We start from the raw sequence: 55,087 nt of genomic DNA on the forward strand, positions 1-55,087 counted from the left end.
ACCGTATTATCGTTCGAGAGCTTCCTCAACCTCGCCGCCACCCGCCTATGGCTGAAGTCTTTTGTCAACACGGCCTAGAGAGCACAGTCGATAGCCGCTGGAACGGGGTGGATCGATCCATAGTTCCGCATCCGCATCCAGCCAGTCAACGTAATCGAGAAAAGCGTCCACAGTCATACCGCACCCCACTTGGCAATCGATTGCAGAAGGGCGCGCCGTTTAGTGGCCGGGATCAGATTGGCAAGTTCGGCTATCCTACATAACTTAGCCGATTCAAGATTTTGTGGGCATGTTCGCTGGGCAATTTGAGTCTATTGGGAAGAAAATGGATCCAACTGTTTTACATTCCTCGCACAGACTCTTATTCATTCATTGAATGGACGCTACGGAAACATGGGATCAGGCTAACGCCGCTACAGACCGTGCGATCAGCACGTGCCGATGCGCGCGTGTCGGCATTGTCGGAAGTTTTTACAAGTCGCAGTGTTCGTAGCGATGCGTTAACCACTTAGGTGCATGTAAAAGCGCGCTTCCCGCTTTCTGGCATAGCGCGTGCACTGGTACGCGCACAGTCATCTTCACTTCCGGCAGGGTGGTTCGCTTCACAGGTCTCGCGAACCCCCTGCCGTCCCCCTCCCCTTCCATCACGAACCGGCAAGCGACCGCAGCACCTGCATGGTGTGGGCATCGGCGGGGAAGAAGGTCTCGAGCGCGAGTTCGGACAGGGTGATGTCGCGCGGGGTGCCGAAGATGGTCACCGTGCTCATGAACGACAGTCTGCCCGCCACGGTGTCGATGATCATCGGCAGTGCGATCGGCGCGCGCCCGGGCGGGGCGTTGTCATTGGCCGAACCCGGATAGGCGGCCAGCTCGTCGCGCAGCTCGGCCAGCCCCGAATCGGCGGTCAGCTCGATATCGCGATCGAGCCGGTGCAGGATATAGCTGCGCCATTGTTCGTAATTGACGATCTGCGGCGCGAGGCCATCGGGGTGCAGCGCGAGGCGCAGCACGTTGACCGGTGGTTCGAGCAGGTACGGCGCGATCTGTTCGGTCAGCACCGCTAGCGCACCATTGGCCGCGACCATGTTCCAGTGCCGATCGACCGCCAGCGCCGGAAACGGCTCGTGCGCCTTCAGCAGATGCTCGACCGCCGCCAGCGCCTCGGCCATTTCGGGCGCCGTGAGCCCCGTCTCCTCGAATTCGGGCGCCAGGCCCGCCGCAATCAGGATCTGGTTGCGCGCGCGCAGCGGGATGTCAAGATAGTCGGCCAGCCGGATGATCAGGTCGCGGCTCGGCTGCGCGCGCCCGGTTTCGACGAAGCTCAGATGCCGGGTCGACATCTCGACCTCGAGCGCCAGCTGAAGCTGGCTGAGGCGGCGGCGTTCGCGCCACTGGCGCAATTGCGCTCCGGCGGGTTCATGGGTTCGGGTCTCGTTCTTCATGCGGACGAAACTAGCCGAGCGCGAGAACCGCCGCCATTACCTCGAAGGTCATCGGATCACCCCGCCAGCCCGACCACGGCAAAGGCAAGAAAGGCGAGCAGCCCGGCATTGCGGTTGCTGCGGAACTTGGCGAGCGGGTCCTGAGGGTCCGCAGGCTTCAGCGTCAGAATCTGCCAGGCGAGATGCACCGCCACCGGCAGCAAGGCGAGGAGCGCGACCCAATCGGGCCGCACCAGCCAGATCGCGCCGCCCCATCCGGCAATCGCGAGCGCATAGCACAGCGCGACGCCGGGGCGCACCGCGCTGCCCATCGCGCGCGCGCTCGACTTGATGCCGACCAGCGCATCGTCCTCGACATCCTGCAGCGCATAAATGGTGTCATAGCCGATCACCCAGGTGATGCAGCCGCCATAGAGCAAGAGGCCCGCAAGCGAGACCGAACCGGTCACCGCCGCCCAGGCGACCAGCGCGCCCCAGCTGAACACCAGCCCCAGCCAGACCTGCGGCCACCAGGTGATTCGCTTCATGAACGGATAGGCGGCGACCAGCGCGAGCGAGGCAATCGCGATCAGAGCGGCGGTGAGGTTCAATTGCACGAGCACGACCAGCCCGATCAGGCACAGGCCGATCAGCCAGGCCCAGGCGGCCTTCAGGCTCACCGCCCCGCTTGCCAGCGGACGTCCGCGGGTACGGGCGACCCGGGCATCGAGATCGCGGTCGACGATATCATTATAAACGCAGCCCGCGCCGCGCATCGCGATCGCGCCCGCCAGCATCCACAAAAGAAGCGGCCAGTGCGCGCGAAGACCGCCCGCCAATGCAAGCGCATAGGCGCAGGGCCAGTAGAGCAGCCACCAGCCGATCGGTCGATCGAAGCGCGCCAGCAGCGCATAAGGCCGCGCTGCGGCAGGCAGCATGGAGAGCAGGCCGCGGGTTTCGGTATCGGGAAGCGGGGTGGTGGTCATGGTCAAGGCTTAGCGGTGATTTGTTGCGCAAGGAACATGTCCCGGTTCCCCCGTGCCATTTTCATCGTCACCCCGCGTTCGGGGGAATGACGAGGGTGTGCTGTGTGATCACAGCCTCGTCCGCAAAGACCACAATTCAGGGAACGCGCGTTTGGCCAGTGTCGTGTGCAGGTACGCCGCCCCCGCCGTGCCGCCGGTGCCGCGCTTCATGCCGATGATCCGCTCGACCGTCAGCACGTGCTTGTGCCGCCAGGCCGCCATCGCGTCGTCGAGATCGACCAGCTTTTCGGCGAGCTGATAGAGATCCCAATAGCGTGCCGGCTGGCGATACACTTCGAGGAAGGCGTCCTCCACCGCCGGATCGGGTGCGTGCGGCTTTGCAAAATCGCGCTCCAGCAGCGAATCGGGAATGGCAAAGCCGGCGCGGGCCAGCGCGGCGATCGCATTATCCCACAGGCTGGGCGCGGCCAGCGCCTGCTGCATGGCGTCCAGCGCCTCTGGCCGGTCTTGCTGATATCTGAGAAAAGCGCCGTCCTTCAGGCCCAGCAGATATTCGACCGTGCGGAACTGGTCCGACTGAAAGCCCGAACTGGGCCCCAGCACGCCGCGGAAGCGCGAATAGTCGCTCGGCGTCATGGTCGAGAGGATATCCCAGCTCAGCGTCATCACCGCCTGGATGCGGCTTACCCGTGCCAGCCCCTTGTACGCAGGGATCAGCGCGCCGGAGGCGACCTGCGCATTGGCCAGCTGCAGCTCGCGGATGATCTGCTTGAGCCACAATTCCTTGGTCTGGTGGATGATGATGAACAGAATCTCGTCATCTTCCGACGAGATGGGGTGCTGGCAGGCCAGCAGCGAATCGAGCGCGAGATAGCGCGCATAGGTCATGGGGGGATCAAGGGGCGTATCGGTCATGCCCGGGTCATAGCGCCCGGCGGACCAAAGCGGAACCGCTCAGCGGTCGCTCTCGTTCGGCGCAGCGTCGCCCCTCGGCTCGGTCGCCGCATCCGGATTGGCCTGACGCTCGTCGAGCATTTCGGCGGCCTCGTCGAGCGCGCGGGCCTCGCCCACGGTCACGCCACCCGGGCCCGGGTCGTTCTCGGCAGGCCCGCACGAGGCCAGCCCAAACGCCATAATCCCAAACGACAAGGCCGCCGGCGCCAAAGCGCCGACGGCCTGTATCTTATCCAAGCTTCCGAAGAAGCGAGGCATTACTTCTTGGCAGCTTCGCCAGCGGCGGCAGCGGCGTCCTTGGCAGCGTCCTTGGCTTCGCCAGCAGCAGCAGCAGCCTTGTCGGCGCCAGCTTCGGCAGCGTCGACAGCGCCTTCAGCAGCAGCTTCGGTGGCTTCGCCAGCAGCTTCGGTGGCTTCAGCAGCGGCGTCGCCAGCAGCTTCAGCAGCTTCCATGCCAGCGTCGGCAGCTTCTTCAGCGGTCGCTTCGGTGGTGGCAGCTTCTTCGGTCTTTTCTGCGCCGCAAGCAGCCAGAGCCAGCGAGAGTGCGGCAACCGATGCGATCGAAATAATGCTCTTCATCTTGAACTTCCGTCCTTGTCTAAATGGCTGATAACCAGCCCAAAAGGAGTTAAACACGTCACAACCGTGCCGACAAGCTTCAGCCAAGCCCCCACTGTCGGACGCGCGCATCTAGCGCCCAAATTCTGCCTTTGCAATCTTTTTGGTTGGGATAAGCGACAAAGCGAAACACGGCTTTACGCTTGGCCCAGTCTGATGCCCACGCACCGCCGTCTCCCAAGCCCGATTGACCACATATAAAGATTTCTTTATATGACCCCTCATGGACATGGGAACGCTCTTCCGGGCACTGGCCGACGACAGCCGATTGCGCATCATGCTGCTGCTGCAGCTGATGGAGCTTTCGGTTGGCGAGCTCGCGCAGGTGCTCGATCAGAGCCAGCCGCGCGTGTCGCGCCATGTTCGCATCCTGGCAGAGGCGGGGCTGGCCGAGCGGCACAAGGAAGGCAGCTGGGTCTTCCTGCGCCCCGCGCTGCCGCGCCGCGACCACGAGGCCGCCAGGCTGCTCGACGCCTTTCTGCGCCGCGAGGACGCGGTGGGCGAGGCGCTGGCCGCGCAGCATGCCAGCGACCGCCAACAGCTCCAGGCGATTCGCAGCGTCCGCGACGCGCGCGCCGCCGATTTCTTCGCGCAGCATGCCGGCGAATGGGACGCGATCCGATCGCTCCATCTACCCGAGGCCGAGGTTGAGGCCGCGCTCGCCGCGATGATCGGCGAACGCCCGTTGGGCCGTCTGCTCGATATCGGAACAGGCACGGGCCGCATGATCGAGCTTTTCGGCCCGACCGCCGATCACAGCACGGCCATCGACCGCAGCCCGGAAATGCTGCGCCTGGCGCGCGCGAAGCTGCAGCATCTGCAGAGCGGCTCGGTCGATCTGGTCCAGGGCGATTTCTACGCGCTGCCGCTGGCCGATGCGGCAGCAGACACGATCCTGCTGCACCAGGTGCTGCATTACGCACAGAACCCGCAGGCCGTGCTCGATGAGGCCGGACGGGTCGCGGCGCCCGGCGCGCGCATCGCCATTGTCGATTTCGCACCGCATGCGCTCGAGGAATTGCGCGAGCGCGATGCGCACGCGCGCCTGGGCTTTGGCGACGACACCATGACCGCGCTGCTCGGCCATGCCGGCTTCGCGCTGATCGATACGCGCAGTCTCTCTGGCGGCACGCTGACCGTGAAGATCTGGCTCGGCCAGCATCGCGGCGAGCCGGCCCGCATCCAGCCCCATGATCAGACACACGTAACGCCCAGAAAGGCCGCTGCATGACCCTCTCTCTCAAACAACTGGCCGAAGCGCGCGAGGCGCTGGGCGCGCCACTGTTCGCGGGGCTGGCCGGTGATGTCGAAGTGAGCTTCGAGTTCTTTCCGCCCAAGACCGAGAAGATGGAGGCGACCCTGTGGGACACGCTGACCACGCTTGCCCCGCTCGGCCCCAAATTCGTCTCGGTCACTTATGGTGCCGGCGGATCGACGCGCGAACGCACGCACGCCACGGTCGCGCGCATCGCCTCCGAGACCGCGATCCCCGCCGCGGCACACCTCACCTGTGTCGATGCCAGCCGCGACGAGATCGACTCGATCGCGCAGAGCTATTGGGATGCGGGCGTGCGCCACATCGTCGCGCTGCGCGGTGACCCGCCGCGCATGGGCGAGAAGTTTGTCGCGCATCCCCAGGGCTATGCCAATGCGGCGGAACTGGTGAAGGGCCTCAAGCAGGTCGCGCCGTTCGAGATTTCGGTCGCGGCCTATCCCGAAACGCATCCCGATGCCGGTTGCGCCGACAGCGATATCGACAATCTCAAGCGCAAGCTCGATGCCGGGGCGGATCAGGCGATCACCCAGTTCTTCTTCTCGCCAGAAGCCTTCTTCCGCTTCCGCGATGCCTATACCCGCGCGGGCATCACCGCGCCGATCCTGCCGGGCATCCTGCCGGTGAGCAATGTCGCGACCACGCGCAAGATCGCAGGGGCCTGCGGCACCGAAATCCCGCAATGGATGAACGACCTGTTCGAAGGACTCGACGATCACCCGACCACGCGCCAGCTGGTTGCAGCCACCGTCGCTGCCGAAATGTGCCGCCGCCTCTATTCGGGCGGGGTGCGCCACTTCCATTTCTACACCCTCAATCGCGCCGAGCTGAGCTTTGCGATCTGCCATCTGCTGGGCCTGCGCGCGCCCAAGGTCGCCGCCGCTCCGGTGCTTCAGGAGAATGCCGCATGAGCCCCGCAGAAAAGCTCAAGTCGATCGCCGCCACGCGCATCATGATGCTCGACGGCGGCTATGGCACCCAGATCCAGGCGCATCGGCTGGAAGAAGCCGATTTTCGCGGGGGCATGGAATTCACCCATGACCAGAAGGGCAATAACGACATTCTCGCGCTGACCTGCCCGTCGGTCATCGCCGGCATCCACCGCGCCTATCTCGACGCGGGATCGGACATCATCGAGACCAACACCTTCAGCGCCAACCGCATCAGCCAGGCCGATTACGGCGCGGAGCATCTGGTGCGCGAGATCAATATCGAATCCGCCCGCGTCGCGCGCGAGGAAGCCGATGCGGCAGAAGCGCGCGACGGCAAGCCGCGCTTCGTCGCAGGCGCGATCGGCCCGACCAACAAGACGCTTTCGCTCTCGCCCGACGTCAACGATCCGGGCTTTCGCGAGGTCGATTTCGACACGATGCGCGACGTCTACCGCGAACAGTGCGACGCGCTGGTCGAAGGCGGGGTCGATTTCATCCTGATCGAGACGATCTTCGACACATTGAACGCCAAGGCCGCCGCGATGGCTGCGCGCGATGCCGCAGAGGCCGCAGGCCGCGAGGTGCCGATCATGCTCAGCATGACGATCACCGACATGGCCGGACGCAATCTTTCGGGCCATACCGTCGAGGCCTTCTGGCACGCCGTTCGCCACATCAAACCGCTCACCGTCGGGCTCAACTGTTCGTTCGGCGCGGATCTGCTGCGCCCGCATCTCGCCGCGCTGGCACGCCAGGCCGATACGCTGATCATGGCCTATCCCAATGCCGGGCTGCCCAATGACCTCGGCCAGTATGACGAGCTGCCCGAGCATACCGCCAAGCTGATCGGCCAGTGGCTGGAAGACGGCCTGATCAACGTCGTCGGCGGCTGCTGCGGCACAACGCCTGCGCATATCGGCGCGATCGCGCGCGCCGTCGCCAGCGCCCCGCCGCGCGCCATCCCGGCCCTGCCGGTCCAGACGCGCCTTTCCGGCCTGGAGCCTTTCACGATGGCGGCTTGAGTCCGATATGCCCTCTCTCCTTCAGGGGAGAGGGAAGAGCCGCGTAGCGGCGAAGGGAGAGGGGCACATCACAACCCTCTTCCGCATGTTCCCCTCTCCCAACCCTCTCCCCTGAAGGGGAGAGGGCGAAAGTGACAAGATGACCCAGTCTACTGCCCAGTTCGTCAATATCGGCGAGCGCACCAACGTTACCGGATCGGCCAGGTTCAAGAAGCTGATCATGGAAGACCGCTATGAAGAGGCGGTCGAGGTCGCGCGCCAGCAGGTCGAAAGCGGCGCGCAGATCATCGACATCAACATGGACGAAGGCCTGCTCGACGCGCATGCCGCGATGACGCGCTATCTCAAGCTCATTGCCGCCGAGCCCGATATCGCGCGCGTGCCGTTCATGATCGACTCGTCCAAATGGTCGGTGATCGAGGCAGGGCTGAAATGCGTCTCGGGCAAGCCGATCGTCAATTCGATCAGCATGAAGGAAGGCGAGGAAGAGTTCCTCAAGCATGCCCGAATTTGCATGGATTACGGCGCCGCCGTGGTCGTGATGGCGTTCGACGAGGTCGGCCAGGCCGATACCCGGGAACGCAAGGTCGAGATCTGCGAGCGCGCCTACAAGCTCTTGACCGGCATCGGTTTCCCGCCCGAGGACATCATCTTCGACCCCAATATCTTCGCGGTCGCCACCGGCATCGACGAGCATCGCCGCTATGCCATCGACTTTATCGAGGCCTGCCGCGACATCAAGCAGCGCTGCCCGCACGTCCATATCTCGGGCGGTGTATCCAACCTGTCGTTCAGCTTCCGCGGCAACGAACCGGTACGCCGCGCGATGCACAGCGTGTTCCTGTACCACGCGATCAAGGCGGGCATGGACATGGGCATCGTCAATGCGGGGCAGCTCGACATCTATGACGACATCGATCCGGTGCTGCGTGAAGCCTGCGAGGACGTGATCTGGGACCGCAGCGATGACGCGACCGAAAAGCTGATCACGCTCGCCGAGACCTTCCGCGGCAAGGACGAAAAGGCCGAGAAGGAAGCCGCCGAATGGCGCAGCTGGCCGGTGGTCAAGCGGCTGGAGCACGCATTGGTCAAGGGCATCGACGCGCATATCGTCGAGGATACCGAGGAAGCCCGGCTCGCTGCCGCGCGCCCGATCGAGGTGATCGAAGGGCCGCTGATGGACGGCATGAACGTCGTCGGCGACCTGTTCGGCGAGGGCAAGATGTTCCTGCCGCAGGTGGTGAAGTCCGCGCGCGTGATGAAAAAGGCGGTCGCGCACCTCTTCCCCTATATCGAGGCAGAAAAGGACCCGAACGCCAAGGGCAAGGGCCGGATCATCATGGCCACGGTGAAGGGCGACGTGCACGATATCGGCAAGAACATTGTCGGCGTGGTGCTGCAGTGCAACGGCTATGAGGTCGTGGATCTCGGCGTGATGGTGCCCTGGCACGACATCCTCAAGGCCGCGAACGACAACCAGGCCGACATCATCGGCCTCTCGGGCCTGATCACCCCCTCGCTCGACGAGATGGTGACCGTGGCCGAGGAAATGCAGAAGGCCGGGATGCGCATTCCGCTACTGATCGGCGGCGCGACCACCTCCAAGGTGCATACCGCACTGCGCATCGCGCCGGCGTACGAAGGCCCGGTGGTGCATGTGCTCGATGCGAGCCGCGCCGTCGGCGTCGCCTCCAACCTCGTCAGCGGCACGCTCGCCGAACCGTTCATCGCCAAGGTGGCGGAAGAATATGAGGCGGTGCGCCTGGCACGTTCGAACAAGGGGCAGAACGACCTGTCGCCGATCGATGTCGCGCGTGCCAATGCGTTCGTCGCCGATATGAGCCAGAAGCCGCCGGCACCGGCGCAGCCGGGCGTGCACGTCTTTGAGGACTGGGACCTGGCGGACCTGCGCGAATGCATCGACTGGACGCCGTTCTTCCGCGCCTGGGAGCTGGCGGGCAATTTCCCCGCGATCCTGACCGACGAAATTGTCGGCGAAAGCGCAACCTCGCTGTTTGCCGATGCCAATGCGATGCTCGACAAGATCATCGCCGAGAAATGGCTGACCGCCAAGGGCGTCGTCGGCCTGTGGCCGTGCCGGCGCGACGGCGACGACGTGTTCATCCATGCCGATGGCCAGGAAATCCGCATGCCCTTCCTGCGCCAGCAGATCGCCAAGCGCGAGGGCCGTGCGAACATGTGCCTCGCCGATTTCATCGATCCGGCGGGCGACTGGATCGGCGGTTTCGCGGTCACCGCGGGCCATGGCATCGACGAGCATCTGGAACGCTTCAAGGCAGCGCATGACGACTATAACGACATCCTGCTGAAAGCGCTGGCCGACCGTCTGGCCGAAGCCTTTGCCGAGCGGCTGCACCAGCATGTCCGCACCACCCTGTGGGGCTATGCGGCGGGCGAACAGCTGACCAACGAGGCACTGATCAAGGAACAATATCGCGGCATCCGTCCGGCGCCGGGCTATCCCGCCTGCCCCGATCACAGCCAGAAGCCGGTTTTGTTCGATCTGCTGAAAGCGACCGACGCCACCGGCATCACGCTGACCGAAAGCTTCGCGATGCTGCCCACCGCAGCGGTGAGCGGCTTCTATTTCGGCCATCCGGAAAGTGCCTATTTCGGCGTCGCGCGGATCGGCGAGGACCAGCTTGCCGACTATGCGACACGGCGCGGAGTCGATCTCGACACCGCGCGGCGCTGGCTGCGTCCCAATCTGGATTGATCGCAGGCGATTGACTCTGGACCGCTAAACCGCAAACTCCCGCCGCAAGCCCTGCTGCGACGGGTTTGCGGGAGGGGCATCGGCGCGTGACACCGTCTGAACTCAGCGCATATTTCTTCGTGCAGATGGCGCTGATCATCGGCACCTGCCGGCTTGTCGGCTATGCGGTGCGGCGCTGGCTGGGCCAGCCCCAGGTGGTGGGCGAGATGATGGCGGGCGTGCTGCTCGGCCCGTCATTGTTCGGCTTTTTCCTCCCCGACCTGCAGGCCGCGATCTTTCCGCCCGAAACCAAGAACGTGCTGTTCGTCTGCGCGCAGCTGGGCGTCGGGCTGTACATGTTCCTGGTCGGCCTTGGCTTTCGCTCCGACCATTTTCGCGCGCAGATCGGCAGTGCGGCGGCTGTTTCCTTCACCGGCATGGCGGTGCCGTTCATCGTCGCGATGCTGCTTGCACCCCGGCTGCAGAACGTGCCCGGCCTGTTCGCCAGCGACGTCAACCAGTTCCAGGCGACGCTGTTCCTCGGCGCGTGCATCGCGATCACCGCCTTTCCGATGCTCGCGCGGATCATCCACGAGCGCGGACTGACCGACACCAAGCTCGGCAGCCTCACCCTTTCTGCCGGCGCGATCGACGATGCCGCCGCCTGGACGGTGCTCGCGATCGTGCTGGCAAGCTTCGGCGACGGGCCGGGCGTCGCAATCAAGGCAATCGTCGGCGGTGCGAGCTTTGCCGCGTTCATGCTGATTTTCGGGCGCACGCTGCTCGCGCCTTTGGGCCGCATCACCGAACGCAACGGCAAGGTGACGCACTCGATGCTCGCCGCTGTGCTCGTGCTGTTCATGCTCGCCGCCTTTGCCATGGACTATATCGGCATCCACGCGGTGCTGGGCGGGTTCCTGCTCGGCATCTGCATGCCGCGCGGGATGCTGTCGAGCGAATTGCAGCGCCAGCTCGAACCGATCATCATGGTGCTGCTGATCCCGATGTTCTTCGCCTATTCGGGGCTGAACACGCAGCTGACCGTGGTCAACAATGCCGAGCTGCTCGCTATCGCCATGGGCATTCTGGCGGCCTCGATCCTGGCCAAGGGGGTCGCCTGCTACGCCGCAGCGCGCATCACGGGCCAGGACAATGCCACCGCCATGGCGATCGGCGCGCTGATGAACGCGCGCGGGATGATGGAGCTGATCATCATCAATATCGGCCTGCAGCGCGGGATTATCGGCCCGGCGCTGTTCTCGATGCTCGTCATCATGGCAATCGTGACGACGTTCATGGCCTCGCCGCTGTTCGATCTGGTCTATGGGCGCAGGCACAAGATGGAAGGTGAGGCCGAGCCGGTAACCGATGGACCCGCGCCTGTGCCGTGACGGGACGGCGCCCGCGTTAACCCTCTAAAGTCCGGCATTTCCCAGCGAGCATGGTATGACATTGGGCATGACCACGCTTCGCATCATCCTTGTCGCCGCGCTGGCCCTGATCAGTGCCCTTCCCCTGTTCGCGCAGCAGCGTCCCATGCCCTATCGCATCGCCGAGACCGGCAAGACCTATCGCTCGCTTTCCGATGCCGTGAACAAGATCGGCGGCGGCACCGGCACGATCGAGGTCGCGCCCGGCATCTGGCGCGATTGCGCGGTGCAGGAGGCGGGCAACATCACCTATCGCGCCGCCACCCCCGGCACCGCGATCTTCGACGGCGGTGTATGCGAAAGCAAGGCGACGCTGGTGCTGCGCGGCCGCAGCGCGCGGGTCGAGGGGCTGATCTTCCAGAATATCGGCGTGCCCGATGAGAACGGTGCCGGCATCAGGCTGGAATGGGGCGATCTCAGCGTCTTCAACAGCCTGTTCCGCAACAGCCAGCAGGGCATTCTCACGGCCCAGAATCCGGGCGGACGGATCGTCATAGACAAGTCGAGCTTTTCGGGCCTCGGCATCTGCGCCTCGGATTGCGCGCATTCGATCTATATCGGCGATTACGGATCGCTCACCGTCACCCGCTCGCGCTTCGAACGCGGCCAGGGCGGCCATTATGTGAAGAGCCGTGCTGCGCAGGTATCGATTACCGATTCGAGCTTCGACGACAGCCAGGGCAATGGCACCAACTACATGATCGACCTGCCCGGCGGCGCGAGCGGCGAGATCACCCGCAACATCTTCGTCCAGGGTCAGAACAAGGAAAACTGGTCGGCGTTCATCGCTGTCGCGGCCGAAGGTCGCAGCTACAGCTCCGCAGGGCTGCAGATCTACGGCAATGACGCCAGCCTTGCCCCCGGCGTCGATCGCGCCACCTGGTTCGTCGCCAACTGGAGCCGTGACCGCATCCCTCTGGGCGAGAACCGGTTGGGCAAGGGTTTGAGCGCCTACGACCAGCGGTAACCACCGGGTTCCGCAAAGCGAAACGTTCACCGAACGGCCATTGGTTTTGGCCCGCAAACCTTCTACATGGCGGCGATGATGCTGGCTGTTTTCCGGACCCTTTGGGCTATCTTCCTGCTGGCGCTTGCCCTGCCCGCTGCCGCCCAGCCGCTCCAGCGCGGGCCGAACAATATCGCCGCGTCCTTGGTCGCCGAAAGCGCCGATCCTGCGCCCGGCAGCACCGTCGATCTCGCCTTTGCCATGACGCCAAAAAAGGGCTGGCACGGATATTGGGAAAATCCGGGCGATGCCGGGCTCGGCATGACGCTCGAATGGACGCTGCCGAAAGGTGTGACGGTTGGCGAGCTTCGCTATCCCGTGCCGGAGACGCTGATCATCGCCGGGCTGATGAACCATGTCTATGAAGGCCCTTATGCGCCGCTGGTCGCGCTGAAGCTCGATCCCGCGCTCGCCCCCGGCACGGTGCTGCCGATCAGCGTCAAGGCCGACTGGCTGGCGTGCACCGACGAGATCTGCGTGCCCGAAAGCGCGACGCTGACCACTCGGCTGACCGTCGGCAAGGGCGGCATCGACAAGGCTGCGCGGGCCCGCTTCGACGCCTGGCGGCAGCGGCTGCCCGCCCCGCTTGGCTCCGAAGCGACATTTGCCCGCGCCGGCAAGATCCTGCGCATCGCCATCCCCTTCCCCGCCGCCGGTGCGATCGACGCCCCGCATTTCTTCGCGCGCACCGACAAGGCGCTCAGCTATCGCGCACCCCAGGCCTTTTTCCGCGACGGTGACCGGCTGATCGTCGAGACCGAGGTCGCGGGCAGCGATGCTGCTGAAATCGGCGGCGTGCTGCGCATTGGCGAGCATATGGGGCTCGATCTGGTGGCGAAACCGGGGGCCGTCACCCCCGGCGGCACGCGGATCGACAGCGCCGCCGGTACCACAAGAGCCGAGGGCGACATGCTCGTGCTGCTCGCCACCGCACTCGGCGGCGCGCTGCTCGGCGGGCTGCTGCTCAACATCATGCCCTGCGTCTTCCCTATCCTCAGCCTCAAGGCGATCAGCCTGGCCAAGGCGGGCGGCGACGAACGCGCGGCGCGGCGCGATGCGCTCGCCTATACCGGGGGCATCGTGCTGGTGTGCCTCGGGCTGGGTGGACTGCTGCTTGCGCTGCGCGCGGGCGGAGAGCAGATCGGCTGGGCGTTCCAGCTGCAGGACCCGCGCATCATTCTGGCGCTGCTCCTGCTGGTCACCGCCATAGCGTTCAACTTCGCGGGGCTGTTCGAGTTCGCGACCGTCTCGGCGGGGGGCAGCCTGACGCAGAAACAGGGCGCGGCGGGATCGTTCTGGACCGGCGCGCTCGCAGCCTTTGTCGCGACGCCCTGCACCGCGCCGTTCATGGCCGCCGCGATGGGCACCGCGCTGATCCTGCCCGTGCCTGCCGCGCTGCTCGTCTTTGCCGGGCTGGGCCTCGGGCTCGCGCTACCCTTTCTCGCGATCGGCTTCGTGCCCGCGCTGCGCCGGATGATGCCCCGGCCGGGCGCGTGGATGGGGACGTTCCGCCGCATCATGGCGGTCCCGATGTTCCTGACCGCGCTCGCCCTGGTCTGGCTGCTCGGCCAGCAGACGGGCAATACCGGCGTGCTGTTCGGCCTTGCCGCCGCAATGACGTTGGCGCTGCTGCTCTGGTGGCTGGGCGCGCGGCAGGGCGCGGGCAGGAGTGGCTGGATCGCACTTGTCCCGTCGCTGGCGGTTGCCGTCGCTGCCATCGTCGCCTTGCCGACCGAGGCCGCGCCGAACGGATCGGCCCGCGCCGCGAGTGCCACTCTTCCCGCCCAGCCGTTCAGCGAGGCGAAGCTCGCCGAGCTCCGAACCGCCAACAGGCCGGTCTTCGCCTATTTCACTGCCGACTGGTGCATCACCTGCAAGGCGAACGAAGCCGCCGCAATCCAGCGCGAGGCGACCGCAGCGGCGTTCAAAAAGGCGGGCGTGGTGGTGCTCGAAGGCGACTGGACCCGGCGCGATGCCGAGATCAGCCGCTATCTGGAAGCACAGGGCCGCTCGGGCGTGCCGCTCTATGTCTGGTATGCACCGGGCCAGGCGCCGGTGATTCTGCCCCAGGTGCTTACCGTCGATACATTGACCGCATTGGTCGGCTGAGGCTGCACACTACTCGCCGGCGCGTGCGATGACCTCGGGCAGATAGTTCTCGCCCAACGTGCTGCAACCATCCGCCAGCTCGTCGAGATCCTGGGTCATGCCCTTGTCGTCGGCCACCATCGCAACGGCGAAGACCTCGGTCTGCTCCTGCAATTCCTTTTCGGCGCGGTCCTGATTGCCGCCCGGTGCGAGCAGCATCGCGCCGGTCATGAACGCCGTCGCCAGCTCGGTCGCCTCGCCGCTGGTCTTCTTGTCGCCATCGGTGATGGCGGCCGCCGCCGAAAAGAACGCCGCGCAGCTGAGCAGGGCGTTATAGCCTTCCTTGTCCGACAAACTTTGAGCATGCGCGGGCGCAGCGAGCGAAGCCAGCGCGGCTGCGCCGACGGCGAAACGGGAGAAAAATTGCAAGGCCATGCAGGACGTCCGATCAGTCTTGCCCCGCCGGAATGCACGGAGCCACGGTGCGACCCGCTGGATCACGGGGTGCCGCTTTTCGCGGCGGATGGCAAGAGCCTCAGGCGGCGCGCTGCACGATGCGGTCGAGCTCGCTGCCGATCGCCCGCTTGGCTTCCTCGACGTCGAAATCAATCTGAAGCCCGAGGAAAAAGCCCTCGGACATCCCGAAATAGCGCGCCAGCCTCAGATCAATATCCGCATCGATCGGCCGGATTCCCGCAAGCAAGGCGTCTATGGTTTCCAGCGGGATGCCGGCCCCATCGGCCACTTCAACCGCTGGAATTTCGCTTCCGATCAGGAAATCCTCGCGCAGGATCGAGCCGGGATGGATATTATCCAGCCGGTCATCATCCTCAATGATAGTCCTCGATCCGGACATTATGCGCGTCTCCGTCAGACCAGTTGAACGTGATCGGCCACTGGTCGTTGATCCGGAGACGATATCGCAACGGTTGATAACCTTTCAACTGCTCAAACCTGTTGCCATGTGGGACGCGCAATTCCTGAAGCTGCTCGATGGAATCGATCTGCAAAAGCTTGCGCAAGGCAGTTTGCTGAATGTCCGGCGGCAGCTTGCGGCTGGGTGAGCGGAGCCAGACCTTCTCGGTTTCTGGAACGTATCATCCTGGCTTCTCCGTAAAGCCAAGCTTATGCAGTTTTCCAGCACCTGCGGTTACCGCCGTCATGTAGCGCGCAAGCCAAAGCCATGTTTGGATAGGCTGGAGAATTAAAATCCAAGAATCAAGCCGCCCTGACCGCATAAATCGCCGGGCGATAGCGGGGCTCGGGAATGGGGTGCCCCTTTTCGCGAGCGTAATCGAGCCACATCCCGATAGCGACTTCGGCCTCTGAAATCGCTTCGACCGGCGTGTCTCCGTGCGCGGAGCAAGGCTTGAGATCGGGAACGTCGGCGATCCAGCAATTGTCCTCTGACGACCAGAATACGTTGATGTGATAATGGTGCTGCATCATTCATCCATCTCAAGGCCTGCCTGCTCAACCATATCAAGAAACTGGGCGGCTTGATAGGCTTTGGCATCCTTGCCGATCGGCTGGATGATCAGCGGCCGTTCGAACTTTGGATGCCCATAGACATGGTGGCTGCCATCGGTGCGGTGGTGACGAAAGCCGAACGCTTCGAGCAACCGCACGAAATCTCGGAACGAAATAATGCCTGCACGGCCTGCGACGAGTTGCTGATAGAGTTTGCTGGGCTTGACCATCGGTGTTTCTCCGTAAAGCCAAGCTTATGTCATAGTGGATCCGCTTTCGTGGATAACTTATCTCTCAAAACTTCCGTTGCGTTTTCCCGTAGCGCATCTTGCGCGTGCCCGGCTTGCCTTCGGTCGCCCTGCCCTTAGGCGCAGCTACCCTTTGCTCGACCGGAAGGCCCAGTTCCTCCGCCTCCAGCTTGCGGATTTCGTCGCGCAACCTTCCTGCCTCCTCGAATTCCAGATCGGCCGCCGCAGCGCGCATCTTCTTTTCGAGGTCTTCGATATAGGCGCGCAGGTTGTGGCCGACCATGTGCGGGCGGTCGTCGACGCCGGTGTCGACCAGCACGCTGTCCTTGCTCGCGACATGCGCGATGATGTCGCCGATATTGCGCTTGATCGTCGTAGGCGTGATGCCGTGCGCCTCGTTATAGGCGATCTGCTTCTCGCGGCGGCGGTTGGTCTCGTTGAGCGCGCGCTCCATGCTGCCGGTGATGCGGTCGGCATAGAGGATCACGCGTCCTTCCACGTTGCGCGCAGCACGACCGATCGTCTGGATCAGCGAGGTTTCGCTGCGCAAAAAACCTTCCTTGTCGGCATCGAGGATCGCGACCAGCCCGCATTCGGGAATATCGAGTCCCTCGCGCAGCAGGTTGATGCCGATCAGCACGTCATACACGCCCATGCGCAGATCGCGGATCAGCTCGATGCGCTCCAGCGTCTCGACGTCCGAGTGCATGTAGCGGACCTTGATCCCCGCCTCGTGCATATACTCGGTGAGATCCTCGGCCATACGCTTGGTCAGCGTGGTGACGAGCGTGCGATATCCTGCGGCGGCGACCTTCTTGCACTCGGCGATCAGATCGTCGACCTGCTCCTCGACCGGCTTGATCTCGACCGGCGGGTCGATCAGGCCCGTGGGGCGGATGACCTGTTCGGCGAACACGCCGCCGGTCTGTTCCATCTCCCAATTGCCGGGCGTGGCCGAAACGCTGACCGTTTGCGGGCGCATCGCGTCCCATTCGTTGAAGCGCAGCGGGCGGTTGTCGATACAGCTCGGCAGGCGGAAGCCATATTCGGCGAGCGTCAGCTTGCGCCGATGGTCGCCGCGCGCCATCGCGCCGATCTGCGGCACGGTCTGGTGGCTCTCGTCGATGAACAGCAGCGCGTTTTCGGGCAGATATTCAAACAGCGTCGGCGGCGGCTCGCCCGGCAGGCGCCCGGTGAGGAAGCGCGAATAGTTCTCGATGCCTGCGCAGCTTCCGGTCGCGGCGATCATCTCGAGATCGAAATTGGTGCGCTGCTCGAGCCGCTGCGCCTCGAGCAGCCGCCCTTCGGCCTCGAGCTCCTTCAATCGCTCGGTGAGCTCGAAGCGGATCGCGGCTGCGGCCTGCTGCATCGTGGGACCCGGCGTGACATAGTGCGAGTTCGCATAGACGCGCACTTGGGAGAGCTTCGCGCCGGGCTTGCCGGTCAAGGGATCGAACTCGGCGATCGATTCGACCTCGTCGCCGAAGAACGAGATGCGCCAGGCGACATCCTCGTAATGCGACGGGAACAGTTCGAGCGTATCGCCGCGCACGCGGAAATTGCCTCGGGTGAAGCTCGCATCGTTGCGCTTGTATTGCAGCGCGACCAGCTTGCGGATCAGCTCGCGCTGGTCGACGCTTTCGCCCGCCTTGATGTCGAAAATCATCGCCGAATAGGTCTCGACCGAGCCGATGCCGTAGATGCACGACACCGAGGCGACGATGATCACGTCGTCGCGCTCGAGCAGCGATCGCGTCGCCGAGTGGCGCATCCGGTCGATCGCCTCGTTTACGCTCGACTCCTTCTCGATATAGGTGTCGCTGCGCGGCACATAGGCTTCGGGCTGGTAATAATCGTAATAGCTGACGAAATATTCGACCGCGTTTTCGGGGAAGAAGCTCTTGAACTCGCCATAAAGCTGCGCGGCGAGGATCTTGTTCGGCGCAAGGATCAAGGCAGGCCGCTGGGTCTGTTCGATCACCTGCGCCATGGTGAAGGTCTTGCCCGATCCGGTGACGCCGAGCAGCACCTGGTCGCGGTCCTGCGCCTTGATGCCTTCGACCAGTTCCCTGATCGCGGTCGGCTGGTCGCCCGAAGGCGTGTATTCGCTGACCAGCTTGAAGCGCTTCCCGCCCTCGGCCTTTTCGGGCCGCTGCGGCTTGTGCGGCACGAAGGTGCCATCGGTTTGCGGCTCTTCCAGCCCGCGTCGGATTACCAGTTCAGCCATGGCCAAGGATATGCGGAGGCGGGGCCACCGGTGCAAGGGCGGGGATGCGATTGCATTGGCCGGGGTGCATCTTTAGGGTCGCCTGCCAACACGGACATGCGGTCGCGCATCCCCTGATGGCACCTGGCCCCAACGGAGAATTCCCCATGAAGATGCAGACTGTTTCGATCCTGGCCCTGCCGCTGCTGGCGCTGGCCGCGTGCAGCGGCGGCGGCGGCGCAGACAAGGATGGCGACGGCAAGATCAGCAAGGAAGAGGTGGCCAGAGAAGCCGAATCGATCAAGTTCAGCCCCGGCGAGTGGGAGAACAAGGTCGAGATGCTCGACGTTGATTTTGCCAAGAGCAAGATGCCGCCCCAGCTTCAGGACGCCATGAAGCAGCAGGTCGGCAAACCGCAAGCCGTGAAGAACTGCTTGACCAAGGAACAGGCCAGCAAGCCTGGCGCGGACTTCCTCGCCGGAGCCGATAGTGGTGAATGTGCCTACAAGACGCTCGATCTGTCCGACGGCAAGGTCAATGCAGTCATTGCCTGCAAGGGCAAGCAGCCGGGCCAGCAAGGTGACATCAAATTGACCGGAACGTATACCGCGACCAGCTATGACATGCAGATGGATATGGTGATGAGCTCCAAGGAGTTCGGCAGCATGACGATGAAGGCGAAGAACAGCGGCAAGCGCATCGGCGAATGCAAGGCCTGATTGCCGATCCAATGAAGCCTGTCTCGTCACCCCCGCGCAGGCGGGGGTCCCGCTTCTTAGAGCAGCTGTGGCGCAAAAGCGGGATTCCCGCCTTCGCGGGAATGACGATGCTGGCGGTGATGTTGGCAGCGGCGCCCCACACCCCCGCCCACGCCCAGACCGATGACAATGTCCGCATCGAGCTGAAATTCACCGCCGACCGGCTTGATCGCGGCAAGGTCACCGGCCTCGCCCACCGACCGAGCCTGCGCGAGGCGACGCTCGACGATCCGGTGCGCATCGCCTCGATCTCCAAGCTCGCGGTCGGCGTCGCGGTGATGCGGCTGGTCGACAAGCAGGTGCTCGATCTCGACCGCGACGTGTCGCTCTATCTCGGCTGGCGCATCGCCCATCCGCAGTTCCCGGCGCAGAAGATTACGCTCAGGCTGCTGCTGTCGCACCAGTCGGGGCTGAAGGACGATGCGGGCTATTTCATTCCGCTCGATGCCAGCCTTGCCGATCTGCTCGCTAGGCCGGAGGCCTGGGATGCGGACCACGCCCCAGGCGGCTATTTCCGCTATGCCAATGTCAACTTTCCCGTCATCGCGGCGGTGATGGAGGCCGCGAGCGGCAAAAGGTTCGACCGGATCATGGCGGAAGAGCTATTCGATCCGCTTGCCATTCCCGCCTGCTATAACTGGTCGGGCTGCAAGCCGGGCGCGGCGAAGACCGCGATCACGCTCTACAATCCCGATGGTACGATCGCGCGCGACGACTGGATCGGCGCGCCCGATCAGTGCGCCTATGTGCCCGCCAGCGATGGCCGCTGCGATATCGAACTGTACACGCCCGGCAAGAACGGCTCCGCGTTCAGCCCGCAGGGCGGCATGCGCATTTCTGCCGGAGGACTCGCGCGGCTGGGCCAGATGCTGCTGAACGGCGGCGACGGGCTGCTCACCCCCGAGTCCTTCGCCGAGCTCACCCGCGCCCAATGGCGCTTCGACGGCAGCAATGGCGATGACGATCGCGGTTATTTCCAGGCCTTCGGGCTCGGCGTGCAGCGGATCGAGAAACCCGACGGATCGGTGTGGATCGGCCATCCGGGCGAGGCCTATGGGCTGCGCGCAGGTTTGTGGGTCAACCGTGCAAGCGGCGAGGGCGTGGTGCGGATCAGCACCGGAAATGCGGAGGATTACCCGATAGGTCATTGCCTCGACATATGTCCGTGATAAGTTTCGTTCTGCAACTGGCCTGAGTCGGGCCAGACGGACAGGAGAAAAAAATGATCGGATATGTCACCGTCGGATCGAACGACCTCGACAAGGCGCGCGGCTTTTATGCGGGGCTGGTCGGCGCGCTGGGCGGCAGCGAGCTGATGCGGATGGAAGAGAACGGCTTCACGCTGTTCGGCACCGCCTGGGGCACGCCGGGCATCGCGATCACCCGGCCCTATAATGGCGAGCCGGCGACGGTGGGCAACGGCATGATGATCGCACTGGCCATGGATGCGCGGTCCAAGGTCGACATGCTCCACGCCAAGGCGCTCGAACTCGGCGGCACCTGCGAGGGCAAACCCGGCCTGCGCGGCCCCGAGGGTGACCAGGCGTTTTACGGCGCCTATTTTCGCGACCTTGACGGCAACAAGCTTTGCGCGTTCAAGGTAGGTCCGGCGGATTGAGCTGAATTCTGGAGACCCCCAACATCGTCACCCCCGCGAAAGCGGGGGTCCCGCTTCGCTTCAACTATCGGACAGAAGCGGGATTCCCGCTTGTGCGGGAATGACGATAGATTCCGCGAAGGCAGGCGCTATAGTCGCGCAAACGGCGCAGGAACGCCTTGGGGAAAAAGGGGAAATCGATGAACAGAGCAACGGCTTTCGGCCTGATCGGCAGCGCGATGGCACTCGCGCTCTTCGCACCGGCGCAGGCACAGGATGCGCTCGGCAAGGCGGTGGCGAGCGATTATGACGCGAAGCTCGAAAAGCTGTTCCTCGATTTCCACGCCAATCCCGAACTGTCGTTCAAGGAAACCCGCACCGCGAAGATCATCGCGGCCGAGCTGCGCGCCGCCGGAGCCACGGTGACCGAAGGCGTCGGCGTGACAGGCGTGGTCGGCATCCTGAAGAATGGCGACGGCCCGGTGATCATGGTGCGCGCCGACATGGACGGCCTGCCACTCGCCGAGGATAGCGGCCTGCCCTATGCCTCCAAAGTCAAACAGGTCGATATCGACGGCACCGAAAAGCCGGTGATGCACGCGTGCGGGCACGACACGCACATCACCTCGATGATCGGCACCGCGCGCCGCCTTGCCGCGATGAAGGACCAGTGGAAGGGCACCGTGGTTTTCGTCGCGCAACCGGCGGAAGAGCGCATCGGCGGCGCGGCCAAGATGATGCAGGACGGCCTCTATACCCGCTTCCCCAAGCCCGATTACGCGCTCGCCTTCCACGTCTCCGCCGGGACGCCCACGGGCAAGATCGAGATTCAGCCGGGCCTCACCGCCTCGTCATCGGACTCGGTCGACATCACCATTTTCGGCGTCGGCACGCACGGCGCCTATCCGCATATGGGCAAGGACCCGATTGTCATGGGGGCGGAGATCGTGATGGCGCTGCAGACCCTGGTCTCGCGCGAAATCTCGCCGCTCGAAGCCGGGGTAGTGACGGTTGGCTCGTTCCATTCAGGCTTCAAGCACAACATCATCTCGGACAAGGCCGAGCTGCAGATCACCGTCCGGTCGAACGACAATGCGGTGCGCAAGAAGCTGCTCGACGGGATCAAGCGCATTGCCGAGAATGTCGGACGGCTGAACGGCCTGCCCGAGGACAAGCTGCCCCAGGTCAAGGTCGGCTTTGAATCGACCCCGGTGACGGTCAACGACAAGCCGCTGACCGAGCGGATCACCAAGACCTTTGCGCGCCGCTTTGGCCAGGACGCGCTGCTGACCAACGAGCCGCAGACCGGCATGGGGGCTGAGGACTTCGCCTATTTCGTCGCGCCCAATACCGATGTGCCGGGCCTGTATTTCAATGTCGGCGGCACGCCGCAGGCGGATATCGATGCGGCCAAGGCGGGCAAGCTGACGCTGCCGGCGCATCACAGCCCTTTCTTCAAGGTAGCCCCGCGCGAATCGATCACGCTGGCGACCGAGGCGATGGTGACCGCGGTCATCGATCTGCTCGGCCCAGGCAACGGTCCGACGGCGGATTGATGCGCTGATGCCCAAACGCCGCGCCTGGGAAGACGAGGAAGATGAAGCCGAAGCTCCGCCGCCCGAGCCCTGCTGGTTGTGCGGTCGGGATCTTGGCGAGCTGATCGAGTGGCACCATCCGGTGCCCAAGGCCAAGGGCGGCAAGGCGCGCGTGGCGGTGCACCCGATCTGCCACCGCACGATCCACGCGCATTTCACCAATGCCGAACTGGGGCGGGTCGGCGAGGATGTGGAGGCGTTGCGTCAGCATCCCGAGATCGCCAAGTTCCTGACCTGGATCGCGGGCAAACCGGCCGATTTCAACGCGCCGACCAAGAAGAAGGAGCGGTAGGGGGTTGAAGCTCGGTGCCCTCAACGCAACCCTTCCAGCCCCCCGCACCTTGCACACTCGGAACCCGCACCAGCACCCCACCCCGCTCAGCCTGAGCCTGTCGAAGGCCCCGCGCGGACGGTCGCGATATGACTGCCGTTACCCCCGCGAAGGCGGGGGTCCCGCTTTCTGGGAAATGCAGAGCCGAAGCGGGATTCCCGCGTGCGCGGGAATGACGAGGAGTAAGACGGAGCCAGCGGAGCGGGGCCTTCGACAGGCTCAGGCTGAGCGGAGGTGGTTAGGGCGCACCCCCTACTCCCCCTTGTCGGGCCTGCTCACGCTCCAATACTGCCAGGCGCAGAAGCCGAGTACCAGCACGCCCGACATCAGCATCTCGATGATGCCCAGATTGTTGACGATCCAGTCCTTCATCCGCGCCTCCTATGCTTGCCGCCGCTGCACGGACCTGGTCGCGCTGCCCGCCTTCGGCCGGTGGGCCAGCGTATAGCGCAGGATCAGGCTCACCCCGATCACGCTCGGCACCGCCCAGATCAGGGGATTGAACACATGATCGGGCACCAGCCGGATGAGCCCGACCGAAAGGAACGCGGTATAGGCCGATATGCCCATGCCGAGCAGCGCGCGGAAATGTTCGGGCACATGCGCGCGCGCCGGGGCGCTGGGTCGCCAGACATAGAAGAGCTGCGTCGCCACCGCGGTCAGCCCGATCACGGCGAGCGCAGCCATCAGCGGCTGGCCGATCATCAGGCCGTAATAGCCGCACCATGCAGCCGAGGCGATCACCGCGCCGAACAGCGCGAGATAATGCGGCGCGCGCAAGGCCGCGCGGTTGGCGCGATGGCGGACGACAGCAAGGCCATAGACCGCAAAGCCGATGGTCAGCATGCCGAGATAGAGCATCATCCAGCCGAACAGCCCGTCGAACAGCACGCGGTCGGTGATCATCGGCAGCCGCTTTTCCGGCCCGTAAAGCGACAGCAGCGCCATCGCGATGGCCAATATGCCTGCCCCGATAAAGGCGAGCGTTGCCACCCGCCCCCATTTGCGATGCGCCTGCCCGCCCTTGCGCGACGCAATCGGCACCCAGAACGCGATCAGCCCGGTCGCCCCGCAGATGACGTGGAGGACAACCAGGGCTTCGAACAGGTGCATGAGCGCTTACTCGATCAAAAATCCTCCCCCAGCTTGCTGGGGGAGGGGGACCGCCCGCGAAGCGGGCGGTGGAGGGGCAGCGGTGAAGTGCAGACCATGAACGTCATGCCATCTTGCTTCCCCTCCACCACCGACTTGCGGTCGGCGGTCCCCCTCCCCGAGACAAGCTCGGGGAGGATTTCAGATCGTCAATTCCCAGCCGCTGCAGCCGCAGCCGGTGCGGCTGCCGCCGCTGCCGGAGCCGGCGCCTGCATGCCGGGCATGGCCGGAGCCGTTCCCGCAGGCGCGGCGCCAGGCACCACACCCTTGGGCCCGAGCGTCAGCAGCGCCGGATAGTCCTTGGCCATCTGGGCACCGCCCAGCGGCTTGCGCTGGATCTGGTGGCAGGTTGCGCAATTGGTCTTGTACGGATCGCCCTGCGGACCCAGCCGGTTGGCCGGGAACACGCTGGTCAGCGGGTGGATATATTCCTGGTTGGCGTTCTTGACCATCTGCAGGCCATACCAGGCCTGGGCGCGCTGCGGGCTCGACTGGCCCCATTGCGCAAAGGCGCGGCTGTTGTGGCAATAGGTGCAGTTGACGTTCAGCGACCGCGACAGGTGCATCATGATCGCATAATTGGCCTCTGCATCCTTGGTGCCCTTGAGATTGAGCGTCGTGGGATGCCGGGTCTTCGACTGCACCCGCGCCGCCTTGGCATCGAGCCCCAGATACATGCTGACCGTGCTGAGCGGCAGCGAAGCATAAGCGGTGACCGGACTCGGCGTGTTCTGGCCACGCTTGTTGCCCATCAGACGCCCGTCGCTGGGCTTGGGATCGGTCCAGACATATTTCGGCACTGCATTGCCGCGATGGCAGGTATAGCAGGTCACGCCGGTCTTCTTGACGTGGTCCGAATAGTTCTGGTTGATGTTCTGCGTCATCTGGATCATCCGGCGCGCGACAACCTTGGTATATTTGCTGTCGTCCGCCAGATTTTCGGCATTGTGGCAGTAGTTGCACCCGGCCTGTTCGGGCGGGGCATCGGCAGGCACGATCCACTGGGTGATCGCCGCCATGGTATAGTCGAACTCTTCCTGGCTGACATGGCCAAGAACCTTGACGTTCTGATATACCTCGCTCGCCTTCGGCCCCGATGGGGGCGGCAGCTCATAGGGAGGCGGCGGAACGGTACCGGGATCGATCTTGTTGTCAGGATCGCTGATCTGGGCGATGCCGGTTCCCCGGAAACCGCCCTGTTCGGACGTCTTGGGGCCGATGTCACAGGCCCCGAGCGAGAGCGCGGCCACGGCCAGCGCCCCCATGGTGGTGAGTTTGGATAGGGTCAACATGGCTGTCAGTTCCCTTCTGCCGGGCTGGGAGCCGCAGGCGCAGCAGCGCCAGGGTCCGCAGCCATCAGGCTCGGTTCCGCCGGCACCGGATCGGGTGCGACGAAACTCGTGCTCGGATCAACAACACCGGTATCGGGATAGGCAGGGGCAAAACCATGCTCCTGAGCCCAGAGATACCAGTTATCGACAACCGTGCCGGTGAGCAGGATGCCGATGCCGCCGGTAAGTGTGGTCAGCACCGCAAACCACCAGGCCCAACGATGGATCGATTCCATGGTGGCATTGAAGCCCATGGTCCAGCGCCAGAAAAGTCCGGCGCGTTCGCTGGCCGTTCCGCGATCGTAGATCTGCTCGATCTCGCGCTCGCCACCATAGCGACCCACGGCCAGAATTGTGGCGCCGTGCATCGCAAAAAGCAAGGTGGAGCCATAGAGGAAGGCGATCGAAAGCGCATGGAACGGATTGTAGAACAAGTTGCCGTAACGGATCGAGAAGGCGGCGGTCCAGTCGAGGTGCGGGAAGATGCCGAAGGGCACGGCTTCCGACCAGCTGCCGAGCAGGAACGGGCGGATGATGCCGAGCACCAGATACAGCCAGATCGCGCTCGCAAAGGCCCAGGCGATGTGCGTTCCCATGCCCAGCGCCTTGGCGCGGAGATAGGTGCGGGCCCACCAGAGCAGGATCGAGGCGGTCAGGAAGAAGCCCGCGATGATCCACCAGCCGCCTTCGGCCAGGGGCACATAGACCGAGAAGCCCCATTCCGGACCCGGCGGTTCGAGCGCCAGCCAGAAGAATTCCTTGAGGAAGCGATTGGGGTTCCAGTTGACCGAAGCCAGCATGTTGAGACCCATGATCGCGATCGACAGGCCGCCGAACAGCAGCGATGCGAGACCCAGCTTGCCGAGATAGAGCGGCCCGAGCTGCGCCTGGCCCAGCTTGCCCATCCAGTAGCTATAGGCGGTAAGCGGGATACGCGGTTCGCTGTCGTCCTTGTGCGGCATCCCCATTTCGGGATGCCCGCGCAACTGGACCTGGGTGAAGATATTTTGGTAGCTTGCCATGATGATTACCCCTCTCACATCCAGATCGGCAGGTTGAGCCACCACGTCCACCATTCGGGCCAGCCGCGGGTCCAGAACGGTCCGGATATGATGATGCACACTGCGCTCCAGAACCCGGCGTTCAGCGCCAGCAGCAGGCCCACGCGGTGGATGCCGAGCGTGCCGACCGAATAGCCGATCAGGTCGCGGAAGAAGGTGTCTTCATATTCGGGTGATTTGACTTCCTCACCCTTGGCCGGGTTGGTGGCCGAAAGGACCAGCGCGCCGTGCATGGAAAGCGCGAGCGTGGTGGTGAAGAAGAACGACACGGCGAGCATGTGCGCCGGGTTGTAGTGGAAATGCAGATATTGGTAGCCAACGTTCGACACCCAATCGAGGTGGCTGAAGATGCCATAGGGGAAGCCATGTCCCCAGGCGCCCAGCAGGAACGGGCGGAACACCACCAGCGTCACATAGGCGAAGATCGCGAAGCCGAAGGCGACAGGCACGTGATAGCCCATGCCCAGCTTGCGGCAGATCTCGACCTCTCGCAAGGCCCAGCTGACGAACGCTCCGATCGCGCAGACCGTGATGATCTGCCACAATCCCCCTTCCTTCAGCGGCGCGAGGCCGAGGCCATATTTCAGGTCCGGCGGCGCGATGTTGATCAGCCAGGGGTTCCAGGTTCCACCCTGCGACGCACCGTAGAAGATGAGCGCAGTGCCGAGCGAGGCGAAGAACAGCGTCGTGATCCCGAAGAAGCCGACATAAAATGGCCCGACCCAGAAATCGAACAGATCCCCGCCGACCAATGTTCCGCCTCTGACGCGATATTTTCTCTCGAAGCTCAAGAGCGCCATTGCCAGACTCCTTCGTTCGCCGCCGCGATGCTGTGCGGCGAGCGTGAATGATTATTCCCCGTATGCGGGGGCTCGTTTGTTCTCATGCATCCAGTGAAAGGGGCGGACCGGTGAAAACCGGTTCCACAGGTCCGCCCTCATCGCCTGGCAAGGCAACACACTGGCTTAACCCTTAGGTCAGGGTGTAATCGCCGATGCCGCAGCAACCGCCGCAGGTGCAGCTGCCGGCATAGGGGGCTCCAGCCAGTTGTAGCGATTTGTGCTCAACAGGATGAAGTGGATGAGAAGTGCGAGGACGAACAGGAAGACCGCGAGCGCAGTCAGGATCCTGTTGCCGTCGAATGATTGCCACATTCTATGCATGATCAGGTTTCCTTCTTAGCTGAGCTGAACGTCGGTCACCGGGTCGAGGCTCGATGTCGCTTCATAGCCGGGCGTGCCCGGGAACCAGGGGCGCCATTGCCAAACCAGTACGTGCGCGATGATCGCGACGATGGTGAAGAAAGCGAAACTGGCGACGAAGAGCTTGTGGAACTCCTTCGCCTCGCTTTCTGTGAGGTAGGTCGTGGGACCCATCCCTTCATCTGCCATGAGATATTCTCCTTAGCTTCCAGATTTGGAAGAACGCCGCGTGGGCGCCTTCCAGGCGATTATCCGTGCGGGCGAACCCGACGCGGATATTGGAGGCCCCGTCCCAAGGCCGATGACTGGACAAGACGCTCACGCGACCTCACCCATATTCTGTGCGACGGCTTCCTCCACCAGCCGCACCTCGGTTACTGAATCTTCGCCTGCACGCCGCGCTGCCCTCTCCGCAGCGTCGCGCAATGTCTTGGCCGCAGAGATGCGCACCAGCACCGGCTGCGCATCGACCAGCCGGTCGAGCAGCGCCTTGGCCGCATCGGTCCAGGCGAGTTCGCGCTCGATCCTGGCCGGCGTCGCCGCCACCGCATCCATCTGGCTCGACAAGGGCAGGATGTGGAACAGCGCGTCGAACAGCGCATTGCACACTTCCTGCACCAGCCAGGTCGCGCCCGAATAGCCCATCACCGGCGTGCCCGTGTGGCGGCGGATCACCGCGCCGGGGAAGCTCGCGGGAATGTACATGCCGCGCGCGCCGCATTCGGCCATGTACATGCGCTCGTTATAGCTGCCGAACATCACCAGCGGCGGATTGGTGCGGATCGCGTGGCGCACCGCCTCGTTGTCGGGCTTCACGCCTGCCGTGCGGCTGAAGGCGAAATTGCACGGCAACCCCATGTCATGCTCGAGGAAATTGCGGATGCCGCGCGCATAGGTTTCATTGGCATGGATGCCGAAGCTTGCGGTGCCGAAGAAATCCTGCGTGACCGAACGCCACAGGTCCCAGAGCGGCTTGATCGTCGTGTGCTTCTCGCGGTCGATAAACGGTTCGGGGTTGAGGCCGGTGAGCTCGCCCAGCTTGCGCAGGAAGAGCGTGGTCGATTCAAGGCCGATCGGCGCCTGCAGATAGGGCCGTTCGAGCGTCTCGCACAGGTTGCGACCGAATTCGCGGTACATGCAGATATTGACCTCTGCGCCCGCGAGCTTCTTCACATCGGCGAGATGGCTGCCCAGCGGGAAGACCATGTTGAGTTCGCAGCCGATGCCCTCGACGAGCCGCTGGATCTCGGCGAGATCGCTCGGCATGTTGAACGTGCCGTAGATCGGGCCGATGATGTTGACCTTGGGCTTCACACCCTCCTTGCGGGGGGCGAGCGGCTTGACCTTTTTAGGACCAAACTCGGTCCACAGCCAGGTCAGCGCGCGGTCGGCGGCCTGCCACTGGTCCTCGTCGATGGTGCGCGGCAGGAAGCGGCGGATATTGGTGCCGTTGGGCGTCACGCCGCCGCCAATCATCTCGGCGATGGAACCGGTGACGACCACGGCGGGAAGATCGGGATCGAGCGTTTGCCAGGCGCGGCGCATCGCAGCTTCGGTGCCGGTCTTGCCCAGCTCTTCTTCGCCGAGACCCGTGACGACGATCGGCAGCTCGTGCGGCGGCAGCGCGTCGGTATAATGCAGCACCGAGGTGACGGGCAGGTTCTCGCAGCCCACGGGGCCGTCGATGATGACCTGCAAGCCCTTGATCGCGGTGAACGCGTAGACCGCGCCCCAGTAACCGCCTGCGCGGTCATGATCGATGATGAGGGTCATGTGCCCACCGCCTCCTCGGACTTGTTGAGGCCCGCCATGCGGGAGGCATATTTCTTCTTGAACTCGGGCCGATCGACCGGGGTGTCGCGCCAGATACCGGCATTCTCGTCGGTGCCCACCCCGTCGAAAAAGCTCTGCATCCAGTTGAAACGGTCCTGATTGGCGAGCGCGGCGTTGATCACGACCGCGAGCGAACCGGCGCCCGCCGGACCCATCAGCGGACGGGCGGAGATGAGATTGGTGAAATAGAGCGCGGGGATCGCCTCGCTCTTGGCGTGCTGCACGACCGGCGTGGTGCCGATGGCAAGGTTCGGGCGGAATTCCTCGACCGCGGCAATGTCCTGTTCCAGGCTGGCGCGGTACTGGATGCGCACGCCGCGCGCCTCGAGCCATTCGCGGTCGGGATCGGACCAGCGCGTCCTGGGGCAGGCGGTGCCGACATAGGGCACGTCCGCGCCGCTTTCGATCAGCAGCCGGGCGACCAGCAGTTCGGAGCCTTCATAACCCGAAACGGTGATGCGGCCCTGGATCGGGCTGGCGGCGAGCGCCGCGCGGATCGCGGGCAGGAAGCGGTCCTTGGCGGCATCGACCTTGTCCTGCGCTATGCCACAGGCCGCGCCCACGGCATCGAGCCAGGCCGCCGTGCCATCGACGCCGACGGGTGCCGAACCGATCACCGGACGCCCAGCCGCCTCGAACTCGCGGATGCTCGCGGTGTAAAACGGGTGGATCGCGGCGACAGCAGCGCAATCGAGCGCACTGTACAGCTCGCGCCATTCGCGGGTGGGAACGACCGGGCCGGCCGCGAGGCCCAGGGGCTCGAGCAATTGCCCGATGCCAACCGGGTCAGCGGGGAACATCTCACCCAGGAGAGTCACCGTCGGCCGGTCCGGTCGATGGCTGGGGCTGGCAACCGGCCCCTGTGAAGCTTCCTTGCGGGCATAGGCGAGCATCGCGCCTGCCAGCACGTCCTTGGCCTCGGCATGGGTGGGCACGCCGAAACCGGGCACGTCGATGCCGATGATCCGTACGCCGTTGATCTGCTTTGGCAAATTCTGGATCGGAACGCCCGATGCCGTCGGCACGCACAGATTGGTGACGACCACGGTGTCATACAAAGCCGGATCGGCCATCAGATGCACCGCGTCGCGAATATCCTCGTAGAGCTTGCCGGTGACCAAAGTCTCCGAGCTGAACGGCACATAGCCGACCGATCGGCGCGCGCCGTAGAAATGCGAGGTGAAGGTGAGGCCATAGACGCAGCAGGCCGAACCCGACAGGATCGTCGCGGTGCGCCGCATGCGCAGCCCCACCCGCAAGCTGCCAAAGGCCGGGCACATGCTCTGCGGCTGATCGTGCGGGCCCTGGGGGTAGTCCGCCGCATAGCGCGCCAGTACCTCGCCCTTGCCCGCCTGCTCCGCCGCCGCGCGCATGGTGTCCTTCGACGCGCAACCACCCTCTACCGGAACAGCCGCCAGGTCGATCCGGTCGGGGTTGCGTGGCGCGGGAAAGGCGGGGCTATCGCTCATACCTGGTCGTACACCACTTCGAGCGAGGGCTTTTCCTCAAACACGCCGCCGCGCATGTCCGCCTGGGTCGCGGGGACCAGCTCGACATTGCCGCCGGTATCCTCGGGCTTGAACAGGCCGAGCAGCCCGTCCTGGGTGAGCGGGCGCGGATGCGTCGGCTGAGCCTCGGCGACGTTGAGGCCGAGCTCGGCAAAGAGCGGGCCCCATTCGCTGTCGGGGCGACCGATGATCTGGTAATTGGCCGACTTGCGGCGGATGTCCTCGTTCGCGGGGATCGAGGCGAGCACCGGAATGCCCACCGCCTCGGCAAAGGCCTGGGCCTCGCCGGTGCCGTCATCCTTGTTGATCAGGATGCCCGCGACGCCGACATTGCCCCCCATCTTGCCGAAATAGTCGACCGCCTTGCAGACATTGTTGGCGACATAGAGCGATTGCAGGTCATTCGATCCGACCACGATCACCTTCTGGCACATGTCGCGCGCGATCGGCAGGCCGAAGCCGCCGCAGACCACGTCGCCGAGGAAATCGAGCAGCACGAAATCGAAGCCCCAATCGTGGAAGCCGAGCTTCTCGAGCAGTTCGAAGCCATGGATGATGCCGCGTCCGCCGCAGCCGCGGCCGACTTCGGGGCCACCCAGTTCCATCGCGAACACGCCGTCGCGCTGGAAGCAGACATCCTCGATCTTGACCTCTTCCCCGGCCAGCTTCTTGGCGCTGCTGGTCTCGATGATCGTCGGGCACGCCTTGCCGCCGAACAGCAGGCTGGTGGTGTCCGACTTGGGATCGCAGCCGATCAGCAGCACGCGCTTGCCCTGCTGCGCCATCATGTAGCTGAGGTTCGAGAGCGCAAAGCTCTTGCCCGATCCGCCCTTGCCATAGATGGCGATGACCTGCGTTTCCTTGGTCACAGGGCCCGTGGCGACGGGATCGGGTTCGTGCGCGGCTTCCTCGCGCAGGGCAGCCACATCAGGACCAGAGTTTTCAAGCATCGTCATGCGCAAGCGCTCCAATCGAGTATCATCTTGAGGCAGGAAGGGTCGGTGAACGCAGTCGGATAGGCTTCGGGCGCGTCGGCGACCGGCTGGACATGGCTGACCAGTCCGGAAAGGCTTAGCGCGCCGCTGGAGACCATTGCGCGGATCGCGACCAGATCGTCCGGACCCCATTCGGCGGCGACGCGGATCCGCGCCTCGCGCATGAACGCCGGGGGAAAGGTGAAGCTCAAGGGCTGTTGATAGAAGCCGGCGAGCGTGACCTCGCCCTTTTTGGCGAGGCGACCGATCAGCGTGTCGAGCAGGGCCGAGTCGCCGCTGACGTCACAGATGCTGCGATAGTCGCGGCGCTCGTCGCTATCGGGGTGCACCACGGCATAGCCATGGTCGCCGCTGACGCGTTCGGCATCGATTTCCCAGACGGTGGGCGCGGGCGCGCCGCTGGCAATGGTGAGCCGGGCGAGCAGGCGTCCGAGGATGCCGTGCCCGACGATCAGATCGGGAGCTTCGCCACCCGCCATCGCGTGCAGGGCGGTCGCGGCGAGCGCGAACAGCACGCCGTCGCTGCCCCAGCTCTCGTCGATCGGCAGCGCGCGCGCCGAAGGCACCACCAGCCGCCGCGCCGATCCGCCGAACAGGCCGCGCGCATCGGCAAAGCAATTGGCACCGGGAACGAAGACCCATTCGCCGATCCTGCCGCGGCATTCGCTGCCCGACTCGACAATGCGGCCGACCGATTCATAGCCGGGCACCAGCGGATAGCCCATGCCAGGAAAATTCGGCATCTTGCCGGTGAACAGCAGCTTTTCGGTGCCGGTGCTGATCCCGCTCCAGGCGATCTCGACCACGACATCGCCCGATTCGGGGGCGTTCAGCGCGAGAGAGCGAAGCGCAAGGCGATGCGGCGCTTCGAAAATGACGGCCATTGCCTGCACGTGCGCGCTCCCCTTGTTCTTGGCGACAGGCCCATGAAGAGGGACCTTCCATCAAGGTGTCATCTTATATTAACGCCCTCTAGTGTCAATCTAGGTTTACAGATTCAGACGCATTAGTTCCGCGACGGAAAGCGGGTGGCTTGCGATGAGCGGAATGTCAGGCCGTAGCGGCAATCACGCGGGTGACGATGGGCAGGCCCGTGCGGCGTTCGGTCCAGCGGGCAAAGCCTGCCTTATCCAGCATCGCCCCGATTTCCTGCGGGGTGCGCGCGCGGCCCGAGCCCATGGCGAGCAGGTAGAAGCCGAAATAGGCATCCGCCATCGCCTCGGCGCCGGGCGTTCCCGCCATCGGCTCGGCGATCAGCAGCGTATCGCCAGGGGTCATTGAGGCCCGTATCTTTACCAGCACGCTCTGCGCCAGATCGTCGTCATGATCATGCAGGATGCGGATCAGCGTGATCAGATCATAGCCGGCGGGGATCGGGTCATTGCGGAAATCGCCGGGATGCGGGGTCACGCGCACGCCCGCCTCGCCCAGTTGCCGCGCGCCGATCGCGGTGACGGCGGGAAGGTCGAACAGGCCAAATTCGAGCGCCGGTGCGGCTTTCGCCACTGCCGCGATGAACGCGCCCGCGCCGCCGCCGACATCGAGCATCCGCCGGTGCTGGCCGAAGCGCCAGGCGTGCACCACCTGATCGGCAACCATCGGCTGCGATGCCGCCATCAATTGCGAATAGGGCGAGACCGCTGCCTGGTTCTCGCCCTCGCTGCCATCGCCCAGCGCATAGGGCCAATAGCCTGCGAGCGCGCCGGGCTCGCTGCGTTCGCCCCGCAGCAATGACAGGGGATCGGCCAGATCGGCATAGAGCAGGTGATGGTGCCGGATCATCGCGATCGCCCCGGGATTTCCGGTGAGCGCGACGCCCTGTTCGCCGAGCATCCACAGATCGTCGCCGACGCTTTCGATCACGCCCAGCGCCGCCGCTGCGCGCAGCAGCCGGTAGGTCGCATCCTCGCCGAGCCGCGCGAGCGCGCCCAATTCCGCCGAGCTTGCCGCGCCCTGTTCCAGGCGCGCCACGATGCCGCCTTCGACACAGGCATAGAGCGTCTGCGAATAGGTGAACCCGGCGATGATGTCGAAAAGCCGCCGCGCCCGCACCCGCGATATGCCGCGCGCAAAAATCGAGCGCGATGCCCAGGACTGGAAGGCGGGATTGCCGATCACCTTGTTGCGCCAGCCGACCCAGCGCTGCTTCAACCCCGCCATGCTGGTCAGGCCGCCACGGCAGGGCTGGTTGCGGCAAAGGCCAGGATCATCTCGGCGATGCGATCGGGCGCTTCTTCATGCGCCAGATGTCCCAGATCGGGAATCACGGCGAGTTCGGCACCGGGGATCAGATGGCCCGCGCGCTCGACCGAATCGGCGGGCACCATCGCATCGCGCCCGCCATGGATCAGCAACGTGCGCCCCGTCAGTCCGGGCAGGCTGGCCGAGAGCGTATCGAGGTCCCAGTTCGCCATCATGCCGATCGCGCCGGCGCAATGGTCCGAGGTGCGGAACAGCCGGTGGTAGAGATCGACGCCAAGATCGTCGATTCGCGATCCGGTCGATTTCTTGAGGAACCGGGCGACCTCGCCCCGGCTGCTCGCCATCTGGGCAAAGATCATCGCGGTGAACGGGTTGACGAACAGCATCCGCGCCAGCGCCGGGAACAGCCGCGCGGCCAGCCCCGGAAACGGCATCAGCGCCGGTGTCAGGCCGATCAGCGTTGCATCCCAGCGCGCGTCCATCGCCAGCCGCGCGCCGATGGCCGCCCCCGCCGAATGGCCGACGATCACCGCCGGTGCGGGATGGCCCAGCTTGGTCAGCAGCTCGCCCAGCGCCTTCGCCATGCCCGGCAGGCTCTGCCCGCCCGAAATCCGACCGCGCGTGAAGCCATGACCCGGCATGTCGGGCGCGATCACGAGATAATGCTTCGCCAGCAGCGGCAGCAGGTCGCGCCAGCTGTGCGTCGCCGCGCCCGTGCCATGGACGAGCAACAGCACCGGCGCGCCCTCGGGCCCGGCAATCTGGACGTGCCAGTCGAGCATCGCGGTGCGCACGAAACGGCTAACTTCGCGATTGGGCCAGTCCTGCCCCTCGACCTCCCAGCGAACCGAACTCATGATGCTTTCCCGAACTGCAGCGCGCTGACCGCCTGCTCTACCCCCCGCGCATCGGCGCGCGGCAGCGCCAGATAGCGCGCGCGCATCGCGGCTGCAATCGCCGCCGCCTCGGGCTGGGGCCGGGCGGAGATATCGATGACCACGGCCTGCGTGCCAGCTTGCGCAAAACGGCGCGCGGCGGCGAGCGCATCTTCGCCCGCTTGCGCGCGGCCCGGCTGGCCCTGCCGGTCGATATTGCCCTTGCCGTCGGTGAGCAGAGCCACAAACGGTGTGCGCCCGCGCGCGGCCTGGGTCTCGGCAAGCTCCGAAGCTGCGGCCAGCCCGAGCGCCAGCGGCGTGCCGCCACCTCCGGGCAGCTCGCCCAGCACCTTCTTGGCGCGCGTTAGCGAGCGCGTCGGCGGCAGCAGCAGCTCGGCGCCGGTGCCCCGGAAGGCGATCAGCGCGACCTGCGCGCGTTTCACATAGCTTTGCGCCAGCATCAGCTCGACCGCACCCTTGGCCTCGGCGAGCCGCGCCAGCGCCGACGAGCCCGAGGCATCGACCGCGAAGATGGTCAGCGCCTCGGCGCGCTCCTCGAAGCGGCGGATGCGCAGATCACCCTTGCGGATGCGCAGGCGCTTCGGCGCGTCGGCCGCCTCCTGCTGGCGGCGGATTTCCTGCCACGGCACCGCCGCACGCAAGGTATCGATCAGCGCCAGTCGTGCGCCGCCGCGCGGCAGGCCGGGGCGCGCGCCAAGCGGCCTTCCCCGCAGCTGCGAGGCGCGTTTGCGCCCTGCCCCGCCTGTCCCGGTCGCGCGCCGGGCACTCCGCCCCTCGCCGATCCGCGCCAGCACATCCTTGGGGATCGAGGCGAGCGCGGCGGCGAGGACCAGATCGTCGAGCACATCGGGATCGTGTTGTTCCTGCTCGGATTCCGCATCGCCCGGTGGCGGTTCGTCTTCGGCTTCAGGCGGTGGAGGCGGTTGATCATCCGCCTGCTGCGGAATGCGCGTGGCGCGGGGGCCGAGGATCGTCCGCGCAGTGAAGGCGAGGTCTTCGTCGCCGGGATCGCGCGCGTGCCATTCGGCGTGCAGGCGCGTCGCGGTCTGCGCGAACAGAAGCGCGCGTGCAGAATCGACGCCCAGGGCAAGGGAGAGATTGGCGAGGCTTGCAACGACCGCCCCTCCTCCGTTTGTCCCGAACGTGTCGAGGGACCTTGCACCACCGTTTCCGATCACGTCCCTCGACTTCCCGGTGTGGCCGGAAAGTTCATCCCCTTCGGCTGGCTTGCCAGCCAGCCGAGGGGCTCGGGACATAGGGAGATTTTCAGCGTCTGTAACGTTCTGGGCAGTCACCCCCTCGCACCAGAACGCCACCCGCTCGGTCAGCGCGACGGGCGGTGCCTCGTCCTCGCCGCCGTCATCGATCAGCACCAGCGCGAACCCTGCACCGGCATCCATCGCCTGCGCGATCCGCCCCGCGACCAGCGCCGACATCCGCTCGGCCATCGGCACGACCAGCAGACCGCCCGCTGCCTCCTGCAGCAACCCCGTCTGCTCGACCCGTTGCCCGCAAGCCAGCGAGGCCGCGACATCGAGCCCGCCGCACAGCCGCTCCTCGTCGATATGCACGGGAACGCGGCGCACGGCGCGCCCCTCGAACGCGGCCATCAGCAGCGCCAGCGCCGCCTCGCGCTCGGGCCCTGCCCCGCGCAGCCAGATGCCGCCCAGCCGGGCGGGCGCAGCGGCCAGCAGCCGGGCCGCCATCAGCGTGTCGGTCATCCGAAAAGCTCGGTCAGCGCCCGGTCGATGCGCGCGGTCGATCCCGTCTCGTCGAGCACGTCGCGGCGGAGACGATGGCGCAGCGCCATCGGCGCGATCGCGCGCAGATGCTTGCGCTCGGCCGATTTCGCGCCTTCGAGCGCGGCATAGGCCCGCGCGGCGCGCATCAGCGTGAGCTCACCGCGCAAGCCATCCGCCCCCACCGCGATGCACAGGCTGGCCGCATCCTCGAGCGTCGCATCGGGCATCGCGACCTTGGGCAAAGCCTTCTTGCCCCTGGCGATGCGCTTGACGATCTTCGCGTCCGCCTCGGCCCAGTCGGCGGCGAATGCGGCGGCATCGCGCTCCTGCGCGTCGCAGCGGCGCATGATCTCGATGCGCTGTTCGATATCCTGCGGGGTCTTCACCTCGACCGACAGGCCGAAGCGATCGAGCAATTGCGGGCGAAGTTCGCCCTCTTCCGGGTTGCCACTGCCGATCAGCACGAACTTGGCCGGATGGCGCACCGACAGCCCCTCGCGCTCGACCAGATTCTCTCCTGATTGCGAAACATCGAGCAGCAGGTCGACCAGATGATCCTCGAGCAGGTTGATCTCGTCGATATAGAGGTACCCGCGATGTGCGCGCGCGAGCAGTCCCGGCTCGAATGCCTTTTCGCCGCGCCCCAATGCGCGTTCGAGGTCGAGCGCGCCGAGCACCCGGTCCTCGGTCGCACCCAGCGGCAGATCGACGAACGGCACCGGTACCTTGGCGGTCTTGCGGCTCCCGCATTGATCGGGGCAGCGATCCGCCTCTTCGGGCGCACAATTATAGCGGCAACCGGCAATCGCCAGCATCGGCGGCAGCAGCGCGGACAGCGCACGCGCGGCGGTGGACTTGCCCGTGCCGCGATCGCCGAACACCATCACCCCGCCAATGCGCGGATCGACCGCGCTGATCAGCAAGGCACGCTTCATTTCGTCCTGGCCGACGATGGCAGAAAAGGGAAAGGCCATAGCGCCCATGTCTAACACATCGGACGGCCATCACAAGCAAAGTGTCAGGCTGGGTTGACGGTTGCTGCCAGAATGAAATCCTCCCCCAGCTTGCTGGGGGAGGATTGAAGAGGATGTCAGCGCGAGCTGGCGAGCCGCTTGCGCAGCGTCTCCAGCGCCGATTTCTTGATCTGGCAGACGCGCGCCGCGGTGATGCCGAGCACTAGGCCGATCTCGTCGAGGTTCATCTCCTCGATATAATGCAGCTGCAGGATCAGCTGCTCGCGCTCCTTGAGCGTGCCGATGCTGGCGTTTAGCAGCTGCTTGAGATTGTCCGCCTCCATCCGCGTCTCGGCCGAATCCTCGCTGTCGGCGAACCACATCGAGTGTTCGGAATAGACCTCGTCCATCGATTCGAACTTCACATCCTGCGCCGCATCCGAGCGCATGCGGAACTCGGCAGCGTCCATCCCCATCGCGGCGGCCAGCTCGGCTTCGGTCGGGTTGCGGCCGAGTTCGCGCACCAGCTTCTCGCTCGCCCGGCGCAGCTGCTTGCGGAAGTCCATCGCCGACCGGCACATGTTGCTGTTGGCGCGCAGATGGTCGATCAGCGAACCACGGATGCGCATGCTGGCATAGGTGGCAAAGCCGTGCCCGCGATCCTCGTAATTGTTTGCCGCCTCGACCAGCGCGACCATGCCGATCTGGACCAGATCCTCGATCTCTATCACCCCCGGCGCCATGCCGCGCACGTGCCAGGCGAGCTTGCGGACCAGCGGCAGATGCGCCTCGATCAGCTTGCCGGGCGGCACAGCAGCGGGCTTGCGGCCGTAGGTGATCGTCTCGATGGGAAGATGCTGCATGTCAGGTGTCCAGCTTCATGAGAATGTTCGGGTGCGGCGTCTGCATCAGCCGCGCGAGAAGGAATGTTCGGCCTGGGGCGTGCGGTAGCCCGCCTGCCCGCCAACGGTGGCGACCACCTCGACCGGCTTGTCGTCGGGCAGTTCGCGGAACGAGAGCACCGGCGTATCGGGGAAGCGCGGGCGCAGCAGGTCGGCGAGCGGCTTGCGCGCCTGGGGCGAGGTGACCAGCGCATAGTTGCGCTGCTCCAGCATCAGCGGACGCGCCGCCTGTTCGATCGCACCCAGAATGCGCTGCGCCAGCCCGGGTTCGATCGGGAAGGCGGCATCGCCGGCGACGCGCAGCGACTGGGCGAGCAGCGTCTCGAGCTCGGCATCGAGCGTGACCACCGGCAGCGGCAGGTTCACCGGCACCAGCGACTGGATGATGATCGACCCTATCCGCTGGCGCACGCCCTCGACGATCTGCGCCACGGTGGTGCCTTCGGCGGCGGCCTCGACCATCGCCGAACAGATGCGGCGGAAGTCCTTGAGCGGCACGCCTTCGCGCAGCAGCTCGCGGCAGACGGCGGAGATGGTGAACAGCGACAGCGGCTGGGGCGTGAGGCCCTCGACCAGCTGGGGCGAGTTTTCCTTGAGCGTCTCGAGCAGCTTCTTGGTCTCGTCCATGCCGAACAGCTGCGCGGCATTGAGGCGGACCATCTGGTTGAGATGCGTCGCCATGACGGTGGCGGCATCGACCACGGTATAGCCCGCAACGATCGCCTCGGCGCGCTTGTCGGCGCTGATCCAAACCGCATCCATGCCGAAGGTCGGGTCCTTGCAGGCGCGGCCTTCGATCGGCGTGTCGATGTCGCCGCTGTCGAGCGCGAGCAGATCGTCGGGCCAGATCTCGTCCTCGGCGACGATCGTGCCGCCGATAGTGATGCGATAGCTGTTGGCGGGCAGCGCCATGTCGTCCTTGATGCGAACGAGCGGGATGACGAAGCCGAGTTCCTTCGAGATCTGCTTGCGGATACCGGTGACGCGGCGCATCAGCGGCGCGTCGCGGCGCTCGTCGACCAGCGGCACCAGGCCGAAGCCGACATCGATGCCCAGCATCGCGCCATCGGACACGTCTTCCCATTCGATGGCATTGGGGTTTTCGGGCGCAGCGGGGGCAACAGCCTCGACCACCGGCGGCTTGGGACGCGACAGCTTCCATGCGATAAACCCGGCAGCGGCGGCAGCGGGCAGGATGATGAGATGCGGCATGCCGGGCAGCACGCCCATGATGCCCAGGATCACCGCGACCGGCGTCCAGGCCTTGGCGATGGCGAACTGGCCCGAGATCTGGCCGGGAAGGTCCTGCGCCGAGTTGACGCGGGTGACGATCGACGCGGCGGCGATCGACAGCAGCAGCGCGGGCACCTGCGCGACCAGCGCGTCGCCGATCGCCAGCATGGTATAGTTGGAGGCGGCTTCGGCAATGCCCAGGCCATGGCTCGCCATGCCCAGGATGATGCCGCCGACGATGTTGACCACCAGGATCAGCACGCCTGCGACCGCATCGCCCTTCACGAACTTGGACGCACCGTCCATCGACCCGTAGAAGTCCGCCTCGGTCGCCACTTCTGCGCGGCGGGCCTTGGCTTCCTCGGGCGTCATCAGGCCGGCGTTCAGGTCGGCATCGATCGCCATCTGCTTGCCGGGCATCGCATCGAGGGTGAAGCGCGCCGACACTTCGGACACGCGGCCCGCGCCCTTGGTGATGACGACCAGATTGATGATCATCAGGATGGCGAAGACGAAGATGCCGACGACATAGTCGCCGCCGATCAGCAGGCTGCCGAACGCCTCGATGACGTGACCGGCAGCAGCCCCACCCTCATGCCCGTGCACCAGCACGACGCGGGTCGAGGCGACGTTGAGGCCCAAGCGCAGCAGGGTCGCGAACAGCAGCACGGTGGGGAAGCTGGAAAAGTCGAGCGGCTTGGTGACATTGAGCGCCACCATCAGCACGGCCAGGCTGATCATGATGTTGAAGATGAAGCCGATGTCGAGCACCAGCGCGGGAACGGGCAGCACCAGGAACACCACCAGCAACAGGGTGGCGAGCGGCAGGATCGAGCCGCGCGACATCGCGAGGAATTGGCCGAGCTTGCTGGACGCAGGATTCATTCTGATCAGGCTCCCATCGCGGCGAGCAGCATGTAAGCCAGCCGCGCATTGTCGTTTCCGCCGATGCTGGCGGTCATTTCGGGTCGGGCGGCGCGCGCGCTGGCGAGCCGGACGTAATCGGCAGGCTGGACCTGCGGCAGATCATTGCCCTCGCGCGGCAACCGGCTGCCGCCCATTGCCGCCGCGCCGCCGAGCTTGTCGGCAAAGCGGGTGCGGATCTCGGCAAAGCTGCGAGGGCTTCCCGAGCGGTCGTAGAAGATCGAACGGTTGGCCCCGGCGGCGCGCGCGAACATCGGCGCTGCTGCCGCATCAGGGTTCGCGTCATGCGCGGCGAGGAACTGGCGGGCGCCTTCCGGACCCAGGAAATGCGCGAGATACAGGTCCACCGGCGCGGCGCTGCGGCCGAGCGAGGATTCGAGATACTGGCGGTTGTCGGACGCGAATTCGCCCGCCATCAGCGCGGCTATTTCGGGGTTTTTACGGAGCGCGAGGATCGACTGGCGGGTCTGCGGATCGTCGACACGGTAGCGGCCGCGCCCATCGCGCTGGATGGCGTTGGCGGCCCAGTCCAGCCCATGCTTGTACCCGTGCTTCTCGACCACGCCGAGCCAGCTCTGGTCGATGAACTGGTACAGGCCGGTCGCCGACGAGGTGCCGGCCTTGGCATTGGGGTTGAGCCCGCTTTCGATCCGCGCCTGGCCCATCAGATAGTCGAAATCCACGCCCGTGCGCTGCGCAGACGCGGCAATCGCGCGGGTGACGCGATCTCCTGCATTGCTGACACTGCCAAGATACGAGGACAAAACGGCTCTCCAAAGGTTACTGGGAGCCTACACAGCAAAAGCTGTGCCAATTTGGGGATGTTGCTGCGGCCTACCGGATAATGGCCATCCCTCTTGAGGGGGGAGGGTTGGGTGGGGGTGAGGGTGCCGGATGCAGCCTTGGGGTGAATCGACGCAAGCCCGGAGCCCTAACGCAACCCTCACCCCCACCGCTGCGACCTAGGCAGCAAGCTGCCAAGTCTTCGCTGCCTCCCCCATCAAGGGGGAGGCTCTCGGGAATCGGACAAACAAAAAGCCCTCCGTCCGCAGGGGACGAAGGGCCGAATTGAGGTCTTTCGGGGAGAAATTCAGCGGCGGGCCGGGCGGCCTCCATAGGTCACGACCGTCTGTTCGCCCTGGATCGCGGCGACGCGGCGCTCGACATGGTCGCGCAAGAAGCGCAGGCGCTGCGCGGCGGCGGCGTTATACTTCATCAGCGTTTCGAGCTGGCTGCGGGTGCTGGCATCGGCGCGCAGCACACCCTGGGTGCGCAGGGCATCGGTGATCCCGCCCAGATCGCGGGTGTGCGCGATCATGGCTTCGGTGTCTCCGGCGTCCAGCGCGGCGATCAGCGCGGTTTGCGTGTCCGCAAAGCGCTCAAGCAGTTCGCCCTGCATCAGTTGAGCGATGCGCCGAGGTCGAGTTCGATCATCTTGGCGGCAAGCTTTTCCGCGTCGATGACATAGCTGCCATTGGCCAGCGCATCGCGGATCGCGGCGACGCGGCCCTCGTCGATCGGCGCAGAGGCCGATGCGGTCTGCAGGAAGCTGCTCACCGACACCGCTTCACGCAGGGTATTGTCGGTCGCAGCCGTGGCCGCGCTCGCGCCAACGGTCTTTTCGGTGCTGCCGCCCTTGCGGGTCGCACCGACGATCGGGCTGCCATAGGCATTAATGCGGGACATGGTGTAAAGACCTCGTTCTAGCATGACTTACGTCCTTTAACGGCCTTGGCAGCGGTTGCTTAAGGCGATTTTTTGACAAAGGGTTAACGCGATCTTGCTCGCGCTGGTAAACGGCTCAGTTACTGAGGATCGTGGCCCGGCCCGGCTCGACGATGCGGACGAATATGGGCTTGCCCCTGGGATCGTCGCGCACCGGAATGACCTCGCCCACGCGTCCGTCCTTGTCGGCGATCATCACGCGCGAGAGCGAGAACATCGGCCGGTCGACGGTGAGCAGGATCGGCTCGCCGCGCTTGACGGCCTCGGCGCCCTGCCCTGCCAACGCCCTGGCCTGACCCGGACGCGGGGCGACGGCCTGCTCGCGCTCGGCGGCCAGATCGAGCGGCACGCGGATGCGCCAGCCGAGCGCGGGGCAGCGCACGGCGGCAGCACCCAGATCGGGTCCGGTGACCTCCAGCGCAACCGGGCAGGCCTTGAGCTTGAGCCGACGATCCACCGGCGCGCGCGCGCCGCCAGGCTCGCCGATGCCAGCGCCCATGGTCGCTGCGACCAGCACGTCGATCTCGCTCAGATCCTGAATGGCTTGCGCCTGGGCCTGGACGCTCGCCGAGGATGCCAGCAGGGGCGCGGCAAGGCCAAGCGCCAGAAATGATTTGCGAACGGGCATGAACGGTCCTTTGATGACTGTGCCCCGATCATAGCAAGGTCCGTGCCAGAAACTTAGCGCCCGGCCGTTTCGCGGGCGCGGATCGTGATCAGCACGGTTCCGTCCGCTGCCGCCTGACCCTCGCCGGGTCGCGCCAGGTCGGGCAGCATCGCGCCATCGCCGACGCCCTGTTCTGCCAGCACACGCATGATCGCCGCCGTCCGCGCCGCTGCAAGTTCCCAGCGATCGAGCCGCGAGCTGCGCTTGGACGCCACCACGGGAACGGCAATGGCGAATTCCGCCTGCCGATTCTTGCCGCCAAGCGCGGCAACCGACTGCCTGCCCCTTGCCGTCAGCCGTGCCTCCTGCGGTTCGAAAAGGGCGGTCAGCTTCAACCGCACCTGCTGCGCGCGTGCGACCTTGTCTTGGCCGAAGCTTTCGGAAAACGCGTCGGCCACGGCGGGATGGCGATCGCCGACGCTGGCGATCATCGCCATCACGCCGGTCATGATCAGCGCGAGGTCCAGAAACGACAATGTAGTCCGCTGCGCCGGCGTCATATATGTTCCACCGGGCGCGGCGGCTGCGCCTCTGCCTCTTCCTTGCGTTTCTGTGCAGCGGCAATGTCGGCATATTCGCGCCGTCCGATATCGACCAGGCGCCGTGCGGCATCCTCTTCCCAGTGGATCTGCTCGCCCGCGATACGCGCCAGACGCTGCGCGATCGGCCCCGCAATCACGTTCGCCAGCACCAGCCCATAAAGGGTGGTCAGCAACGCAACCGCCATCGCTCGGCCGATCGAAGCGGCATCGCTGACATTGCCGAACAGCAGGATCAGGCCGATCACGGTACCCAGCATCCCCATGGCGGGCGCACAATCGGCGACATTCTCCCAGAAGCGCACCATCGCGGTCAGGCGCGCGCGGCGCTGCGCCGCCAGCCGGACGATCGCGGCCTGGAATCCGTCGAGCGAACGGTGGTTGGCCATGGCATCGGCGGCGGCGGACACGAACGCTCCGCCCGACTTCACCCGGTCGGCGCAGCTGATGCCGCGGCTTTCGACCATATGCTCGATGCGCAGGACCGCGCGATAGCCGTCATCGGCCTGCTCCTGAACCTTCAGCCACAATTCGCGGCGCAGCGCGGAAAAGCCGCTCAACGCGGCGGCCGTACCGTTCTGCGCCCAGGCGACGGCAAAGCTGGTGCCCACCACGCCCAGCAGCGCGGCGGGATCGATAAAGGCGGCAATCGACATCGCGTATCCGTTCAAACCCCCGATTGCCCCCGGCACAGCGGCAGAAAATTGCCGCCGGACTGGCAGATAATTGCCACCCGCTCCACGGATCGTTGACGCATGACCTGGGGCCACCCCGTCCAAAGCCGCGGATTTCGGGTATTTCCATCAATTGGCACAGGCTTTGCTTCTCCCTTGGGCGACGCATTCCGTCCATCGCTTAGGACGGCAGATGCAGCCACAGTTTAAGAGGAATGGTCCCATGGGGGCAGACAGGCTTTTCGGAATGCACGGCACGGCGCTGCAGCTGCGATCGCAGCGGCTGTCGATGCTGGCATCGAACATCGCCAATGCCGGCACGCCCGGATACAAGGCGCGCGACCTGGACTTCGACAAGGCCATGCAGCGCGTGCAGAGCGGCGATACGCTGGATGCGGCGCTGGGCGAGAATGCGGGCTATCGCATTCCGCTCCAGCCCTCGATGGACGGCAATACCGTCGAGCTTTCGACCGAGCAGACGCTGTTTGCCGAAAATGCCATCGGCTATTCGACCACGCTTTCCTTCCTCGAGGGCCGCGTCGCGACGCTGACCCGCGCGATCAAGGGAGAATAAGCCGTGCCCGGTCCCATGAGCATCTTCGACATTTCGGGCCGCGCCATGTCGGCCCAGTTGTCGCGGATGAACACCACCGCGTCGAACCTGGCCAATGCCCGCACCACCTATGCGAGCGAGAAAGAGGCCTATCGCGCGATCAAGCCGGTGTTCAAGACCATCGAGGAACGCCCCGGCGTCGCCACCGTGCAGGTTGAAAAGGTCATCCAGTCGGACATCAAGCCGGTCAAGCGACACGATCCCACCAATCCGCTCGCCGATGACGAGGGCTATGTCTGGGATGCGGGCGTCGATGAGACCGCCGAGCTGATCGATATGCTCGAGACAGCCCGGCAATATCAGAACAACGTGCAGGTGATGCAGACCGCCAAGTCGCTGATCCTCGATACCGTGAGGATGGGCAAATGACGACGATCACCAATGATTTCGTGTCGAGCCTTCAGAAGAAGACCGACAGCATTCCGAGCAACAACACCAAGGAATCGCTGGATCAGACCGCGTTTCTCGAACTCATGACCGCGCAGCTGAAGTTTCAGGATCCGTTCAATCCGGTCGAGAACAAGGACATGGTCGCGCAGATGGCGCAATTCAGCCAGGTTGCCGGCATCTCCGAAATGAACACATCGCTCAAGTCGATGGCGGCATCGTTCGGTACCTCGCGCCTTGCCGAAGCCGCCAATTTCATCGGCCGATCGGTGCTGCAGGATGGCGACACGGCCTATGCCGATGCGCAGGGCCGCTATTCGGGCGAGTTCAACCTCGCCAATCCGGCGAGCAACGTCTCGCTCGAATGGCTCGATGGCGCGGGCAATGTCGTCCACACGCAGGAAATGGGCGCGCTCCAGGCGGGCCGCGTCCCGTTCCAGCTCGTCAGTGAGGACGACAATGGCAACCCTGCCAATATCGGCCCGCTCAAGGTGCGCATCAAGGGTGCCACCGCTTCCACCATGTCGACCTGGCTGCCGGTGACGGCGGTCGAATCCAGCAGCACCGGCGCCGACGCCATGCTGGTGACCCCCGCCGGTTCGATCTCCGCCAGCAGCGCCAGACGCATCGCCTGACCTGCCCGACCTACCAACCCGAACGACCCGTTTTCACCGACCAAGTTTCACTGAGGAGTAAGCCCAAATGTCCTTCATCACCTCGCTCAGCGGCCTCAAGGCAGCGCAGACGGACCTCGCCACCGTCTCGAACAACATCGCCAACTCGAGCTCGACCGGCTTCAAGAAGAGCAAGGCCACGTTCGGTGACCTGTTCGCCTCTGCCCCGACGCAGAGCACCAAGTCGGTCGCGGGCCAGGGCGTGCGCCTGACCGGCATCGTCCAGCAGTTCACGCAAGGCTCGCTCAACTCGACCGACCGCACGCTCGACCTCGCGATCGCGGGCGACGGCTTCTTCATCGTCGAAGGCTCCTCGCCGCGCCAGGCACAGAGCTTCACCCGCAACGGCAATTTCTTCGTCAACGTCAACCGCGAGGTGGTCGACAATATCGGTAACCGCGTGCAGATGCTGCCCGTCGATGCCAATGGCCGCGTGACCTCGACCAATCAGGCCGACCTGTTCGACTTCGTGCTGCCGCAGAACGATCCCGCCGATCCCAATGCGGTGCTTTCGAACATCACGATCAGCGACGAGGGCGTGGTCAGCGCCACCTTCTCAAACGGCACCCAGACGCGCATCGGCGCGGTGGCGATGGCGAGCTTTGCCGCCGCCGAAGGCCTTCGCCCGATCGGCGATGCGCACTGGCAGTCGACCGGCGTGTCGGGCACCCCGCTGATCAACCAGGCCGGCAACGGCCCGCTCGGCACGGTCCGCTCGGGCACGCTCGAAGCGGCGAATATCGACCTGACCGAAGAGCTGGTCTCGCTGATCGCGGCGCAGCGCAACTTCCAGGCGAACGCCCAGGCGCTCGAAACCGCGAACACGCTGACCCAGACGATCGTCAACCTGCAGACCTGATGATCCGCGCTTAACCCTTTCGTAATCCGCAACACCAAGGTGCCCTGACATGGACAAGATGATCCACATCAACCTGAAAGCCATGCAGGGCATCATGAATCGCCAGACGGCGATCGCCAACAACATGGCGAATGCGGACACGACCGGGTTTCGCGCAGAGATCGTCAACGCCCGCGCGCTCTATGTGCAGGGCGAAGGCCTGGCGAGCCGTGCCTCGACCAGCGAGGCGGTGGTCGGCGCGGACATGAACGCGGGCACGGTCGAGATGACCGGCGGGCCGCTCGACATCGCGATGAACGGCGATGCGCTGCTCGGCGTGCAGGCGGCCGACGGGGCGGAAGCCTATACACGGCGCGGCGACCTGATGGTCAACGAAAGCGGGCTGCTGACCACCGGGGACGGGTTCCCCGTGCTCGGCCAGGGCGGCCCGATCACGCTGCCCCAGGCGGATAAGATCAGCATCGCGTCCGACGGCACGATCTCGATCGTGCCGGCCGGAGGCGATCCCAACCAGCCGATCGAGGCGGGCCGCCTGAAGCTGGTCAGCCCGCAGGGCAGCGAGATCAAGAAGGGCCTGGACGGCCTGTTTAGGGTGCCGAACGACGGCGCCCTGCCCGAGGATCCCGACGCAACGGTGACCACCGGTGCACTCGAGGGGTCGAATGTGAACATGACCCAGGCGCTGGTCGACATGATCGAGGCCAGCCGCGCCTGGGAAACCCAGGTCAAGATGCTGACCACCGCGCAGGAAATGGACGATGGCGGCGCATCCATCATGCGGATGCCGAGCTGAGCCGAGCGAAACGGAGTGAAATGAGATGAGCAACGGAGCCCTTCAGGTCGCCCGCACCGGGCTGGACGCGCAGAACACCAAGATGCGCGTCATCGCCAACAACCTGGCGAACGTGAACACCACCGGTTTCAAGCGCGACCGGGCCAATTTCGAATCGCTGGCCTATCAGCAGCAGATTGCCCCGGGCGCCCGCGCCGATGCACAGAACCGCTATGCCACCGGCCTTTCGGTCGGCACCGGCGTGCGGGTCGCCAACACGAGCCGCATCGAAACCCAGGGTTCGGCCCAGATCACCAACAATTCGCTCGACGTGATGATCGAGGGCAACGGCTATTTCCAGCTGCAGCTGCCCGATGGCAGCTTCGCCTTCACCCGCGCAGGCAATTTCACCCAGACCGCCGACGGCCTGCTGGTCACGCAGGAAGGCCTGCCGGTCGTCCCCAACATCCAGATTCCGCCGGGCGTCACCAGCATCACCATCGGTTCGGACGGCATGGTTTCCGCCACGCTCGCCGGGCAGACCGATCCCAGCGAGCTGGGTCAGATGGAGCTTGCCAGCTTCGTCAATCCGGCAGGCCTGCAGTCTATCGGCAACAACCTGCTGACCCAGACCGCTGCCAGCGGCCCGCCGGTGACCGGTGCAGCCGGTATCGAAGGCCGCGGCACGATCCGCCAGGGCGTTCTCGAAGGATCGAACGTCAACATCGTCGAAGAGCTGGTCGACATGATCGAGACCCAGCGCGCCTATGAGGTCAATTCCAAGATGATCAAGGCGACCGACGAGATGCTGCAGTTCGCCAACCAGCAGGTCGGCTGAGGATAGATGACGATGCTTCGCACCTCTCTCCGCCACGGCCTGTCCGCAGCTCTGGTGGTCGCGCTGTGCGCGGCAACCCCTGCTCTGGCCAAGAAGAAGAAAGCGCCGATCCAGCCCGATCCGGACTATGCGCCGACCCTGTCGATGCCGCAGCCGGCGCCGGCCGTGCCCAATGGCGCGATCTTTCAGGCGAGCAACGGCTATTCGGCGCTGACCAATGGCGCGCGCGCCGCGATGGTGGGCGATGTGCTGACCATCGCGCTGGTCGAACGCACCCAGGCGGCCAAGTCCAACGGCGCCAATACCGAACGCAATGGCAGCATCGGCCTCACCCCACCGACCACCGGCCCCTTGAGCTTCTTCAACCCGTCCGATGTCGCGGCGGGCGGCAATACCAGCTTCCAGGGCACCGGCACGGCGCAGCAGTCCAACTCGCTGCAGGGCCAGATCACCGCGACCATCGCCGAGGTCTATCCCAATGGCACCATGCTGGTGCGCGGCGAGAAGCTGATCAGCCTCAACCGGGGTGCAGAACATATCCGTTTCAGCGGCATCGTTCGCGCCGTCGATATCAGCGCAGAGAATGTCGTCCCGTCGTCACGCGTCGCCAATGCGCAGATCATCTATGGCGGCACCGGCGAGATCGCGCGCGCCAGCCAGAAGGGCTGGCTGCAGCGCTTCTTCGAAATCATCAGCCCGTTCTGAAGGCCCATTGACATGACGCTTGCCTCCACCTTCCGCATGTTCGCCGCGCTGCTGCTGGCGCTGTGTGCCGCAACGCAGCCTGTCCAGGCCGAGCGCATCAAGGATCTGGGAGCGTTCCAGGGCCTGCGCGCCAACCAGCTGACCGGCTATGGCATCGTGGTGGGCCTGCCCGGGACCGGCGACGACAACCTGCAATATGCCACGCTGGCCATGCGCGGCGTGACCAATCGCTTCGGCCTGACGCTGCCGCCGGGCATCAACCCGGCCACCCGCAACGCCGCCGCGGTCATGGTCACGGCCGAGCTGCCCCCGATGGCCAAGCCCGGCCAGCGGCTCGACGTGACCGTTTCTGCCATCGGCCAGGCCAAGTCGCTGCGCGGCGGAACGCTGATCATGATGCCGCTGCTGGGTGCCGACGGGCAAATCTATGCCATGGCCCAGGGCAATCTGGCGGTGGGCGGACTGGGCGTGACCGGCGCGGACGGCTCTAACACGGTGGTCAACATTCCGTCGGTCGGCCGCATCGCCGGCGGGGCCACGGTGGAACGCACCGTGGATACCGGGTTCGACCAGAGCCCGCATCTGCTGTTCAATCTGAACGATGCCGACCTGACAACGGCGATGCGCGTTGCCGACGCGATCAACGGCCAGTTCGGTTATGCGCTGGCGGTGGCGAATGATGCCGTGTCAGTGCGGATCGCCGCCCCGGTGACCCCCCAGGAACGCGTGCTGATGATGTCCCGAATCGAGAACATTCCGGTGACCCCGGCCGAGGCGCCCGCGAAAGTAATTGTTAACGCGCGCACCGGTACGGTCGTTATCAATGGCGCGGTACGGATCGGACCGGCGGCGGTGAGCCATGGCAAGCTGACGGTGAAGGTGCAGGAAGCCCCCACTGTCGTGCAGCCCGCACCGTTCAGCCAGGGCCAGACCGCGGTCGAACAGCGCAGCCAGGTAGAGATCGAGGAACAGACCAACCCGGCATTCGAAATCAAGAAGGGTGCGAACTTGTCCGAGATTGTCGAAACGATCAATGCCATCGGCGCCTCGCCAAGCGATCTCGCCGCGATCCTGGAAGCGCTGAAGCAGTCCGGCTCGCTCAAGGCGGAGCTCGTGATCCTGTGACCGTGATGCCCGCCTCTGCCGCCTTCCCGCTCGCGCGCACCAGCGCGGCACTGCCGCTCGACAAGCAGGCCAAAGCCGCTGCGTCCGCCGCCAGCGGCGCGCAGGGGGCCGCGCCCGGCAAGAGCGAGGCCGAAAAGGCCGAGCTGCGCAAGGCGGCACAATCGTTCGAGGCGATCTTCCTGCGCCAGATGATCGGTGCGATGCGCAGCGCCACCGATGGCGACACGTTGCTCGGTTCTTCGGCCACCGACCAGTTCCGCGACCTTATGGACGCGCGCGTCGCCGAAGACATGGCCGGCAAGCAGAGCTTCGGCATCGCCGACATGGTGCTCAAGCAGTTCGGGATCGATAAGCCATGAGCAACCTGCTGAACATCGGCCGATCGGGCCTGCGCGCCTTCTCGCGCTCGATGGATGCGGTGTCGCACAACATCGCCAATGCCGAGAACCCGGATTATGTCCGCCGCAGCGTGCAGATGAGCGATGCCACCGTCTCGAGCGCGCTCAACCCCGCCTATCTGTCGCAGACCGGCCTCAACGGCGTGCGGGTCGCCCAGACGGTGCGCGCATCGGACGAGTTCATCGAGGCGCAGGTCCGCCAGTCGGGTGCCGCACGCATCCGGGCCGAGACCCAGCTCACCTGGATGGAGCGGATCGAAACCAATCTGGACAATGCCGGATCGAATGTCGGCAGCCGGCTCAACACCTTTTTCAGCCGCGCCGAAGAGGTGGCGGCAGCACCCTTCGACAATTCGCTCAAGCTCACCCTGCTCAGCGAGCTCGACGCGGTGGTCGATGCCTTCCGCCGCACCGCCAGCAACATGACGCTGACCGCGCAGCAGGTCAGCCAGGCTGCGACGCAGGAAGCCAATACGCTCAACGCTGCGCTGGAAAATCTCAACAAGATCAACCTCGACATCACCCGCACCAAGGAAGGCACCGATGCGCATGCCGGCCTGCTCGATGCGCGCGATGCGATGCTGGCGACGATCTCCGAAAAGCTGAACGCGACGATCAGCCTGGCCCCCAATGGTACCGCGACGCTCACCTATGGCGGACAGCAGCTGGCAGGGGTGAATTTCTTCGCTACCGTTACCTCCGCGTCCAATGCCGACGGCAGTCTGGCGCTGCAGGTCAATGGCGTCGCCGTGCCGGTGCCGAGCGAGGGATCGCTGGCCGGGCTCAGCCGCTCGGGCGCGACCGCGCAGGGGCGGCTCAACGATCTGACCGCGCTGGCGCAGCAGCTGGTGACCGATATCAACGCCTGGCAGGCCCAGGGACGCACGCTGGGCGGGGCGGCGGGTGCACCGCTGCTCACCATGCCGGGCGATGCCTCGACGCTCGCGGTGACGACGCGCGACATCAATCAGCTCGCGATCGCCGCCGCCGATGGCACGCCCAACGGCAATCTGCTGGCGCTGCCCGCCCTGCGCACCACGGCGGGTGTCGAGACGCAGTGGAACAATTTCATGGCGGGCTTCGCCACCAATCTCGCCTCGGTGCGCAGCGAATCCGACGCGGCAACCGCGCTTGACGAAGGCGCGCGCCGCCGCCGCGACGCGATGTCGGGGGTCGATCTCGACCGTGAAGCCGCCGATCTCATCCGGCTGCAACAGGCCTATGAAGCGTCGGCCCGGGTGATCCAGGTCGCGCGCGAAACCATGCAATCCATCCTGAATATCTTCTAACGCGACAAGGCACGACATCATGGTCCAATCCGTCAACCGCTATCGCGCACCACAGGATGTCACCCGGCAGGTGCGGCTGAGCCAGCAGATCGCCGATCAGCAGGCGCTGGTCAGCGGCGAAAGCCGCATCGCGCGCCCCTCGAACGATCCCAAGGCCTGGCTCGAGTCCTCGAACATCTCGCGCTTCCAGTCGGACGAAGCCGCCTGGGTCAACAATCTGGGCCGCGCCGATACCCGCGCCAACCAGGCCGAGGCGAGCCTCAACACCATCGTCAGCGGGCTCATCCGCACGCGCGAGCTGCTGCTGCTGGCCAATACCGGCACGATCAGCTCGGCCGACCCCGAAGTGCTCGCGCTCGAGGTCGAAGGGATCAACGCCGATTTCAACGATGCGCTCGGCCAACGCGACAATTTCGGCGGGCAGCTGTTCGGCAACGGACCGGTGATCCGCATTCCGATGGGCGATGCCCGCTTCGTCGTGTCTGCGCCCAATCTGGACGAGGTCCAGGCGAATATCGACGTCGACGGAGGCGCTGGCGGAGCCACGCGCAGCCTGGAGCAGATCATGACCGATACCGCGGCCGCGATCCGCGACAATACGGCCACCGGCCAGGCCGCCAGAAATGCGCAGCTGACCGCGCTCGACGGCGCGATCGACCGCATGACGCAGCTGCTGACCCGCCAGGGCGTGGTGAAGAACTCGATCGAGTCCGCGCGCGAGGAGCTTGAGCAGAGCAAGCTGTCGCTGGCCTCGCGCAAATCGGAACTGGTCGATGCGAATGTCGCCGAGGCCCTGACCCGAATCCAGACGCTGCTGACCAACCTGCAGGCCACCCAGGCGGTCTATGCCAAGGTCTCGCAGCAGTCGCTGCTCGATTTCCTGCGCTGAGGGGGCGTTCGGTTAACGCGAAAGCCCAGGCTGTTAACCCTGTTTTGCGCTTAACCACGATCGTCAAAAGCCGTTCTACGATCTGAACGGGCCGGTTTTTCAGCCCGCATTGCGTCACCGTCCGGTGGGCAATTGTCACGATCAAGGGAACCGCGATGTTCGCAGCAATTGGCTTTGTCGTCCTGATCGCCATGGTGTTCGGCGGGTTCATCCTCGCCGGGGGCAGCATGGGCGTCATTCTGCACGCCCTGCCGCTGGAAATGATGATCATCGGCGGCGCGGCTGCAGGCTCGATGCTGATCGGCAATTCCGGCGCGCACATCAAGGCGATCGGCGGCGGCGTCAAGACCGCATTCAAGGGCGCCAAGTACAAGAAGCAGGATTTTCTCGACTGCATCTTCCTGGTGTCGAAGCTGATGAAGATGCTGCGCACCGAAGGCCCGGTGGCGCTTGAGCCGCATATCGAGGACCCCAAGAGCTCCTCGGTCTTTTCGGAATATCCCACGCTGCTCAAGGATACGACGCTGATCCACTTGATCTGCGATTCGCTGCGCCTCGTCGTCGTCTCGTCGGGCCAGCTCGATCCGCATGCGGTGGAGGATGTCGTCGATCAGGCGATCAAGACGCATCACCACGAGGCGGTCGGCCCCGCCGACGGCCTGCAGAACCTCGCGGACGCGCTGCCCGCGCTCGGGATCGTCGCGGCCGTTCTCGGGATCGTCAAGACCATGGGCTCGATCGACAAGCCGCCGGAAATCCTGGGCGAAATGATCGGTTCGGCGCTTGTCGGTACGTTTCTCGGGATCTTCCTGGCCTATGGCCTGGTCGGCCCGCTGGCCAATCGCTGCAAGCAGGTGATCGAAGCCGACGGCGCAATGTACCATGTCGCCAAGCAGATCATCATCGCCTCGCTCCACGGCCATCCGCAGCCATTGGTGATCGAAGCCGCGCGCTCGAGCCTGGGTCACGCCAACCAGCCGACCTTTGCCGACGTGTTCGACGGCATGCGGGGCCGCTAAGCCATGGCCAAGCGCAAGCCCGATCCGGTGGAGAATGTCCGCCCGATCATCGTCAAGAAGATCATCGAGGAAGGCCATGGCGGCCATCATGGCGGCGCCTGGAAGGTGGCCTATGCTGACTTCGTGACGGCAATGATGGCGTTCTTCCTGCTGATGTGGCTGCTCGGCGCGACCGAGGAAAAGGACCGCAAGGCGATTGCCGACTATTTCGCGCCGACCATTGTCGAACTGAAATCGGGCAGCGCCGGCTCCAACGGCCTGTTCGGCGGCGAATCTATCGTCGGCCGCGACGATTATCCCAACCGCGCCGGCCAGACCGGCACACAGTCGATCACCATTCCGCAGGATGCGACCGGCACTGCCGACGAGGCAGGCAACAGTGCCTATGCCACCTTGAGCCAGGAGCAGAAGGAGGCAATGAAGAAGGTGCAGCAGCTGGCCGAGCGCGAACAGTTCGAAAAGCTGAAAAAGCAGCTTGAAGAACGCCTGGGCGGCAGCGAGCAGCTGGCCAAGCTGATGAAGAATGTGCGCTTTACCGACACGCGCGAAGGCCTGCGCATCGATCTGGTCGATGAAGCCAATTTCAGCATGTTCGCGCTGTCGACCGACAAGCTGGTGCCCAAGGCGGCAGATCTGCTCAAGGAAGTGGCGCAGGTCATCAACGGCATGCCCAACCCGGTGATCATCCGCGGGCATACCGATGCGCTGCCCTATGCCTCTGGCAAGACGATGAACAACTGGATGCTCTCGACCAGCCGCGCCGAAGCGACACGCCGGGCGCTGGTGATGGGCGGGATCAATCCTGGCCAGGTCCACCGCATCGAGGGCGTGGCGGACAAGGAGCCGTACAACCCGGCAGACCGCAATGATCCGGCCAACCGCCGCATCTCGATCACGCTGGCCTTTACCGACGCAGCAAAGGGTGAAGGCCCCGTACCGGGAGCCAGGGCGCCCGGCGGCATGCCGTCACGCCCGGTGCCTGCGCCGCTCCCCTCCAAATAGGGGCGCGGCCGGGCACGGGATCAACCGGCCAGCTTTTCCGAGATTTCGAGCATGGCGATGGCGGCGCGGGCAGCGTCGCCGCCCTTGTCCTTCTCGTCCTTCTTGGCCCGTGTCAGTGCCTGAGCCTCGTTCTCGACCGTGAGAATGCCATTGCCGATGGGCAGGCCGTCGAGCGTCAGCGCCATGATCGCGCGCGCGCTTTCGTTCGAGACCACCTCGAAATGATAGGTCTCGCCGCGGATGATCACGCCGATCGCAACAAAGCCGTCATAACGCTGCGTTTCCGACGCCATGGCGATGGCGGCCGGGATTTCCAGCGCCCCGGGAA

At 65.0% G+C, this 55,087-nt stretch carries 59 protein-coding genes (1 of these 59 cut by a window edge); 25 read left to right on the forward strand and 34 right to left on the reverse strand.

What is annotated here, in order from left to right; translation table 11 throughout:
* Positions 1–644 precede the first annotated feature (644 nt).
* The 5 genes from OPU69_RS14280 to OPU69_RS14300 form a co-directional block, all read right to left on the reverse strand.
* Entirely contained in the window at positions 645–1,442 is a 798-nt protein-coding gene (locus OPU69_RS14280) for a helix-turn-helix domain-containing protein (protein ID WP_498511924.1), read from the reverse strand.
* Positions 1,443–1,498: 56 nt separating this feature from the next.
* Positions 1,499–2,407 (reverse strand): 4-hydroxybenzoate octaprenyltransferase, encoded by a 909-nt coding sequence (ubiA, locus tag OPU69_RS14285; protein WP_498511926.1) that lies wholly within the window; start codon positions 2,405–2,407, stop codon positions 1,499–1,501.
* A gap of 108 nt (positions 2,408–2,515) precedes the next feature.
* On the reverse strand, positions 2,516–3,322 hold the full coding sequence (locus tag OPU69_RS14290; protein WP_498511928.1) for a tryptophan 2,3-dioxygenase: 807 nt from the start codon (positions 3,320–3,322) through the stop codon (positions 2,516–2,518).
* 39 nt (positions 3,323–3,361) lie between these two features.
* Positions 3,362–3,541: a hypothetical protein gene (locus OPU69_RS14295; RefSeq protein ID WP_060977785.1), complete on the reverse strand. Its 180-nt coding sequence runs from the start codon at positions 3,539–3,541 to the stop codon at positions 3,362–3,364.
* A 77-nt stretch (positions 3,542–3,618) separates the two neighbouring features.
* Positions 3,619–3,939, reverse strand: coding sequence for a hypothetical protein (locus OPU69_RS14300; RefSeq protein WP_060977786.1), 321 nt, complete (start codon positions 3,937–3,939; stop codon positions 3,619–3,621).
* A 262-nt stretch (positions 3,940–4,201) separates the two neighbouring features.
* On the opposite strand from OPU69_RS14300, the gene OPU69_RS14305 reads away from it, so the two are divergent.
* From OPU69_RS14305 to OPU69_RS14335, 7 genes are all read left to right on the forward strand, one after another.
* Positions 4,202–5,209, forward strand: a complete 1,008-nt coding sequence (locus OPU69_RS14305; RefSeq protein ID WP_082730707.1) for an ArsR/SmtB family transcription factor — start codon at positions 4,202–4,204, stop codon at positions 5,207–5,209.
* Positions 5,206–6,162, forward strand: a complete 957-nt coding sequence (gene metF, locus OPU69_RS14310) for a methylenetetrahydrofolate reductase [NAD(P)H] (RefSeq protein WP_498511931.1) — start codon at positions 5,206–5,208, stop codon at positions 6,160–6,162. The genes OPU69_RS14305 and metF overlap by 4 nt, the downstream gene beginning before the upstream one ends.
* A complete protein-coding gene (locus OPU69_RS14315) occupies positions 6,159–7,205 on the forward strand; it encodes a homocysteine S-methyltransferase family protein (RefSeq protein ID WP_060977788.1) in 1,047 nt (348 codons plus the stop codon). The genes metF and OPU69_RS14315 overlap by 4 nt, the downstream gene beginning before the upstream one ends.
* A 139-nt stretch (positions 7,206–7,344) precedes the next feature.
* Positions 7,345–9,942 carry a methionine synthase gene (gene metH / locus OPU69_RS14320; RefSeq protein WP_060977789.1) on the forward strand — a complete coding sequence of 866 codons (2,598 nt, stop codon included), beginning with the start codon at positions 7,345–7,347 and terminating at the stop codon, positions 9,940–9,942.
* Positions 9,943–10,028: 86 nt separating this feature from the next.
* Entirely contained in the window at positions 10,029–11,312 is a 1,284-nt protein-coding gene (locus OPU69_RS14325; RefSeq protein WP_498511934.1) for a cation:proton antiporter, read from the forward strand.
* Between the two features lie 67 nt (positions 11,313–11,379).
* Entirely contained in the window at positions 11,380–12,318 is a 939-nt protein-coding gene (locus tag OPU69_RS14330; protein WP_060977791.1) for a right-handed parallel beta-helix repeat-containing protein, read from the forward strand.
* Between the two features lie 75 nt (positions 12,319–12,393).
* Positions 12,394–14,466 (forward strand): protein-disulfide reductase DsbD family protein, encoded by a 2,073-nt coding sequence (locus OPU69_RS14335; protein ID WP_498511937.1) that lies wholly within the window; start codon positions 12,394–12,396, stop codon positions 14,464–14,466.
* Between the two features lie 9 nt (positions 14,467–14,475).
* Here the strand turns inward: OPU69_RS14335 and OPU69_RS14340 are convergent, their stop codons facing one another.
* From OPU69_RS14340 to uvrB, 6 genes are all read right to left on the reverse strand, one after another.
* The gene (locus tag OPU69_RS14340; RefSeq protein WP_498511939.1) at positions 14,476–14,880 is read right to left on the reverse strand and encodes a hypothetical protein; all 405 of its coding nucleotides are present in this window, start codon (positions 14,878–14,880) and stop codon (positions 14,476–14,478) included.
* A gap of 100 nt (positions 14,881–14,980) precedes the next feature.
* The gene (locus OPU69_RS14345; RefSeq protein ID WP_498511941.1) at positions 14,981–15,301 is read right to left on the reverse strand and encodes a HigA family addiction module antitoxin; all 321 of its coding nucleotides are present in this window, start codon (positions 15,299–15,301) and stop codon (positions 14,981–14,983) included.
* On the reverse strand, positions 15,276–15,467 hold the full coding sequence (locus OPU69_RS14350) for a type II toxin-antitoxin system RelE/ParE family toxin (RefSeq protein ID WP_208597873.1): 192 nt from the start codon (positions 15,465–15,467) through the stop codon (positions 15,276–15,278). Before OPU69_RS14350 ends, OPU69_RS14345 begins: the two co-directional genes overlap by 26 nt.
* Before the next feature lie 196 nt (positions 15,468–15,663).
* Positions 15,664–15,891 (reverse strand): type II toxin-antitoxin system HicB family antitoxin, encoded by a 228-nt coding sequence (locus tag OPU69_RS14355; protein ID WP_081097170.1) that lies wholly within the window; start codon positions 15,889–15,891, stop codon positions 15,664–15,666.
* Positions 15,891–16,145 carry a type II toxin-antitoxin system HicA family toxin gene (locus OPU69_RS14360; protein WP_498511943.1) on the reverse strand — a complete coding sequence of 85 codons (255 nt, stop codon included), beginning with the start codon at positions 16,143–16,145 and terminating at the stop codon, positions 15,891–15,893. Before OPU69_RS14360 ends, OPU69_RS14355 begins: the two co-directional genes overlap by 1 nt.
* A 64-nt stretch (positions 16,146–16,209) precedes the next feature.
* Entirely contained in the window at positions 16,210–18,390 is a 2,181-nt protein-coding gene (gene uvrB / locus OPU69_RS14365) for an excinuclease ABC subunit UvrB (RefSeq protein ID WP_498511945.1), read from the reverse strand.
* Between the two features lie 146 nt (positions 18,391–18,536).
* Between uvrB and OPU69_RS14370 the strand changes: the two genes are divergently transcribed.
* The 5 genes from OPU69_RS14370 to OPU69_RS14390 all read left to right on the forward strand — a co-directional run bounded on the left by OPU69_RS14370 (position 18,537) and on the right by OPU69_RS14390 (position 22,611).
* Positions 18,537–19,088, forward strand: coding sequence for a DUF3617 domain-containing protein (locus OPU69_RS14370; RefSeq protein WP_060977797.1), 552 nt, complete (start codon positions 18,537–18,539; stop codon positions 19,086–19,088).
* Positions 19,089–19,195: 107 nt separating this feature from the next.
* The gene (locus OPU69_RS14375; RefSeq protein WP_498511947.1) at positions 19,196–20,296 is read left to right on the forward strand and encodes a serine hydrolase domain-containing protein; all 1,101 of its coding nucleotides are present in this window, start codon (positions 19,196–19,198) and stop codon (positions 20,294–20,296) included.
* Between the two features lie 53 nt (positions 20,297–20,349).
* The gene (locus OPU69_RS14380) at positions 20,350–20,745 is read left to right on the forward strand and encodes a VOC family protein (protein WP_060977799.1); all 396 of its coding nucleotides are present in this window, start codon (positions 20,350–20,352) and stop codon (positions 20,743–20,745) included.
* A gap of 179 nt (positions 20,746–20,924) precedes the next feature.
* Positions 20,925–22,280 carry an amidohydrolase gene (locus OPU69_RS14385; protein WP_498511949.1) on the forward strand — a complete coding sequence of 452 codons (1,356 nt, stop codon included), beginning with the start codon at positions 20,925–20,927 and terminating at the stop codon, positions 22,278–22,280.
* 7 nt (positions 22,281–22,287) lie between these two features.
* Positions 22,288–22,611, forward strand: coding sequence for an HNH endonuclease (locus tag OPU69_RS14390; protein WP_498511951.1), 324 nt, complete (start codon positions 22,288–22,290; stop codon positions 22,609–22,611).
* A 420-nt stretch (positions 22,612–23,031) separates the two neighbouring features.
* On the opposite strand, the gene OPU69_RS14395 is transcribed toward OPU69_RS14390, so the two are convergent.
* The 22 genes from OPU69_RS14395 to OPU69_RS14500 form a co-directional block, all read right to left on the reverse strand.
* Positions 23,032–23,763 (reverse strand): hypothetical protein, encoded by a 732-nt coding sequence (locus OPU69_RS14395; RefSeq protein WP_498511953.1) that lies wholly within the window; start codon positions 23,761–23,763, stop codon positions 23,032–23,034.
* Positions 23,764–23,951: 188 nt separating this feature from the next.
* Entirely contained in the window at positions 23,952–25,094 is a 1,143-nt protein-coding gene (gene pufC / locus OPU69_RS14400; protein WP_498511955.1) for a photosynthetic reaction center cytochrome PufC, read from the reverse strand.
* 5 nt (positions 25,095–25,099) lie between these two features.
* The gene (pufM, locus tag OPU69_RS14405) at positions 25,100–26,155 is read right to left on the reverse strand and encodes a photosynthetic reaction center subunit M (protein ID WP_060978485.1); all 1,056 of its coding nucleotides are present in this window, start codon (positions 26,153–26,155) and stop codon (positions 25,100–25,102) included.
* A 14-nt stretch (positions 26,156–26,169) separates the two neighbouring features.
* Positions 26,170–26,994: a photosynthetic reaction center subunit L gene (gene pufL / locus OPU69_RS14410; RefSeq protein ID WP_060978486.1), complete on the reverse strand. Its 825-nt coding sequence runs from the start codon at positions 26,992–26,994 to the stop codon at positions 26,170–26,172.
* 177 nt (positions 26,995–27,171) lie between these two features.
* Positions 27,172–27,357, reverse strand: coding sequence for a light-harvesting antenna LH1, alpha subunit (pufA, locus tag OPU69_RS14415; RefSeq protein ID WP_023839308.1), 186 nt, complete (start codon positions 27,355–27,357; stop codon positions 27,172–27,174).
* Positions 27,358–27,372: 15 nt separating this feature from the next.
* Positions 27,373–27,585 (reverse strand): light-harvesting antenna LH1, beta subunit, encoded by a 213-nt coding sequence (gene pufB, locus OPU69_RS14420; protein ID WP_023839307.1) that lies wholly within the window; start codon positions 27,583–27,585, stop codon positions 27,373–27,375.
* A gap of 129 nt (positions 27,586–27,714) precedes the next feature.
* Entirely contained in the window at positions 27,715–29,169 is a 1,455-nt protein-coding gene (gene bchZ, locus OPU69_RS14425; RefSeq protein WP_498511958.1) for a chlorophyllide a reductase subunit Z, read from the reverse strand.
* The gene (gene bchY, locus OPU69_RS14430; protein WP_498511960.1) at positions 29,166–30,698 is read right to left on the reverse strand and encodes a chlorophyllide a reductase subunit Y; all 1,533 of its coding nucleotides are present in this window, start codon (positions 30,696–30,698) and stop codon (positions 29,166–29,168) included. Before bchY ends, bchZ begins: the two co-directional genes overlap by 4 nt.
* A complete protein-coding gene (locus tag OPU69_RS14435; RefSeq protein ID WP_498511962.1) occupies positions 30,695–31,693 on the reverse strand; it encodes a chlorophyllide a reductase iron protein subunit X in 999 nt (332 codons plus the stop codon). Before OPU69_RS14435 ends, bchY begins: the two co-directional genes overlap by 4 nt.
* Entirely contained in the window at positions 31,690–32,616 is a 927-nt protein-coding gene (bchC, locus tag OPU69_RS14440; protein ID WP_498511964.1) for a chlorophyll synthesis pathway protein BchC, read from the reverse strand. Before bchC ends, OPU69_RS14435 begins: the two co-directional genes overlap by 4 nt.
* A gap of 166 nt (positions 32,617–32,782) precedes the next feature.
* Positions 32,783–33,892, reverse strand: coding sequence for a methyltransferase (locus OPU69_RS14445; RefSeq protein WP_060978491.1), 1,110 nt, complete (start codon positions 33,890–33,892; stop codon positions 32,783–32,785).
* Between the two features lie 5 nt (positions 33,893–33,897).
* On the reverse strand, positions 33,898–34,791 hold the full coding sequence (bchO, locus tag OPU69_RS14450; protein WP_060978492.1) for an alpha/beta fold hydrolase BchO: 894 nt from the start codon (positions 34,789–34,791) through the stop codon (positions 33,898–33,900).
* Positions 34,788–36,551 (reverse strand): magnesium chelatase subunit D, encoded by a 1,764-nt coding sequence (locus OPU69_RS14455; protein ID WP_498511967.1) that lies wholly within the window; start codon positions 36,549–36,551, stop codon positions 34,788–34,790. Before OPU69_RS14455 ends, bchO begins: the two co-directional genes overlap by 4 nt.
* The gene (bchI, locus tag OPU69_RS14460) at positions 36,548–37,546 is read right to left on the reverse strand and encodes a magnesium chelatase ATPase subunit I (protein WP_060978494.1); all 999 of its coding nucleotides are present in this window, start codon (positions 37,544–37,546) and stop codon (positions 36,548–36,550) included. The genes OPU69_RS14455 and bchI overlap by 4 nt, the downstream gene beginning before the upstream one ends.
* Before the next feature lie 116 nt (positions 37,547–37,662).
* Positions 37,663–38,388: a sigma-70 family RNA polymerase sigma factor gene (locus tag OPU69_RS14465; RefSeq protein WP_498511969.1), complete on the reverse strand. Its 726-nt coding sequence runs from the start codon at positions 38,386–38,388 to the stop codon at positions 37,663–37,665.
* Between the two features lie 45 nt (positions 38,389–38,433).
* Entirely contained in the window at positions 38,434–40,545 is a 2,112-nt protein-coding gene (flhA, locus tag OPU69_RS14470; RefSeq protein WP_060978496.1) for a flagellar biosynthesis protein FlhA, read from the reverse strand.
* Between the two features lie 5 nt (positions 40,546–40,550).
* Positions 40,551–41,348, reverse strand: coding sequence for a transglycosylase SLT domain-containing protein (locus OPU69_RS14475; protein ID WP_060978497.1), 798 nt, complete (start codon positions 41,346–41,348; stop codon positions 40,551–40,553).
* A 326-nt stretch (positions 41,349–41,674) separates the two neighbouring features.
* Positions 41,675–41,983 (reverse strand): hypothetical protein, encoded by a 309-nt coding sequence (locus OPU69_RS14480; protein ID WP_060978914.1) that lies wholly within the window; start codon positions 41,981–41,983, stop codon positions 41,675–41,677.
* Entirely contained in the window at positions 41,983–42,270 is a 288-nt protein-coding gene (gene flgM, locus OPU69_RS14485; protein ID WP_060978913.1) for a flagellar biosynthesis anti-sigma factor FlgM, read from the reverse strand. The genes OPU69_RS14480 and flgM overlap by 1 nt, the downstream gene beginning before the upstream one ends.
* 115 nt (positions 42,271–42,385) lie before the next feature.
* The gene (locus OPU69_RS14490; protein WP_067513532.1) at positions 42,386–42,937 is read right to left on the reverse strand and encodes a hypothetical protein; all 552 of its coding nucleotides are present in this window, start codon (positions 42,935–42,937) and stop codon (positions 42,386–42,388) included.
* A gap of 53 nt (positions 42,938–42,990) precedes the next feature.
* Positions 42,991–43,476 (reverse strand): hypothetical protein, encoded by a 486-nt coding sequence (locus OPU69_RS14495; protein WP_498511973.1) that lies wholly within the window; start codon positions 43,474–43,476, stop codon positions 42,991–42,993.
* Positions 43,473–44,171 carry a MotA/TolQ/ExbB proton channel family protein gene (locus OPU69_RS14500; protein WP_066114756.1) on the reverse strand — a complete coding sequence of 233 codons (699 nt, stop codon included), beginning with the start codon at positions 44,169–44,171 and terminating at the stop codon, positions 43,473–43,475. Before OPU69_RS14500 ends, OPU69_RS14495 begins: the two co-directional genes overlap by 4 nt.
* Before the next feature lie 241 nt (positions 44,172–44,412).
* Between OPU69_RS14500 and flgB the strand changes: the two genes are divergently transcribed.
* The 13 genes from flgB to OPU69_RS14565 all read left to right on the forward strand — a co-directional run bounded on the left by flgB (position 44,413) and on the right by OPU69_RS14565 (position 54,759).
* Positions 44,413–44,763: a flagellar basal body rod protein FlgB gene (flgB, locus tag OPU69_RS14505; RefSeq protein WP_023838682.1), complete on the forward strand. Its 351-nt coding sequence runs from the start codon at positions 44,413–44,415 to the stop codon at positions 44,761–44,763.
* 15 nt (positions 44,764–44,778) lie between these two features.
* A complete protein-coding gene (flgC, locus tag OPU69_RS14510; protein ID WP_060978910.1) occupies positions 44,779–45,171 on the forward strand; it encodes a flagellar basal body rod protein FlgC in 393 nt (130 codons plus the stop codon).
* Positions 45,168–45,824 carry a flagellar hook assembly protein FlgD gene (locus OPU69_RS14515; RefSeq protein WP_060978909.1) on the forward strand — a complete coding sequence of 219 codons (657 nt, stop codon included), beginning with the start codon at positions 45,168–45,170 and terminating at the stop codon, positions 45,822–45,824. Before flgC ends, OPU69_RS14515 begins: the two co-directional genes overlap by 4 nt.
* 67 nt (positions 45,825–45,891) lie before the next feature.
* Positions 45,892–46,722, forward strand: a complete 831-nt coding sequence (locus OPU69_RS14520; RefSeq protein WP_060978908.1) for a flagellar hook-basal body complex protein — start codon at positions 45,892–45,894, stop codon at positions 46,720–46,722.
* A gap of 49 nt (positions 46,723–46,771) precedes the next feature.
* Complete coding sequence (locus tag OPU69_RS14525; protein WP_060978907.1) at positions 46,772–47,515, forward strand: flagellar basal body rod protein FlgF; 744 nt, start codon at positions 46,772–46,774, stop codon at positions 47,513–47,515.
* A 25-nt stretch (positions 47,516–47,540) separates the two neighbouring features.
* Complete coding sequence (gene flgG, locus OPU69_RS14530) at positions 47,541–48,332, forward strand: flagellar basal-body rod protein FlgG (RefSeq protein ID WP_060978906.1); 792 nt, start codon at positions 47,541–47,543, stop codon at positions 48,330–48,332.
* Between the two features lie 6 nt (positions 48,333–48,338).
* Entirely contained in the window at positions 48,339–49,037 is a 699-nt protein-coding gene (locus OPU69_RS14535; RefSeq protein WP_066043920.1) for a flagellar basal body L-ring protein FlgH, read from the forward strand.
* Between the two features lie 12 nt (positions 49,038–49,049).
* Positions 49,050–50,162, forward strand: coding sequence for a flagellar basal body P-ring protein FlgI (locus OPU69_RS14540; protein ID WP_498511978.1), 1,113 nt, complete (start codon positions 49,050–49,052; stop codon positions 50,160–50,162).
* A complete protein-coding gene (locus tag OPU69_RS14545; protein WP_498511980.1) occupies positions 50,159–50,521 on the forward strand; it encodes a rod-binding protein in 363 nt (120 codons plus the stop codon). The genes OPU69_RS14540 and OPU69_RS14545 overlap by 4 nt, the downstream gene beginning before the upstream one ends.
* Complete coding sequence (gene flgK / locus OPU69_RS14550) at positions 50,518–51,849, forward strand: flagellar hook-associated protein FlgK (protein ID WP_498511982.1); 1,332 nt, start codon at positions 50,518–50,520, stop codon at positions 51,847–51,849. The genes OPU69_RS14545 and flgK overlap by 4 nt, the downstream gene beginning before the upstream one ends.
* 19 nt (positions 51,850–51,868) lie before the next feature.
* On the forward strand, positions 51,869–52,738 hold the full coding sequence (locus OPU69_RS14555; RefSeq protein ID WP_060978902.1) for a flagellin: 870 nt from the start codon (positions 51,869–51,871) through the stop codon (positions 52,736–52,738).
* 155 nt (positions 52,739–52,893) lie between these two features.
* Positions 52,894–53,757, forward strand: a complete 864-nt coding sequence (motA, locus tag OPU69_RS14560; RefSeq protein WP_060978901.1) for a flagellar motor stator protein MotA — start codon at positions 52,894–52,896, stop codon at positions 53,755–53,757.
* Between the two features lie 3 nt (positions 53,758–53,760).
* Positions 53,761–54,759: a flagellar motor protein MotB gene (locus OPU69_RS14565; RefSeq protein ID WP_060978900.1), complete on the forward strand. Its 999-nt coding sequence runs from the start codon at positions 53,761–53,763 to the stop codon at positions 54,757–54,759.
* 20 nt (positions 54,760–54,779) lie between these two features.
* Here OPU69_RS14565 and ribH read toward each other — a convergent pair whose 3' ends face one another.
* A protein-coding gene (ribH, locus tag OPU69_RS14570) for a 6,7-dimethyl-8-ribityllumazine synthase (RefSeq protein WP_060978899.1) crosses the window boundary here: on the reverse strand, positions 54,780–55,087 show its 3' portion. 115 nt of this gene lie beyond the right edge of the window; the window shows 308 of its 423 coding nt (coding positions 116–423); its start codon lies beyond the right edge, outside the window; its stop codon occupies positions 54,780–54,782.

The organism is Blastomonas sp. 34TW, assembly GCF_059803595.1.

Coding starts and splice junctions, on each gene's coding strand:
- OPU69_RS14280 (WP_498511924.1), bottom strand. CDS start 1,442: ATGAAGAACGAGACCCGAACCCATGAACCCGCCGGAGCGCAATTGCGC.
- ubiA (WP_498511926.1), bottom strand. CDS start 2,407: ATGACCACCACCCCGCTTCCCGATACCGAAACCCGCGGCCTGCTCTCC.
- OPU69_RS14290 (WP_498511928.1), bottom strand. CDS start 3,322: ATGACCGATACGCCCCTTGATCCCCCCATGACCTATGCGCGCTATCTC.
- OPU69_RS14295 (WP_060977785.1), bottom strand. CDS start 3,541: ATGGCGTTTGGGCTGGCCTCGTGCGGGCCTGCCGAGAACGACCCGGGC.
- OPU69_RS14300 (WP_060977786.1), bottom strand. CDS start 3,939: ATGAAGAGCATTATTTCGATCGCATCGGTTGCCGCACTCTCGCTGGCT.
- OPU69_RS14305 (WP_082730707.1), top strand. CDS start 4,202: ATGGACATGGGAACGCTCTTCCGGGCACTGGCCGACGACAGCCGATTG.
- metF (WP_498511931.1), top strand. CDS start 5,206: ATGACCCTCTCTCTCAAACAACTGGCCGAAGCGCGCGAGGCGCTGGGC.
- OPU69_RS14315 (WP_060977788.1), top strand. CDS start 6,159: ATGAGCCCCGCAGAAAAGCTCAAGTCGATCGCCGCCACGCGCATCATG.
- metH (WP_060977789.1), top strand. CDS start 7,345: ATGACCCAGTCTACTGCCCAGTTCGTCAATATCGGCGAGCGCACCAAC.
- OPU69_RS14330 (WP_060977791.1), top strand. CDS start 11,380: ATGACCACGCTTCGCATCATCCTTGTCGCCGCGCTGGCCCTGATCAGT.
- OPU69_RS14335 (WP_498511937.1), top strand. CDS start 12,394: ATGATGCTGGCTGTTTTCCGGACCCTTTGGGCTATCTTCCTGCTGGCG.
- OPU69_RS14340 (WP_498511939.1), bottom strand. CDS start 14,880: ATGGCCTTGCAATTTTTCTCCCGTTTCGCCGTCGGCGCAGCCGCGCTG.
- OPU69_RS14345 (WP_498511941.1), bottom strand. CDS start 15,301: ATGTCCGGATCGAGGACTATCATTGAGGATGATGACCGGCTGGATAAT.
- OPU69_RS14355 (WP_081097170.1), bottom strand. CDS start 15,891: ATGCAGCACCATTATCACATCAACGTATTCTGGTCGTCAGAGGACAAT.
- OPU69_RS14360 (WP_498511943.1), bottom strand. CDS start 16,145: ATGGTCAAGCCCAGCAAACTCTATCAGCAACTCGTCGCAGGCCGTGCA.
- uvrB (WP_498511945.1), bottom strand. CDS start 18,390: ATGGCTGAACTGGTAATCCGACGCGGGCTGGAAGAGCCGCAAACCGAT.
- OPU69_RS14370 (WP_060977797.1), top strand. CDS start 18,537: ATGAAGATGCAGACTGTTTCGATCCTGGCCCTGCCGCTGCTGGCGCTG.
- OPU69_RS14375 (WP_498511947.1), top strand. CDS start 19,196: ATGCTGGCGGTGATGTTGGCAGCGGCGCCCCACACCCCCGCCCACGCC.
- OPU69_RS14380 (WP_060977799.1), top strand. CDS start 20,350: ATGATCGGATATGTCACCGTCGGATCGAACGACCTCGACAAGGCGCGC.
- OPU69_RS14385 (WP_498511949.1), top strand. CDS start 20,925: ATGAACAGAGCAACGGCTTTCGGCCTGATCGGCAGCGCGATGGCACTC.
- OPU69_RS14390 (WP_498511951.1), top strand. CDS start 22,288: ATGCCCAAACGCCGCGCCTGGGAAGACGAGGAAGATGAAGCCGAAGCT.
- OPU69_RS14395 (WP_498511953.1), bottom strand. CDS start 23,763: ATGCACCTGTTCGAAGCCCTGGTTGTCCTCCACGTCATCTGCGGGGCG.
- pufC (WP_498511955.1), bottom strand. CDS start 25,094: ATGTTGACCCTATCCAAACTCACCACCATGGGGGCGCTGGCCGTGGCC.
- pufM (WP_060978485.1), bottom strand. CDS start 26,155: ATGGCAAGCTACCAAAATATCTTCACCCAGGTCCAGTTGCGCGGGCAT.
- pufL (WP_060978486.1), bottom strand. CDS start 26,994: ATGGCGCTCTTGAGCTTCGAGAGAAAATATCGCGTCAGAGGCGGAACA.
- pufA (WP_023839308.1), bottom strand. CDS start 27,357: ATGCATAGAATGTGGCAATCATTCGACGGCAACAGGATCCTGACTGCG.
- pufB (WP_023839307.1), bottom strand. CDS start 27,585: ATGGCAGATGAAGGGATGGGTCCCACGACCTACCTCACAGAAAGCGAG.
- bchZ (WP_498511958.1), bottom strand. CDS start 29,169: ATGACCCTCATCATCGATCATGACCGCGCAGGCGGTTACTGGGGCGCG.
- bchY (WP_498511960.1), bottom strand. CDS start 30,698: ATGAGCGATAGCCCCGCCTTTCCCGCGCCACGCAACCCCGACCGGATC.
- OPU69_RS14435 (WP_498511962.1), bottom strand. CDS start 31,693: ATGACGATGCTTGAAAACTCTGGTCCTGATGTGGCTGCCCTGCGCGAG.
- bchC (WP_498511964.1), bottom strand. CDS start 32,616: ATGGCCGTCATTTTCGAAGCGCCGCATCGCCTTGCGCTTCGCTCTCTC.
- OPU69_RS14445 (WP_060978491.1), bottom strand. CDS start 33,892: ATGGCGGGGTTGAAGCAGCGCTGGGTCGGCTGGCGCAACAAGGTGATC.
- bchO (WP_060978492.1), bottom strand. CDS start 34,791: ATGAGTTCGGTTCGCTGGGAGGTCGAGGGGCAGGACTGGCCCAATCGC.
- OPU69_RS14455 (WP_498511967.1), bottom strand. CDS start 36,551: ATGACCGACACGCTGATGGCGGCCCGGCTGCTGGCCGCTGCGCCCGCC.
- bchI (WP_060978494.1), bottom strand. CDS start 37,546: ATGGCCTTTCCCTTTTCTGCCATCGTCGGCCAGGACGAAATGAAGCGT.
- OPU69_RS14465 (WP_498511969.1), bottom strand. CDS start 38,388: ATGCAGCATCTTCCCATCGAGACGATCACCTACGGCCGCAAGCCCGCT.
- flhA (WP_060978496.1), bottom strand. CDS start 40,545: ATGAATCCTGCGTCCAGCAAGCTCGGCCAATTCCTCGCGATGTCGCGC.
- OPU69_RS14480 (WP_060978914.1), bottom strand. CDS start 41,983: ATGCAGGGCGAACTGCTTGAGCGCTTTGCGGACACGCAAACCGCGCTG.
- flgM (WP_060978913.1), bottom strand. CDS start 42,270: ATGTCCCGCATTAATGCCTATGGCAGCCCGATCGTCGGTGCGACCCGC.
- OPU69_RS14490 (WP_067513532.1), bottom strand. CDS start 42,937: ATGCCCGTTCGCAAATCATTTCTGGCGCTTGGCCTTGCCGCGCCCCTG.
- OPU69_RS14495 (WP_498511973.1), bottom strand. CDS start 43,476: ATGACGCCGGCGCAGCGGACTACATTGTCGTTTCTGGACCTCGCGCTG.
- OPU69_RS14500 (WP_066114756.1), bottom strand. CDS start 44,171: ATGTCGATTGCCGCCTTTATCGATCCCGCCGCGCTGCTGGGCGTGGTG.
- flgB (WP_023838682.1), top strand. CDS start 44,413: ATGGGGGCAGACAGGCTTTTCGGAATGCACGGCACGGCGCTGCAGCTG.
- flgC (WP_060978910.1), top strand. CDS start 44,779: ATGAGCATCTTCGACATTTCGGGCCGCGCCATGTCGGCCCAGTTGTCG.
- OPU69_RS14515 (WP_060978909.1), top strand. CDS start 45,168: ATGACGACGATCACCAATGATTTCGTGTCGAGCCTTCAGAAGAAGACC.
- OPU69_RS14520 (WP_060978908.1), top strand. CDS start 45,892: ATGTCCTTCATCACCTCGCTCAGCGGCCTCAAGGCAGCGCAGACGGAC.
- OPU69_RS14525 (WP_060978907.1), top strand. CDS start 46,772: ATGGACAAGATGATCCACATCAACCTGAAAGCCATGCAGGGCATCATG.
- flgG (WP_060978906.1), top strand. CDS start 47,541: ATGAGCAACGGAGCCCTTCAGGTCGCCCGCACCGGGCTGGACGCGCAG.
- OPU69_RS14535 (WP_066043920.1), top strand. CDS start 48,339: ATGACGATGCTTCGCACCTCTCTCCGCCACGGCCTGTCCGCAGCTCTG.
- OPU69_RS14540 (WP_498511978.1), top strand. CDS start 49,050: ATGACGCTTGCCTCCACCTTCCGCATGTTCGCCGCGCTGCTGCTGGCG.
- flgK (WP_498511982.1), top strand. CDS start 50,518: ATGAGCAACCTGCTGAACATCGGCCGATCGGGCCTGCGCGCCTTCTCG.
- OPU69_RS14555 (WP_060978902.1), top strand. CDS start 51,869: ATGGTCCAATCCGTCAACCGCTATCGCGCACCACAGGATGTCACCCGG.
- motA (WP_060978901.1), top strand. CDS start 52,894: ATGTTCGCAGCAATTGGCTTTGTCGTCCTGATCGCCATGGTGTTCGGC.
- OPU69_RS14565 (WP_060978900.1), top strand. CDS start 53,761: ATGGCCAAGCGCAAGCCCGATCCGGTGGAGAATGTCCGCCCGATCATC.